At 61.6% G+C, this 55,995-nt stretch carries 54 protein-coding genes and 1 other RNA gene; 41 read left to right on the top strand and 14 right to left on the bottom strand.

The features are described from left to right. Positions 1-73 precede the first annotated feature (73 nt). From ACF8O8_RS03335 to moaE, 5 genes are all read left to right on the top strand, one after another. Entirely contained in the window at positions 74-1,201 is a 1,128-nt protein-coding gene (locus ACF8O8_RS03335; protein ID WP_049587329.1) for a polysaccharide deacetylase family protein, read from the top strand. 281 nt (positions 1,202-1,482) lie between these two features. Next, positions 1,483-2,877, top strand: a complete 1,395-nt coding sequence (locus ACF8O8_RS03330; protein WP_003251772.1) for a PhoH family protein — start codon at positions 1,483-1,485, stop codon at positions 2,875-2,877. Between the two features lie 195 nt (positions 2,878-3,072). Continuing rightward, positions 3,073-3,543 (top strand): cyclic pyranopterin monophosphate synthase MoaC, encoded by a 471-nt coding sequence (gene moaC, locus ACF8O8_RS03325; protein WP_003251775.1) that lies wholly within the window; start codon positions 3,073-3,075, stop codon positions 3,541-3,543. Next, positions 3,543-3,788 carry a molybdopterin converting factor subunit 1 gene (moaD, locus tag ACF8O8_RS03320; RefSeq protein WP_003251777.1) on the top strand — a complete coding sequence of 82 codons (246 nt, stop codon included), beginning with the start codon at positions 3,543-3,545 and terminating at the stop codon, positions 3,786-3,788. The genes moaC and moaD overlap by 1 nt, the downstream gene beginning before the upstream one ends. A 2-nt stretch (positions 3,789-3,790) precedes the next feature. Beyond that, positions 3,791-4,237, top strand: a complete 447-nt coding sequence (gene moaE, locus ACF8O8_RS03315) for a molybdopterin synthase catalytic subunit MoaE (protein ID WP_010952421.1) — start codon at positions 3,791-3,793, stop codon at positions 4,235-4,237. A gap of 193 nt (positions 4,238-4,430) precedes the next feature. Here moaE and rhlB read toward each other — a convergent pair whose 3' ends face one another. Together rhlB and ACF8O8_RS03305 are read right to left on the bottom strand one after the other, a co-directional pair. Beyond that, positions 4,431-5,873, bottom strand: coding sequence for an ATP-dependent RNA helicase RhlB (gene rhlB, locus ACF8O8_RS03310; protein WP_010952422.1), 1,443 nt, complete (start codon positions 5,871-5,873; stop codon positions 4,431-4,433). A 100-nt stretch (positions 5,874-5,973) separates the two neighbouring features. After that, positions 5,974-6,630, bottom strand: a complete 657-nt coding sequence (locus tag ACF8O8_RS03305; RefSeq protein WP_392509238.1) for an alpha/beta hydrolase — start codon at positions 6,628-6,630, stop codon at positions 5,974-5,976. Positions 6,631-6,962: 332 nt separating this feature from the next. Between ACF8O8_RS03305 and ACF8O8_RS03300 the strand changes: the two genes are divergently transcribed. The 4 genes from ACF8O8_RS03300 (at position 6,963) to ACF8O8_RS03285 (ending at position 11,120) form a co-directional block, all read left to right on the top strand. After that, on the top strand, positions 6,963-7,991 hold the full coding sequence (locus ACF8O8_RS03300; protein ID WP_003251785.1) for an amino acid ABC transporter substrate-binding protein: 1,029 nt from the start codon (positions 6,963-6,965) through the stop codon (positions 7,989-7,991). A 67-nt stretch (positions 7,992-8,058) separates the two neighbouring features. Continuing rightward, entirely contained in the window at positions 8,059-9,237 is a 1,179-nt protein-coding gene (locus ACF8O8_RS03295) for an amino acid ABC transporter permease (protein WP_392509237.1), read from the top strand. Between the two features lie 10 nt (positions 9,238-9,247). Continuing rightward, positions 9,248-10,345 carry an amino acid ABC transporter permease gene (locus tag ACF8O8_RS03290; RefSeq protein WP_392509236.1) on the top strand — a complete coding sequence of 366 codons (1,098 nt, stop codon included), beginning with the start codon at positions 9,248-9,250 and terminating at the stop codon, positions 10,343-10,345. A gap of 10 nt (positions 10,346-10,355) precedes the next feature. Next, a complete protein-coding gene (locus ACF8O8_RS03285) occupies positions 10,356-11,120 on the top strand; it encodes an amino acid ABC transporter ATP-binding protein (protein ID WP_003251792.1) in 765 nt (254 codons plus the stop codon). A 129-nt stretch (positions 11,121-11,249) separates the two neighbouring features. Here ACF8O8_RS03285 and algW read toward each other — a convergent pair whose 3' ends face one another. Beyond that, positions 11,250-12,410, bottom strand: coding sequence for a Do family serine endopeptidase AlgW (gene algW, locus ACF8O8_RS03280; RefSeq protein ID WP_014592300.1), 1,161 nt, complete (start codon positions 12,408-12,410; stop codon positions 11,250-11,252). 168 nt (positions 12,411-12,578) lie between these two features. On the opposite strand from algW, the gene ACF8O8_RS03275 reads away from it, so the two are divergent. The 3 genes from ACF8O8_RS03275 (at position 12,579) to cysN (ending at position 16,374) form a co-directional block, all read left to right on the top strand. Continuing rightward, positions 12,579-13,337 carry a Nif3-like dinuclear metal center hexameric protein gene (locus ACF8O8_RS03275; protein ID WP_010952428.1) on the top strand — a complete coding sequence of 253 codons (759 nt, stop codon included), beginning with the start codon at positions 12,579-12,581 and terminating at the stop codon, positions 13,335-13,337. A gap of 201 nt (positions 13,338-13,538) precedes the next feature. Continuing rightward, positions 13,539-14,456, top strand: coding sequence for a sulfate adenylyltransferase subunit CysD (gene cysD / locus ACF8O8_RS03270; protein ID WP_003251799.1), 918 nt, complete (start codon positions 13,539-13,541; stop codon positions 14,454-14,456). A gap of 16 nt (positions 14,457-14,472) precedes the next feature. Then, positions 14,473-16,374, top strand: a complete 1,902-nt coding sequence (gene cysN, locus ACF8O8_RS03265; RefSeq protein WP_003251801.1) for a sulfate adenylyltransferase subunit CysN — start codon at positions 14,473-14,475, stop codon at positions 16,372-16,374. A gap of 94 nt (positions 16,375-16,468) precedes the next feature. Here cysN and ACF8O8_RS03260 read toward each other — a convergent pair whose 3' ends face one another. The 3 genes from ACF8O8_RS03260 to ACF8O8_RS03250 form a co-directional block, all read right to left on the bottom strand. After that, positions 16,469-16,732: a bacteriocin immunity protein gene (locus ACF8O8_RS03260; protein ID WP_392509235.1), complete on the bottom strand. Its 264-nt coding sequence runs from the start codon at positions 16,730-16,732 to the stop codon at positions 16,469-16,471. After that, positions 16,729-18,987, bottom strand: a complete 2,259-nt coding sequence (locus ACF8O8_RS03255; protein ID WP_392509234.1) for an S-type pyocin domain-containing protein — start codon at positions 18,985-18,987, stop codon at positions 16,729-16,731. The genes ACF8O8_RS03260 and ACF8O8_RS03255 overlap by 4 nt, the downstream gene beginning before the upstream one ends. A gap of 112 nt (positions 18,988-19,099) precedes the next feature. Then, positions 19,100-19,579 carry an Lrp/AsnC family transcriptional regulator gene (locus tag ACF8O8_RS03250; RefSeq protein WP_003251803.1) on the bottom strand — a complete coding sequence of 160 codons (480 nt, stop codon included), beginning with the start codon at positions 19,577-19,579 and terminating at the stop codon, positions 19,100-19,102. Between the two features lie 127 nt (positions 19,580-19,706). On the opposite strand from ACF8O8_RS03250, the gene ACF8O8_RS03245 reads away from it, so the two are divergent. Further along, positions 19,707-20,903: a methionine gamma-lyase gene (locus ACF8O8_RS03245; protein ID WP_392509233.1), complete on the top strand. Its 1,197-nt coding sequence runs from the start codon at positions 19,707-19,709 to the stop codon at positions 20,901-20,903. A 162-nt stretch (positions 20,904-21,065) separates the two neighbouring features. Here the strand turns inward: ACF8O8_RS03245 and ACF8O8_RS03240 are convergent, their stop codons facing one another. Next, positions 21,066-21,503, bottom strand: coding sequence for a YhcB family protein (locus ACF8O8_RS03240; RefSeq protein WP_010952432.1), 438 nt, complete (start codon positions 21,501-21,503; stop codon positions 21,066-21,068). Between the two features lie 135 nt (positions 21,504-21,638). Here ACF8O8_RS03240 and ACF8O8_RS03235 point away from each other — a divergent pair, with 135 nt between their 5' ends. The 3 genes from ACF8O8_RS03235 (at position 21,639) to zapE (ending at position 24,909) form a co-directional block, all read left to right on the top strand. Continuing rightward, positions 21,639-22,274: an alpha/beta hydrolase gene (locus ACF8O8_RS03235; protein WP_010952433.1), complete on the top strand. Its 636-nt coding sequence runs from the start codon at positions 21,639-21,641 to the stop codon at positions 22,272-22,274. Positions 22,275-22,299: 25 nt separating this feature from the next. After that, a complete protein-coding gene (locus ACF8O8_RS03230; RefSeq protein WP_019752497.1) occupies positions 22,300-23,649 on the top strand; it encodes a tryptophan--tRNA ligase in 1,350 nt (449 codons plus the stop codon). Between the two features lie 165 nt (positions 23,650-23,814). Further along, the gene (gene zapE, locus ACF8O8_RS03225; RefSeq protein ID WP_014592295.1) at positions 23,815-24,909 is read left to right on the top strand and encodes a cell division protein ZapE; all 1,095 of its coding nucleotides are present in this window, start codon (positions 23,815-23,817) and stop codon (positions 24,907-24,909) included. Between the two features lie 106 nt (positions 24,910-25,015). Here zapE and ACF8O8_RS03220 read toward each other — a convergent pair whose 3' ends face one another. Together ACF8O8_RS03220 and ACF8O8_RS03215 are read right to left on the bottom strand one after the other, a co-directional pair. Continuing rightward, complete coding sequence (locus ACF8O8_RS03220) at positions 25,016-25,936, bottom strand: GlxA family transcriptional regulator (RefSeq protein ID WP_010952436.1); 921 nt, start codon at positions 25,934-25,936, stop codon at positions 25,016-25,018. A 190-nt stretch (positions 25,937-26,126) separates the two neighbouring features. After that, positions 26,127-27,167, bottom strand: a complete 1,041-nt coding sequence (locus tag ACF8O8_RS03215; RefSeq protein ID WP_104962519.1) for an NADP(H)-dependent aldo-keto reductase — start codon at positions 27,165-27,167, stop codon at positions 26,127-26,129. Between the two features lie 258 nt (positions 27,168-27,425). On the opposite strand from ACF8O8_RS03215, the gene rplM reads away from it, so the two are divergent. The 7 genes from rplM (at position 27,426) to ACF8O8_RS03180 (ending at position 32,289) form a co-directional block, all read left to right on the top strand. Further along, entirely contained in the window at positions 27,426-27,854 is a 429-nt protein-coding gene (gene rplM, locus ACF8O8_RS03210; protein ID WP_003251819.1) for a 50S ribosomal protein L13, read from the top strand. Between the two features lie 14 nt (positions 27,855-27,868). Continuing rightward, entirely contained in the window at positions 27,869-28,261 is a 393-nt protein-coding gene (gene rpsI / locus ACF8O8_RS03205) for a 30S ribosomal protein S9 (RefSeq protein WP_003251821.1), read from the top strand. A 262-nt stretch (positions 28,262-28,523) separates the two neighbouring features. Then, a complete protein-coding gene (gene petA / locus ACF8O8_RS03200; RefSeq protein ID WP_003251823.1) occupies positions 28,524-29,117 on the top strand; it encodes a ubiquinol-cytochrome c reductase iron-sulfur subunit in 594 nt (197 codons plus the stop codon). Then, positions 29,117-30,328 (top strand): cytochrome bc complex cytochrome b subunit, encoded by a 1,212-nt coding sequence (locus tag ACF8O8_RS03195; protein ID WP_010952438.1) that lies wholly within the window; start codon positions 29,117-29,119, stop codon positions 30,326-30,328. The genes petA and ACF8O8_RS03195 overlap by 1 nt, the downstream gene beginning before the upstream one ends. Next, entirely contained in the window at positions 30,328-31,107 is a 780-nt protein-coding gene (locus ACF8O8_RS03190; protein WP_010952439.1) for a cytochrome c1, read from the top strand. The genes ACF8O8_RS03195 and ACF8O8_RS03190 overlap by 1 nt, the downstream gene beginning before the upstream one ends. A gap of 116 nt (positions 31,108-31,223) precedes the next feature. Next, the gene (locus ACF8O8_RS03185; RefSeq protein ID WP_010952440.1) at positions 31,224-31,847 is read left to right on the top strand and encodes a glutathione S-transferase N-terminal domain-containing protein; all 624 of its coding nucleotides are present in this window, start codon (positions 31,224-31,226) and stop codon (positions 31,845-31,847) included. Positions 31,848-31,857: 10 nt separating this feature from the next. Further along, positions 31,858-32,289, top strand: a complete 432-nt coding sequence (locus ACF8O8_RS03180) for a ClpXP protease specificity-enhancing factor (RefSeq protein WP_104962518.1) — start codon at positions 31,858-31,860, stop codon at positions 32,287-32,289. 59 nt (positions 32,290-32,348) lie between these two features. On the opposite strand, the gene ACF8O8_RS03175 is transcribed toward ACF8O8_RS03180, so the two are convergent. The 4 genes from ACF8O8_RS03175 to ACF8O8_RS03160 all read right to left on the bottom strand — a co-directional run bounded on the left by ACF8O8_RS03175 (position 32,349) and on the right by ACF8O8_RS03160 (position 35,792). Then, complete coding sequence (locus ACF8O8_RS03175) at positions 32,349-32,927, bottom strand: BON domain-containing protein (RefSeq protein WP_019439045.1); 579 nt, start codon at positions 32,925-32,927, stop codon at positions 32,349-32,351. Then, positions 32,924-33,517: a phosphoheptose isomerase gene (locus tag ACF8O8_RS03170; protein ID WP_012053657.1), complete on the bottom strand. Its 594-nt coding sequence runs from the start codon at positions 33,515-33,517 to the stop codon at positions 32,924-32,926. The genes ACF8O8_RS03175 and ACF8O8_RS03170 overlap by 4 nt, the downstream gene beginning before the upstream one ends. Before the next feature lie 86 nt (positions 33,518-33,603). Then, a complete protein-coding gene (locus tag ACF8O8_RS03165) occupies positions 33,604-33,975 on the bottom strand; it encodes a YraN family protein (RefSeq protein ID WP_020190054.1) in 372 nt (123 codons plus the stop codon). Next, positions 33,975-35,792 carry a penicillin-binding protein activator gene (locus tag ACF8O8_RS03160; RefSeq protein WP_392509232.1) on the bottom strand — a complete coding sequence of 606 codons (1,818 nt, stop codon included), beginning with the start codon at positions 35,790-35,792 and terminating at the stop codon, positions 33,975-33,977. The genes ACF8O8_RS03165 and ACF8O8_RS03160 overlap by 1 nt, the downstream gene beginning before the upstream one ends. Before the next feature lie 186 nt (positions 35,793-35,978). On the opposite strand from ACF8O8_RS03160, the gene rsmI reads away from it, so the two are divergent. The 18 genes from rsmI (at position 35,979) to lpxC (ending at position 55,423) form a co-directional block, all read left to right on the top strand. Then, complete coding sequence (gene rsmI / locus ACF8O8_RS03155) at positions 35,979-36,854, top strand: 16S rRNA (cytidine(1402)-2'-O)-methyltransferase (protein ID WP_014592287.1); 876 nt, start codon at positions 35,979-35,981, stop codon at positions 36,852-36,854. A 67-nt stretch (positions 36,855-36,921) separates the two neighbouring features. Next, an RNA gene (gene rnpB, locus ACF8O8_RS03150) (RNase P RNA component class A) lies at positions 36,922-37,296 on the top strand. Between the two features lie 308 nt (positions 37,297-37,604). Beyond that, the gene (gene mraZ / locus ACF8O8_RS03145; protein ID WP_004575120.1) at positions 37,605-38,060 is read left to right on the top strand and encodes a division/cell wall cluster transcriptional repressor MraZ; all 456 of its coding nucleotides are present in this window, start codon (positions 37,605-37,607) and stop codon (positions 38,058-38,060) included. Next, a complete protein-coding gene (rsmH, locus tag ACF8O8_RS03140) occupies positions 38,057-39,004 on the top strand; it encodes a 16S rRNA (cytosine(1402)-N(4))-methyltransferase RsmH (protein ID WP_003251843.1) in 948 nt (315 codons plus the stop codon). The genes mraZ and rsmH overlap by 4 nt, the downstream gene beginning before the upstream one ends. Beyond that, positions 39,001-39,294, top strand: a complete 294-nt coding sequence (ftsL, locus tag ACF8O8_RS03135; RefSeq protein WP_010952448.1) for a cell division protein FtsL — start codon at positions 39,001-39,003, stop codon at positions 39,292-39,294. Before rsmH ends, ftsL begins: the two co-directional genes overlap by 4 nt. Next, a complete protein-coding gene (locus tag ACF8O8_RS03130; RefSeq protein WP_162490564.1) occupies positions 39,294-41,039 on the top strand; it encodes a penicillin-binding protein 2 in 1,746 nt (581 codons plus the stop codon). The genes ftsL and ACF8O8_RS03130 overlap by 1 nt, the downstream gene beginning before the upstream one ends. Beyond that, entirely contained in the window at positions 41,039-42,526 is a 1,488-nt protein-coding gene (locus ACF8O8_RS03125) for a UDP-N-acetylmuramoyl-L-alanyl-D-glutamate--2,6-diaminopimelate ligase (protein WP_350298607.1), read from the top strand. Before ACF8O8_RS03130 ends, ACF8O8_RS03125 begins: the two co-directional genes overlap by 1 nt. After that, the gene (gene murF, locus ACF8O8_RS03120) at positions 42,519-43,886 is read left to right on the top strand and encodes a UDP-N-acetylmuramoyl-tripeptide--D-alanyl-D-alanine ligase (RefSeq protein WP_010952451.1); all 1,368 of its coding nucleotides are present in this window, start codon (positions 42,519-42,521) and stop codon (positions 43,884-43,886) included. The genes ACF8O8_RS03125 and murF overlap by 8 nt, the downstream gene beginning before the upstream one ends. Next, on the top strand, positions 43,886-44,968 hold the full coding sequence (gene mraY, locus ACF8O8_RS03115; protein WP_003251852.1) for a phospho-N-acetylmuramoyl-pentapeptide-transferase: 1,083 nt from the start codon (positions 43,886-43,888) through the stop codon (positions 44,966-44,968). Before murF ends, mraY begins: the two co-directional genes overlap by 1 nt. A 6-nt stretch (positions 44,969-44,974) precedes the next feature. After that, positions 44,975-46,321, top strand: coding sequence for a UDP-N-acetylmuramoyl-L-alanine--D-glutamate ligase (murD, locus tag ACF8O8_RS03110; protein ID WP_029615326.1), 1,347 nt, complete (start codon positions 44,975-44,977; stop codon positions 46,319-46,321). Further along, on the top strand, positions 46,318-47,532 hold the full coding sequence (gene ftsW / locus ACF8O8_RS03105) for a putative lipid II flippase FtsW (RefSeq protein WP_392509231.1): 1,215 nt from the start codon (positions 46,318-46,320) through the stop codon (positions 47,530-47,532). The genes murD and ftsW overlap by 4 nt, the downstream gene beginning before the upstream one ends. After that, positions 47,522-48,601, top strand: a complete 1,080-nt coding sequence (murG, locus tag ACF8O8_RS03100) for an undecaprenyldiphospho-muramoylpentapeptide beta-N-acetylglucosaminyltransferase (protein ID WP_392509230.1) — start codon at positions 47,522-47,524, stop codon at positions 48,599-48,601. Before ftsW ends, murG begins: the two co-directional genes overlap by 11 nt. Next, a complete protein-coding gene (murC, locus tag ACF8O8_RS03095) occupies positions 48,594-50,042 on the top strand; it encodes a UDP-N-acetylmuramate--L-alanine ligase (protein WP_010952455.1) in 1,449 nt (482 codons plus the stop codon). Before murG ends, murC begins: the two co-directional genes overlap by 8 nt. Then, positions 50,039-50,995 (top strand): D-alanine--D-alanine ligase, encoded by a 957-nt coding sequence (locus tag ACF8O8_RS03090; protein ID WP_020192745.1) that lies wholly within the window; start codon positions 50,039-50,041, stop codon positions 50,993-50,995. The genes murC and ACF8O8_RS03090 overlap by 4 nt, the downstream gene beginning before the upstream one ends. 5 nt (positions 50,996-51,000) lie before the next feature. After that, a complete protein-coding gene (locus ACF8O8_RS03085) occupies positions 51,001-51,870 on the top strand; it encodes a cell division protein FtsQ/DivIB (RefSeq protein ID WP_010952457.1) in 870 nt (289 codons plus the stop codon). Positions 51,871-51,884: 14 nt separating this feature from the next. Further along, positions 51,885-53,147, top strand: a complete 1,263-nt coding sequence (gene ftsA / locus ACF8O8_RS03080) for a cell division protein FtsA (protein ID WP_003251867.1) — start codon at positions 51,885-51,887, stop codon at positions 53,145-53,147. A 55-nt stretch (positions 53,148-53,202) separates the two neighbouring features. Continuing rightward, positions 53,203-54,399 carry a cell division protein FtsZ gene (ftsZ, locus tag ACF8O8_RS03075; protein ID WP_003251871.1) on the top strand — a complete coding sequence of 399 codons (1,197 nt, stop codon included), beginning with the start codon at positions 53,203-53,205 and terminating at the stop codon, positions 54,397-54,399. A 112-nt stretch (positions 54,400-54,511) separates the two neighbouring features. Then, entirely contained in the window at positions 54,512-55,423 is a 912-nt protein-coding gene (lpxC, locus tag ACF8O8_RS03070; protein ID WP_003251873.1) for a UDP-3-O-acyl-N-acetylglucosamine deacetylase, read from the top strand. A gap of 47 nt (positions 55,424-55,470) precedes the next feature. On the opposite strand, the gene ACF8O8_RS03065 is transcribed toward lpxC, so the two are convergent. Continuing rightward, positions 55,471-55,926 carry a DUF721 domain-containing protein gene (locus ACF8O8_RS03065; RefSeq protein WP_003251875.1) on the bottom strand — a complete coding sequence of 152 codons (456 nt, stop codon included), beginning with the start codon at positions 55,924-55,926 and terminating at the stop codon, positions 55,471-55,473. Between the last annotated feature and the right edge of the window lie 69 nt (positions 55,927-55,995).

Below are 55,995 nucleotides of genomic sequence, written 5' to 3'. Positions count from 1 at the left end.
GGCGACGATAGTCACAGCCCATGGTCGGTGCAGACGCTATAGTTCGCGTTTTGTCGTTGCGGAGCCTTCCACTGTGCGCATTGCTTCTGCCTTGCTGGCCGGCCTGCTGAGCCTGGCCGTGCAAGCCGCCCCTTCACCCCAGGTCAGCCTGGACCGCAGCCTGTGGCCCGAACAGCTGGACAGCCCGGCGCTGTTCGATGTGGCCTCTCGGGCAGAAATCCTTTCGTTCGCTCAAGCGCTGCACGAAAGCGAGTTGCTGGATGACGCAAGCCTGGCGGCCCGGCTGGGGTTGCGGCAGATCAATCTGCAGAAGGTGCGCCAGATTCGGGCGCGCATGTGGCAGCGGTTGTGGGAGGGGTATCAACAGGCGCAGCGCAGTTGTGAGCAGGATGCATCATTCTGCTACCCGGTTACGTCCATGGCGGAGTTGCGCACACAAGCGGCGACGTTCGCTGCCGATGTCGGTGCGTTCTATACCGGCTGGATCGAGCCGAGCCACCAGTTCCATGTCCGCTACCTGGACGAGCAACTGCGCAAGGCGGCGTTGCTGCCGCAGACCAGCAGCGAAATCGAGCGGCTGTCTTCGCGTGAGCGCAAGGGTGACGAACTGAACGACCGCATGTTCCTGCTGACCTTTGTCGGCGGGCCCGGGCCCGAGGGGGGCAGTACGGATCTACTCACCGATTACCTGCGCCGGCAAAAGCTCGAAGGCACGTTCTTCACGCTTGGTAACCGCTTGCAGCAACGCCGTGATGGTGCCTCGGCAAACGCCTTGCGCCAGCTCTATGACGGGCAGTGCGTGGGTATCCAGGGGTGGGAGTACCGCTCCCATGCGCAGTGGACCGACTGGCAGGATTCGCTGCGGCGCAGCCAGGCGCGGGTGCAGGCTGATCTACCCGAGCAGTATGTGCCGCTGTTCCGTCCACCTTATGGCCAGCGCCGGGCTGACGGCGAGGCGTTCATGGCCCGCCAGCAGTTGCGGGTATCGTTGTGGGACATCGATGCCCAGGATGACGGTGCATTGAGCGCAGAGGCATCCGCACAGCGCGTATTGACCCTGATGTTGTTGTGGCGCAAGGGCGTGATCCAGTTTCATGACAGCCTTCCCAAGGCGCAGCCGGCGGTGGATTGGCTGCTGCGCAATACCGCGCAAAGCGGCATCGGCTGGGAGGATTGCCGGGAATATGGATACCGCGAATAGAGGGTATGACTTCTGAGCGTAGTCCCCTCTGACGCTGGCGCCAAGGCCTCTTCGTCAATCGGAAAAATAAACTTCAAAAATGCGTAAAAGTGCTTTTTTCGGTCATGGTTTTTGCGGTATGAAGAAACCAGACAGCCGATTCCTGCAGCACAGGTGGCGTCATCCAGGCCCACCTAGCCAGGTTCGCTTCCCGCCCGTAACAACGCGGATACGGGGACAGCGGCAGTCACTCTGCGGCGTAACAGACCACGCCGTGTGGCTTCGACATAAGGTGACCGAGTATGGATGACCAAGGACGCAACCCTTCCTCCAGCAAGCCAATCCTGTATGTGCTCGATACCAACGTCCTGATTCACGACCCTAACGCGTTACTGAACTTCGAGGAGCACCATGTCGCCATCCCGATGACGGTGCTGGAGGAACTCGACAAGCTCAAGACCGGCAAACAGAGCATCGCCGCCGAATGCCGCCAGGCCATCCGCCTGATAGACCAGACCCTCGGTGACGCTTCGCCCAGCGATGTCGAGCAGGGCGTACCGATCCAGCGCAACAAGAGCGGCCCCAAGGGGTTCCTGTCCATCCTGATGACCCCGCGCAACGAGCCGAACAAGCTGTTGCCGGAAAACCTCAACGACAACATCATCATCAACCAGTTGCTCGAAGTCCGGGCCCGGCGCACCGACCTGGACGTCGTGCTGGTCACCAAAGACATCAACATGCGCCTGAAGGCGCGCGCTTGCGGTATAGCGGCTGAGGACTACAGCACCGACCAACTGGTCGATGACGTGTCCTTGCTGTCCAAGGGCTACCATTCGGTCACCGGCTCGTTCTGGGACCGCGTGAGCAAGGTCGATACCCGCCAGGAGCGCGGCCGCACCTGGCATCGGGTGCAGATGATCGACAACCTGCCAGCCGTGCACGTCAACGAGTTCATCATCGATGAGCAGGGCTTCGTCGGGTGGATCAAGGGCATTCGTGACGACGAACTGTTGCTGCTCGACCTGCACCAGGAGCCATTGCTGCACCAGGAAGCCTGGGGCCTGAAACCACGCGATATTCACCAAAGCCTGGCGTTGTTCGCCCTGCTGGACCCGGATATCCACCTGGTGAACCTGACCGGCGCCGCCGGCTCCGGTAAAACCATCCTGGCGCTGGCTGCGGCCATCGAGCAAACCATGGTCAGCAAGCGCTACCGGCGCATCATCGCCACCCGCAGCGTGCAGGGGCTGGACCAGGAGATTGGCTTCCTGCCGGGTACCGAAGCAGAGAAGATGGAGCCGTGGCTGGGCGCCATCACCGACAACCTCGAAGCCTTGCACATGGATGACGAAAGCACCCATGGCAGCGTCGAATACATCCTTGAGCGCGTGCCGCTGCAGTTCAAGTCGCTGAACTACATCCGTGGCCGTAGCTTCCAGCAGAGCCTGATCCTGATTGACGAGTGCCAGAACCTGACGCCGCACCAGATGAAAACCATCATCACCCGTGCCGGCTCCGGGTCCAAGGTGGTCTGCCTGGGTAACCTGGCGCAGATCGACACCCCCTACCTGTCCGCGACCAGCTCGGGCCTGACCTATCTGACCGAGCGCTTCAAGGACTTCCCCCATGGCGTGCACATCACCCTGCAGGGCGTGCCTCGCTCGGTGCTGGCCGAGTACGCCGAGTCTCATTTGTAAACCTTGTAGCCGGGCAGATTACTGCCCGGCCTCTTCGTGGACGCGCCCGTTCACAGGAACTCCACTTGATTCGAGGCCGTGGAGCTCTTGTGGGAGCGGGCGTGCCTGCGAAGAGGCAAAACCTGCCGACACATACCTCTGCTCAAACCTGACCCACAGGTTTACACTGCGAACTCCCTTCACAGGAGCAAAGCAGTGCTGACACATCTTGATTCCCAGGGGCGGGCCAACATGGTCGACGTCACTGAAAAGGCCGTGACCGAGCGCGAGGCTACCGCCGAGGCGCGGGTGCGCATGTTGCCGCAGACCTTGCAGATGATCGTCGATGGTGAACACCCCAAGGGTGACGTGTTCGCCGTGGCGCGCATTGCCGGGATACAGGCGGCGAAAAAAACCAGCGACCTGATTCCGCTGTGCCACCCGCTGATGCTCACCAGCGTCAAGGTCGAGCTCAGCGCCGAGGGGCAGGATGCCGTGCGCATCGTCGCCCGCTGCAAGCTGGCCGGGCAGACCGGTGTGGAGATGGAGGCGCTGACCGCCGCCAGCGTGGCCGCGCTGACGATCTATGACATGTGCAAGGCTGTGGATAAAGGTATGGTCATCGAGCAGGTGCGCCTGCTGGAAAAACTCGGTGGCAAGAGTGGCCATTACAAGGTGGAGGCGTGATGAAGGTCAAGGTGATGTACTTCGCCCGTTACCGCGAACTGTTGGGCGTGGATGCCGAGCGGGTGGAGGGGGCGTTCAAGGTGCTCGATGATGTGCGCCAGGCCTTGGTAGCCAAGGGCGGGCAGTATGAAGTGCTGGCCGAGCAGAACCTGATGTGCGCGCGCAACGAAGAGCTGTGCAAGCTCGATGAGCCGCTGGAAGAGGGCGATGAAGTGGCGTTCTTCCCGCCGGTGACCGGAGGCTGAACATGGCTGTGCGAGTGCAGGAAGGCGCGTTCGACCCGGGGGCTGAGACCAATGCCATGCATGCAGCCAATGTGGGCGTGGGCGCGGTGGTCGGTTTTGTCGGCTATGTGCGGGATTTCAACGATGGCCGCGAAGTGGCGGGGATGTTCCTCGAACACTATCCGGGCATGACCGAAAAGGCCCTGGCCAAGATCGTGGTCGAGGCCGAGCAGCGTTGGCCGCTATTGAAGGTGGAGGTGCTGCACCGCATCGGTGCGCTGGAACCGGGCGAACCGATTGTGTTCGTGGGGGTGGCCAGTGCCCATCGGCAGGCGGCGTTCGATGCCTGCAACTTCATCATGGACTACCTGAAGACCCGGGCGCCGTTCTGGAAGAAGGAGAATACTCAGGAAGGGCCAAGGTGGGTGGAGGGGCGGCAGAGTGACCAGGATGCGGCGGGGCGCTGGTAATCAAGGCGCCACCGGTCGCCTGTAGGAGCGGGTTTACCCGCGAAAGGGCCGGCCCTGCTGGCCAATCTCCACCCGCCGTTCACCGTTGCCGCCACTACCGTATTCGCGGGTAAACCCGCTCCTACAGGGGGGCTTGTGTGGCGATTGGGCCGCACAAGGCCGCTCCCACAGGGCGCGTGTAGCCCGCTGAAGGTCAGTGATGCTTGCGCGGCACCGGCTTGAGCAGTTCATCCGGCGGCATCTCGCACTTGATCTTGCGCCCCAGCAGCGCTTCGATCGCCGGCAGCTGATACGAGTCATCCTCACCGGCAAAGCTGATCGATACACCACTGGTGCCGGCACGGCCGGTACGGCCAATGCGGTGCACGTAGTCGTCAGGGTCTTCCGGCAGGGTGAAGTTGATCACGTGGCTGATGCCATCGATATGGATCCCGCGCCCGGCCACGTCGGTGGCCACCAGCACGGTGATGCGCCCTTCGCGGAAGCTCTCCAGGGTTCGGATGCGCTTGTGCTGCGGCACGTCGCCCGACAGCTGGGCGGCATTGATACCGTCGCGTACCAGCTTTTCCTCGATGCGCCGCACTTCGTCCTTGCGGTTGGCGAACACCATCACCCGTTCCCACTTGTTCTGGGTCACCAGGTTGTACAGCAGTTTGTACTTGTCGCTGCCGGCCACCGCATACACGTGCTGCTCCACCGTTTCGCTGGCCACGTTCTCCGGCTCGATCTCGACGATGGCCGGGTTGGTGGTCCACTGCTTGGCCAGGTTCATCACATCGTCGGTGAAGGTGGCGGAGAACAGCAGGGTCTGGCGCTCGCTTTTCGGCGGTGTCTGACGAATGATTTGGCGGACCTGGGGGATGAAGCCCATGTCGAGCATACGGTCGGCTTCGTCAAGCACCATCACCTCGACCATGTCCAGGTGCACTTCACCACGCTGGTTGAAGTCCAGCAGGCGGCCCGGCGTAGCCACCAGAATATCGCAGTGGCGCGCTTCCAGAGCTTTGAGCTGCTTGTCGAAGTCCATGCCACCGACGAAGCTCATCACGTTCAGGCCGGTGTACTTGGTCAGGGCAGCGGCGTCCTTGGCGATCTGCACCACCAGCTCGCGGGTGGGGGCGATGATCAGCGCCCGCGGCTCGCCCATGTAGCGCTCTTTAGGCGGTGGCGTCTGCTGCAACTGGGAAATGATCGAGATCAGGAAGGCGGCCGTCTTGCCGGTGCCCGTCTGGGCCCGGCCGATGGCGTCCTGGCCACGCAGGGTGTAACCCAGGACCTGCGCCTGGATCGGCGTGCAGTACGGGAAGCCCAGGTCGTGGATGGCGTGCATCAGCTCGTTGGACAGCTTGAAGTCGTGGAAGCGGGTTTTGCCTTCCTGCGGCTCGACCACGAAGTCTTCGGGCTTCCACAGGCTGGCCTGTGGCTTGGGCTTGCGTTCGCGGCGCGGTTTGTCCTTGGCCGGTTGATCGGCAGGTGGCGTCGCGGCGGCAGGTTGCTCAGCCTTGGGGGCGGGGTTGGCATGGGGTGCGGCCGGTTTTGCCGCGGGCCGGGCTTCCGGCGTCACGCTGGCAGCAGGAGCGGCGGCTTGTGGCGCGGCCTCTCCCTTGCCGAATATTTTTCTGAGTGCTTTGAGCACGGTCGTCTCATCAACTGATTAAGGAATGTACGCCGGGCAGTGTAATGCAAGATCCGGGCGCGGCGTAGCGGAATACGCCCACAACTACAAGCGAGGCTGCCTATTGCAGCTGCTTGCTCAGCCAGTCGTGGATATCGTTCAGTTCTTCGACCGCCACTTCGTGTTCCATCGGGTATTCGTACCAGCGGGCAGCGACGCCCCAGGTGTTCAGGTACTCGAAGGCGGTACGGCCCATGGACGGGATGACCACCGAGTCATGCACGCCATGCAGGCACAGGGCCGGGGTGCGTTGCTGGCAGGCACTCAACTGGTGCTGGTCATTGAAGGTGGGGGCATAGGTGGACAGGGCGATCACCCCGCCCAGTGCTTCCTGCCACTTTATATAGGCAGTGTGCAGCACCACCGCGCCGCCCTGGGAGAAGCCGGCCAGGAAGATCCGCGTCAGGTCGATGCCTTTGGCCTGTTCGGCCTTGATCAGGGCAACCACCTGCTCGGCAGATTCTTCCAGCTGCGCTTCGTCGATGGCACGGGCCGGGGTCATGGCCTTGATGTCATACCAGCTGGGCATGGCATAGCCGCCGTTGATGGTCACGGGGCGGGTCGGTGCCTGGGGCATGATGAAGCGTGTGCTGAGCAAGCGCTCCTGCATGAATTCGGCCACAGGTAGGAAGTCGTAACGGTCGGCCCCCAGACCGTGCAACCAGATCACACAGGCGTCAGCGGTTTTCTGTGGTTCGAGAATCAGCGGGTTGGTCATGACTGCTCCGAAAGTGTGCGGGTCTTGTTATGGCGTGCGTGAAAAGAAAGCACCGGAAATGATTGTCGGAAAAAGAATGTCGCAACGATACAACTTTTCCTACTTGACGAGCGCTTAAACGCTACAGCCAGAAAATTTGGTACGCGGTTTGCAACTACACCTGTGATGCAAAGGGCAGGCCGTGACGGTAACACCCTCTGCACGCGAAGGCTGTCACAGAACAGTCCATTGCGCCAATTGACCCAATAACAAGCCAATACGGGTCGGATACGCCTCAAAAGGGTGCGGTGCAATTCCGGCTCGATACAACAAGAGCGATTTGGAGGTTGTGAATGAAGATGTTGAAAACCACCCTGGCAGTCCTGACCGCTGCCGCCGCGCTGGGCGCCGTGAGCACTGCCCAGGCCGGCGCCACCCTCGATGCGGTAAAGAAGAAGGGCTTCGTCCAGTGTGGCGTGAGCGACGGTCTTCCAGGCTTCTCGGTACCTGATGCGCAGGGCAAGATCGTCGGCATCGATGCCGATGTCTGCCGCGCCGTGGCCGCCGCCGTGTTCGGCGATGCCACCAAGGTCAAGTTCAGCCAGCTCAACGCCAAGGAACGCTTCACTGCCCTGCAGTCGGGCGAGGTCGACGTACTGTCGCGTAACACCACCTGGACCAGCTCGCGCGATGCCGGCATGGGCCTGGTGTTCGCGGGTGTCACCTACTATGACGGCGTCGGCTTCCTGGTCAACAAGAAGCTCGGCGTTTCCAGCGCCAAGGAGCTCGATGGCGCGACCATCTGCATCCAGGCAGGCACCACCACCGAGCTGAACGTGTCGGACTTCTTCCGCGCCAATGGCCTGAAGTACACCCCGATTACCTTCGACACCTCTGACGAGAGCGCCAAATCGCTGGAGTCGGGCCGTTGCGACGTGCTGACTTCGGACAAATCGCAGCTGTTCGCCCAGCGCTCCAAGCTGGCCGCGCCGACCGACTACGTGGTGTTGCCGGAAACCATCTCCAAGGAGCCGCTGGGCCCGGTAGTGCGTAAAGGCGACGAGGAGTGGTTCAGCATCGTCAAGTGGACCCTGTTCGCCATGCTCAATGCCGAAGAAGCGGGCATCACTTCCAAGAACGTCGAGGCCGAGGCCAAGGCCACCAAGAACCCGGATGTCGCCCGACTGCTGGGTGCGGATGGCGAGTATGGCAAGGACCTCAAGCTGCCCAAAGACTGGGTAGTGCAGATCGTCAAGCAAGTGGGTAACTATGGCGAAGTGTTCGAGAAGAACCTGGGCCAGAGCACTGACTTGAAGATCGACCGTGGCATGAACGCCCTGTGGAACAACGGCGGCATCCAGTACGCGCCTCCAGTGCGCTGATGGCTGCACCCTGCGGCGGCATCCCGCCGCCGCAGGCTGTTCGAATCCCTACTGTCCGGGGCACTTCATGCAAAATCAAATCGGCGCACCCAAGGGCTTGTCCCTTAACGATCCGCGTGTGCGCGCGTGGCTGTTCCAGATCCTCACGATCGTCTTCGTGGTCGGCCTGGGCTGGTACCTGTTCCACAACACGCAAACCAACCTGCAACACCGGGGCATCACCTCGGGCTTCGACTTCCTCGACCGCAGTGCCGGCTTCGGTATCGCCCAGCACCTGATCCCCTATGTGGAATCCGACAGTTATGCGCGGGTGTTCGTCATCGGCCTGCTCAATACGCTGTTGGTGACCTTCATCGGCGTCATTCTGGCGACGATACTGGGCTTCATCATCGGTGTGGCTCGCCTGTCACCGAACTGGATGATCAACAAGCTGGCGACCGTCTATGTGGAAACCTTCCGCAACATTCCGCCGTTGTTGCAGATCCTGTTCTGGTACTTCGCCGTGTTCCTGACCCTGCCGGGACCGCGGGGCAGCATCAACATCGACGACATGTTCTTCATCAGCAACCGCGGCCTGAACATGCCGGGTGCGTCGATGGCCGACGGTTTCTGGCCATTCGTGGTGGCCCTGGCAGTAGCGATTGTCGCGATCGTGCTGATGGTGCGCTTTGCCAACAAGCGCTTCGACGAGACCGGCGTGCCGTTCCACAAATTCTGGGTGGGCCTGGCGCTGTTCATCGCCATCCCAGGGCTGAGCGTGTTGCTGTTCGGCAGCCCGGTCAGCTGGGAAGTGCCGCAGCTCAAAGGCTTCAACTTTGTCGGTGGCTGGGTGCTGATCCCCGAGCTGCTGGCGCTGACCCTGGCGCTGACTATCTATACGGCAGCCTTCATCGCCGAAATCGTGCGTTCCGGCATCCGTTCGGTCAGTCATGGCCAGACCGAAGCCGCGCGCTCGTTGGGCCTGCGCGAGGGCCCGACCCTGCGCAAGGTGATCATCCCCCAGGCACTGCGGGTGATCATTCCGCCGCTGACCAGCCAGTACCTGAACCTGGCGAAGAACTCTTCGCTGGCGGCCGGTATCGGCTACCCGGAGATGGTCTCGCTGTTCGCCGGTACCGTGCTCAACCAGACCGGCCAGGCCATCGAGGTGATCGCCATCACCATGAGTGTCTATCTCGCCATCAGCATCAGCATTTCGCTGCTGATGAACTGGTACAACAAGCGCATTGCGCTGATCGAGCGGTGAGGATACGCCTGTGAATGCCCATGTTTTCAAACCCGATATGCCGCCACCGGTGAAAACCGTCGGCGTGCTCGCATGGATGCGTGCCAATCTGTTCTCCAGCTGGCTTAACACGCTGTTGACCCTGTTCGCCATCTACCTGGTGTGGCTGATCGTGCCGCCGTTACTGCAGTGGGCGTTGATCGATGCCAACTGGGTTGGCACCACGCGCGCCGATTGCACCAAGGAAGGCGCCTGCTGGGTGTTCGTGCAGCAGCGCTTTGGCCAGTTCATGTACGGTTATTACCCGACTGAACTGCGCTGGCGTGTGGACCTGACCGTGTGGCTTGCCGTGCTCGGCGCCGCGCCGCTGTTCATCAAGCGTTTCCCGCGCAAAGCCTTCTACGGCCTGGGCTTCCTGGTGCTGTACCCGGTGCTGGCCTACACCCTGCTGCACGGGGGGTATCTGGGCCTGGAAAGCGTACCGACCAGCCAGTGGGGCGGGCTGATGCTGACCCTGGTGATCGCCACCGTGGGCATCGTCGGCGCCTTGCCGCTGGGCATCCTGCTGGCACTGGGCCGGCGTTCGAGGATGCCGGCCGTGAAAGTGGTGTGCGTAACCTTCATCGAGTTCTGGCGGGGCGTACCGCTGATCACCGTACTGTTCATGTCGTCGGTGATGCTGCCGTTGTTCCTGCCAGAAGGCATGAGCTTCGACAAGCTGCTGCGGGCGATGATCGGTGTGATCCTGTTCCAGTCGGCGTACATCGCCGAGGTGGTGCGCGGCGGCCTGCAGGCCATCCCCAAGGGCCAGTACGAAGCCGCCGCGGCCATGGGCCTTGGCTACTGGCGCTCGATGGGGCTGGTGATCTTGCCGCAGGCGCTGAAGCTTGTGATCCCCGGCATCGTCAACACCTTCATTGCCCTGTTCAAGGACACCAGCCTGGTGATCATCATCGGCCTGTTCGACCTGCTCAACAGCGTCAAGCAAGCAGCCGCAGACCCTGCCTGGTTGGGCATGGCCACCGAGGGCTACGTGTTCGCCGCCCTGGTGTTCTGGATTTTCTGTTTCGGTATGTCCCGCTACTCCATACATCTGGAGCGCAAGCTGGACACTGGCCACAAGCGTTAGGAGTTTCGAAATGAGTGAAGCGATCAAGCAGCCTGCTGGCCCCGAAGGCATCATCCAGATGCAGGGTGTGAACAAGTGGTACGGCCAGTTCCATGTGCTCAAGGACATCAACCTGAACGTGCGCCAGGGCGAACGCATCGTGCTGTGCGGGCCGTCCGGCTCGGGCAAGTCCACCACCATCCGCTGCCTTAACCGCCTGGAAGAGCACCAGCAAGGGCGCATCGTGGTCGATGGCGTGGAACTGACCAACGACCTCAAGCAGATCGAGGCCATCCGCCGCGAGGTGGGCATGGTGTTCCAGCACTTCAACCTGTTCCCGCACCTGAGCATCCTGGAGAACTGCACCCTGGCGCCGATGTGGGTGCGCAAGATGCCACGGCGCAAGGCCGAGGAAATTGCCATGCACTACCTGGAGCGTGTGCGGATTCCGGAGCAGGCACACAAGTACCCTGGCCAGTTGTCTGGTGGCCAGCAGCAGCGTGTGGCCATTGCCCGCGCGTTGTGCATGAAGCCCAAGATCATGCTGTTCGACGAGCCGACCTCGGCACTGGACCCGGAAATGGTCAAGGAAGTGCTCGATACCATGGTGGGCCTGGCCGAGGATGGCATGACCATGCTCTGCGTGACCCACGAAATGGGCTTTGCCCGTACCGTGGCGAACCGGGTTATCTTCATGGACAAGGGCGAGATTGTGGAGCAGGCCGCGCCGGATGACTTCTTCGACCGGCCGCGCAGTGACCGGACCAAGTTGTTCCTCAGCCAGATCCTGCATTGATGCTGTTTGGGCTGCGCGGCAGCCCTTCGCGGGCACGCCCGCTCCCACAGGTTTAGCGCTGGCTTTGGAGCCTGCGTAATTCCTGTGGGAGCGGGCGTGCCCGCGAAGGGCCGCAACGCGGCCCTGGGTTTATTTCTCTTCCTGGCTGGCAGCCGGCGCCGGTGGCGGCCGCAGCCCCACCTCGGCGATCAGCTTCAACTGCTGCCCGTTGCGCATCACCTCGATGGTTATCTTCTCGTTGGGCTTGATCCGCGCTACCTGGTTCATCGACTTGCGTCCGTCGCCGGCCGGCTCGCCATTGATGCTCAGGATCACGTCACCCAGGTGCAACCCGGCCTTGGCCGCTGGCCCTTCGCGGAAGATACCCGCCACCACGATGCCTGGGCGGTCCTTCATGCCGAACGATTCTGCCAGCTCCTGGCTCAGTGGCTGCACTTCGATACCCAGCCAGCCACGGATCACCTGGCCGTGTTCGACGATCGACTTCATCACCTCCAGTGCCAGTTTTACCGGGATGGCGAAGCCGATGCCCTGCGAGCCACCCGACTTGGAGAAGATCGCGGTATTGATGCCGATCAGGTTGCCATTGGCATCCACCAGCGCACCACCGGAGTTGCCCGGGTTGATCGCCGCGTCGGTCTGGATGAAGTCTTCGTAGTTGTTCAGCCCCAGCTGGTTGCGGCCAGTGGCGCTGATGATGCCCATGGTCACAGTCTGGCCGACGCCGAACGGGTTGCCGATGGCCAGCGATACGTCGCCGATGTGAATGGTGTCGGAACGGCCGATGGTGATCGCCGGGAGGTTCTTCAAGTCGATCTTCAGCACCGCCAGGTCGGTTTCCGGGTCGCTGCCGATCACGCGGGCCAGGGTTTCGCGGCCATCCTTCAGGGCTACGACGATCTGGTCGGCGCCGCTGGTGACATGGTTGTTGGTCAGCAGGTAGCCCTCTGGGCTCATGATTACCGCCGAACCCAGGCTTGATTCCCAGCGGCGCTGTTTGGGCAGGTTATCGCCGAAGAAGCGGCGGAACTGCGGGTCTTCGAACAGCGGGTGGGCGCTTTTGTTCACCACCTTGGTGGTGTACAGGTTGGCCACCGCCGGGGCGGCCAGGGTCACGGCGTCGGCGTACGACACCGGGCCTTGCATGATCCGGGTAGTCTGTGGCGCTTGCTGCAGGTTGACGTCCTGGCTGGGCAGCCCGACCCATTGCGGAAAACGCTGGATGATCAGCATGGCGATCAGTATGCCGGTAAGCAGGGGCCAGCCGAAGTAACGCAAAGCCTTGAACATGAACGAATCCTGGAAAGAGCATGGGCCAGCGGCCTGGCAGTGGGGCATGAGCGCGCGCGATCATACACCGGTTCCCCCAGTGACAGCGACGGCCCATAATGGCCGGCATTATACGGGCGTTCGTCAGGCGTTGCGCCCGAGAAAAGCGCAGTTTTCGAGGAGATTTTCATGGCCGTCGCTCTAAACACCCTGGTCGAGGAAGCCGAGCGTTACCTGGGCAGCGCGAAGATCCAGGATTATTGCCCAAATGGCCTGCAGGTCGAAGGCCGGCCGCAGGTCAGCCGTATTGTCAGTGGTGTTACCGCCAGCCAGGCATTGCTGGATGCCGCGGTCGAGGCCGAGGCCGATCTGGTGCTGGTGCACCACGGTTATTTCTGGAAGGGCGAGAACCCGTGCATCACCGGTATTCGCCAGCGTCGCCTGAAGACCTTGCTGAATAACGATATAAGCCTGTTGGCGTTCCACCTGCCCTTGGACGTGCACCCGGACGTGGGCAACAATGTGCAGCTGGCGCGGCGACTGAAGATCACTGTCGAAGGGCCGCTAGACCCGGAAAACCCCAAAGTGGTCGGGCTGATTGGTTCGCTCGCCGAATCCATGACCGCGCGCGATTTTGCCCGCCGGGTGCAACAGGTGCTGGGGCGTGAGCCGTTGCTGGTCGAAGGCAATGAAATGATCCGCCGGGTGGGCTGGTGCACCGGCGGCGGGCAGGGCTATATCGACACGGCGATTGCCGCTGGGGTCGACCTGTACCTGACCGGCGAGGCGTCCGAGCAGACCTACCACAGTGCGCGCGAGAATGGCGTCAGCTTCATTGCTGCCGGGCACCATGCCACTGAGCGCTACGGGGTGCAGGCGCTGGGCGATTACCTGGCACGACGGTTTGCCGTGGAGCACCTGTTCATCGATTGCCCGAATCCCATCTGAAGGCGGTGTCGCCCCCTTCGCGGGCCTCATAGGAGCGGGTTCACCCGCGAAGAGGCCGGCCCTGCCAGCCCAAACCCCCAGTCATATCGTTAGACTTTTTCGATCTAGCCAGCCTCCTAAATAGAAGCAGCTGCTGTGATAAAGTGGCTCGCTCGAACACGGCCCGCAGGCCGTCCATAAGATCGTTTTTCGTGAGTAGCCATGGTCGACAAACTGACGCACTTGAAACAGCTGGAGGCGGAGAGCATCCACATCATCCGCGAGGTGGCCGCCGAGTTCGACAACCCGGTGATGCTGTACTCGATCGGCAAGGACTCCGCCGTGATGCTGCACCTGGCGCGCAAGGCCTTCTTCCCGGGCAAGCTGCCGTTCCCGGTGATGCACGTCGACACCCAGTGGAAATTCCAGGAGATGTACAGCTTCCGCGACAAGATGGTCGAGGAAATGGGCCTGGAGCTGATCACCCACGTCAACCCCGAGGGTGTGGCGCAAGGTATCAACCCGTTCACCCATGGCAGTTCCAAGCACACCGACATCATGAAGACCCAAGGCCTGAAGCAGGCGCTGGACAAGCATGGTTTCGACGCTGCCTTCGGTGGTGCGCGCCGCGACGAAGAGAAGTCGCGGGCCAAGGAGCGTGTGTATTCGTTCCGTGACAGCAAGCACCGCTGGGATCCGAAGAACCAGCGCCCCGAGCTGTGGAACGTGTACAACGGCAAGGTCAACAAGGGCGAGTCGATCCGCGTCTTCCCGCTGTCGAACTGGACCGAACTGGATATCTGGCAGTACATCTACCTTGAAGGCATCCCGATCGTGCCGCTGTACTTCGCCGCCGAGCGTGAAGTCATCGAGAAGAACGGCACCCTGATCATGATCGACGACGAACGCATCCTCGAGCACCTCTCCGAGGAAGAAAAAGCCCGCATCGTCAAGAAGAAGGTGCGTTTCCGTACCCTCGGCTGCTACCCGCTGACGGGCGCTGTCGAGTCGGAAGCCGAGACGCTCACCGACATCATTCAGGAAATGCTCCTGACGCGCACTTCCGAGCGCCAGGGCCGGGTCATCGACCACGATGGCGCCGGTTCCATGGAAGACAAAAAACGTCAGGGCTACTTCTAATTTTCAGGGTTACTCCATGTCGCACCAATCCGATTTGATCAGCGAAGATATCCTCGCTTATCTGGCTCAGCACGAGCGTAAAGAACTGCTGCGTTTTCTCACCTGCGGCAACGTGGATGACGGCAAGAGCACCCTGATCGGGCGCCTGCTGCACGACTCGAAGATGATCTACGAGGACCACCTCGAGGCCATCACCCGCGATTCGAAGAAAGTCGGCACCACCGGCGAAGAAGTCGACCTGGCGCTGCTGGTAGATGGCCTGCAGGCCGAGCGCGAGCAGGGCATCACCATCGATGTCGCCTACCGCTACTTCTCCACCGCCAAGCGCAAGTTCATCATCGCCGACACCCCGGGCCATGAGCAGTACACCCGCAACATGGCCACCGGTGCGTCCACCTGCGACCTGGCGATCATCCTGGTCGATGCCCGCTACGGCGTGCAGACCCAGACCCGTCGCCACAGCTACATCGCGTCGTTGCTGGGTATCAAGCACATCGTGGTCGCGGTCAACAAGATGGACCTGAAGGGCTTCGATGAAGGCGTCTTCGAGTCGATCAAGGCCGACTACCTGAAGTTCGCCGAAGCCATCAACCTGACCCCGAGCAGCCTGCACTTCGTGCCGATGTCGGCGCTCAAGGGTGACAACGTGGTCAACCACAGCGAGCAATCGCCGTGGTACGCCGGCCCGACGCTGATGGAAATCCTCGAAACCGTCGAGGTTTCGGCTGACCGCAACTTCACCGACCTGCGTTTCCCGGTGCAGTACGTCAACCGTCCCAACCTGAACTTCCGCGGCTTCGCGGGCACCATCGCCAGTGGCGTGGTGCACAAAGGTGACGAGATTGTCGTGCTGCCGTCGGGCAAGAGCAGCCGGGTCAAGTCCATCGTCACCTACGAAGGTGAACTGGAAAACGCTGGCCCAGGCCAGGCCGTGACCCTGACCATGGAAGACGAGATCGACATCTCCCGTGGCGACCTGCTGGTACATGCCGACAACGTGCCGCCGGTCACCGACCAGTTCGACGCCATGCTGGTGTGGATGGCCGAGGAGCCGATGCTCCCGGGCAAGAAATACGACATCAAGCGTGCCACCAGCTACGTGCCAGGCTCGATTGCCAGCATCACCCACAAGGTCGATGTGAACACCCTGGAGCAGGGCGCTGCCAGTGCGCTGCAGCTGAACGAGATCGGCCGCGTCAAGGTAGCCCTGGACACCTCGATCGCCCTCGACGGTTACGACAGCAACCGCACCACCGGTGCGTTCATTGTCATCGACCGCCTGACCAACGGCACCGTTGGCGCCGGCATGATCATCGCCCCGCCAGTCTTGCCACACGGCAGCACCGGCCATCATGGCAAGCAGGCCCACGTGTCCACCGAAGAGCGCGCCCTGCGCTTCGGCCAGCAGCCAGCCACCGTGCTGTTCAGCGGCCTGTCGGGTGCTGGCAAGAGCACCTTGGCCTATGCCGTTGAGCGCAAGCTGTTCGACATGGGCCGTGCGGTGTACGTGCTCGATGGCCAGAACCTGCGTCACGACCTGAACAAGGGCCTGCCACAGGACCGCGCTGGCCGTACCGAGAACTGGCGCCGCGCCGCCCATGTGGCGCGCCAGTTCAACGAAGCCGGCATGCTGACCCTGGCTGCGTTCGTGGCCCCGGATGCCGAAGGCCGCGAACAGGCCAAGGCGCTGATCGGCAAGGAACGCCTGGTGACCGTTTACGTCCAGGCCTCGCCGCTGGTTTGCCGCGAGCGTGACCCGCAAGGCCTGTACGCTGCCGGTGGCGACAACATCCCGGGTGAAAGCTTCCCGTTCGATGTGCCGCTGGATGCTGATCTTGTGATCGACACCCAGGCCACCAGCGTGGACGAAGGCGTGAAACAGGTGCTGGACGTGCTGCGTCAGCGTGGCGCGATCTAAGCGCTAGCCTGCAAGGAAAACCCCGCTTCGGCGGGGTTTTTTCTATTGCTCAGTTCGGGTGAAAAGGCCCTCAGAGTTCAGGGCCTTGCTCGTGTTAGCTGGGCTTGAAACCGTCTTTACCGTTGGCTAGCCGCCATTGCTTGACTATTTCTAGTACTTTTTCAGGTTTACCATTTTCCTTTGGGTTTGGTCTGTACAAAAGATCGTAGCCTGAGGGGTGTTCAGTGATTTTTGAAAAATGATCAAGAAGTCCTCCCAGTACATGATCGGGTTCTTCCAAGTTGGCTCTGTGGATTTCAATTATGAGTGCCAAGAATTCGTTTTCGGTATAGTCAGAAAGGTTGGTTTTTTCACTCATGGTTTTGTTCCGTAGTGAATGCTGTTGTGCGATAGCGGTGTGACAATACGAATGTTATCCATGTCATAAACGCCGCCCCCTTCACTGATCGGGATTACATGATGAAGTATAAAGGTCTTTTGGCTCAGGTGGCTGTCTGGGAAATCGACTATCGGTGAGTAGCCGTTTTTTCTCATCCGACTCAGGCTCATTTCATCAAATTGCTTTGAAAGCTCAGGATCATTAGCCACCGCTTTCCAGAACTGTCGCCGGAATGCGTCAAAATTTCTGAATTCCCTACTTTTAAGAAGTTCTGCAATTTGAGCAGGAATCGGAGCACCCTCAAGGCTGGCTGCCTCCTTTCGCCATGTATCTGACACCTGTGCACCATGTCCGGTCGATGTTCCTGCCTCGTATCGCGGGCTCTTGAACACCACCAGAATAGGCGGTAATCCGGAGTCCATGGGGAAGGTGATGATCAGCCGTTCCTGGTCCAGCAGATCAAGCGCGGGGTAACCCTCCTGCTCGGTGACGACAGGGTTCAGGCTGCTGCCGGTGTACACGACGGTACCAGGCGGGACTAGCGGTAGGCTGGTGGAGTTTCCCTCATCGCCACCCGGCGCGCTGGCGGGTGTCCAGGTCAGAATCCGTTGCGGATTATCCAGCGCCAGGCTGTAGACCTGCCGCTCGCTGTCGAACGTTGCTGCGCGTACCGCCACCGGCTTGCCACTCGGCACCACGTAGAGATCCAGTTCGTTTTCGTTCTCAACCCCCGCCAGAAGGTAGGGCAGGTCGATGCTGGTCGAGGATGCCGCCAAGGCAGCAAGGTCGGGCCCACCGGCAGGGCTAAGGCTGTCGAGTGGGGTGCTGATGAGGTACTGGCGTTCACTGTTGCCCAGCGTTGATGGCCAGGCCATCGCAAGGGTGCCTACTGCGACCGAAGGGACAGTCGTAGCAACAAGCCGGGTAAGTGCCGCTGCGATCGATTCAGCCAAGGCAGAGTAAGCCGCTTCGGCTACGGCAAAAGTGGTAGCCCCAATTGGGATTACGGCAGGTGTGGATACCGCTAGCCGCGCTTCATTGATATAGGAGACACTACGCCGCAAAGCCTCTTGCCTTTGGCGCTCGGCTTCAGCAGCCAAGCGTTCGGCTTCGGCCTGCTGGCGTGCAGCTTCTTCCTGTGCAGCGAGTTGAGCCTGGAGGTTTTCCACTTCAGCCGCGCGCTGCATCAGGTTCTGCGTGGCACCTGCATATACCCCCAGGAATCTGATCGATTCGGTTAGCGCCAGTGCCAGGTGGTATTCCTGCCAGCGTGGGCCAGCCCGGCGCAACCGTTGCTCATCTACAAGGTGCAAAAGCCCTTCAAGTTGTGGTTTCGACAGGGGGCTGTTGATGCGCGGGTTTTGATCTTGATAGGGGGGAACTTGCGACTGCTTGGCCTGCACCAAGGCGGCAGCAGTTGCCAGGTAGGTACTGAAGGTTTGGACAAGCGTGAGCGTGTCGTCAATGACGGTTTGACCCAGCTCATGCTGAAGGACGTTGGGTAAACAATCGAAATGTATTTGTCGCTCTGTGTGGATCTGCGCTGTTCTACGCGCAATCACCTGCAACAAATCCAGCGGTTGCTGGCTGAGTTCTTCCTGATCTACCTGGCTTGCCAGTGCTCGAAGTTCGTCAGCCAATGCTTGGTGCTTCTGAGCTTCCAGGTGTAAACGGTACGTACCCTCCCAAGACTTCTGCAGCCTTGTGGCCCATTCCACGCCTAATTCCTGGCCTGTTGTTGCTGCGAAGAAACCCGGGTCTAGAAACCGGCTCATCATTGAGTCGCCCCGCTTGTAGAATGCGGGTACGCCAAAGTAGTTGTTGGCGTCGGGTAAAATCTGCAGATAACCATCACGAATCTGGCTGATGCGCGACGACAGGATTTGTTGCTCTGTTACGAATGGTGATGCCGCGCCGTTTGTACTGCTCGCCTCGGCTTTGATCTGGGCTTTTAGTGCATTTATAGTTTCAGGAAGCTGGTTTGTTTCATGAGCATACTTATCTGAATAGTCCTTTTCGATGATTTGAAATTCTTCTGTCAGCACCCTACGCGTGGAAATAACCCGAGCAATATCATTTTTGGTTGGGCTGGTGCCGCGTGGATAACCATCGCTTAGCCCCCAGCCACCTGAGCCCGGCCCACCGCCACCGATAAAACTCAGTTCAATACCTGTAGGTGCTTGCGCACTGATGTATAGCGCCTCATCGAGATAATACGTATTGTCCCGTGCCATGTAGGTTCTCCTGATCACTACATGGGCTAGGTTTACGTATATCGAATTTGCGGTATGTCAGCTGCAGCCTGTCAATCAGTAGGAAGCTTCGTGTTGCTCGGAAAGATCCGTCTCAGATATGTTTCTCCGACACCGGTATCACCCGTCTTTCCTTCACCGCTTTGTACGAAAAACTCGAATAGATCTCCTTCACCCCCGGCAACCGCTGCAGCACTTCCCGGGTAAATTCGCCAAACGACTCCAGGTCCCGTGCCAGGATCTCCAGCAGAAAGTCATAGCGGCCGGAGATGTTGTGGCAGGCGACGATCTCGGGGATTTCCATCAGGCGCTGTTCAAACGCCAGCGCCATGTCCTTGGTGTGCGAGTCCATCATGATGCTGACGAACGCGGTCACACCAAACCCCAGCGACTTGGGCGAGAGGATGGCCTGGTAGCCGGTGATGTAGCCGTTTTCCTCCAGTAACTTGACCCGTCGCCAGCAGGGCGAGGTAGTCAGTGCCACCTGGTCGGCGAGTTCGGCAACGGTGAGACGGGCATTGTCCTGCAAGGCGGCGAGCAGGGCGCGGTCGGTGCGGTCGAGGCTTGAAGGCATTTTTTGCCCTCCTGGTCCGTTGATTATTGTTTTTGTTCCAGCAAGCGCGTGTATGCGTAGGCTATTTTGGAAAAAATCGGGCAGCTCGGTGGCATAAGCTTATAGCAAACCACAAGAGGCTGTTGCCATGCGCGACTCCCACCACAACACCGGTTTTTCCACGCGGGCCATTCATCATGGCTATGACCCGCTTTCCCATGGTGGCGCCCTGGTGCCACCGGTGTACCAGACGGCTACCTATGCCTTCCCCACTGTCGAGTACGGTGCTGCCTGCTTCGCCGGGGAGGAACCTGGGCATTTCTACAGCCGCATTTCCAACCCCACGCTGGCCTTGCTGGAGCAGCGCATGGCTTCGCTGGAGGGCGGTGAAGCGGGGTTGGCGTTGGCCTCGGGGATGGGCGCGATTACCTCAACCATCTGGACCCTGCTAAGGCCTGGGGATGAGCTGATCGTCGGGCGCACCCTGTATGGCTGTACCTTCGCTTTTCTGCACCACGGTATTGGTGAGTTCGGGGTGAAAATTCGCCATGTCGATCTCAACGATGCCAAGGCCATGAAAGCGGCGATCAGCAGCAAAACACGGATGATCTACTTCGAAACACCGGCCAACCCCAACATGCAACTTGTGGATATTGCGGCAGTTGTGGAGGCCGTGCGGGGGCATGATGTGCATGTGGTGGTCGATAACACCTACTGTACGCCGTACCTGCAGCGGCCACTGGAGCTGGGGGCGGACCTGGTGGTGCACTCGGCAACCAAGTACCTCAGTGGGCATGGTGATATCACTGCCGGGTTGGTGGTGGGGCGCAAGGTGTTGGTCGATCGCATTCGCCTGGAAGGGCTGAAGGATATGACCGGGGCAGTGCTGTCGCCCCATGACGCGGCGCTGCTGATGCGCGGGATCAAGACGCTTGCCCTGCGCATGGACCGGCATTGTGCCAATGCCCAGCAGGTGGCGGAGTTTCTCGTCCGGCAGCCGCAGGTGGAATTGATTCATTACCCGGGGCTACCGTCTTTTGCCCAGTACGCGTTGGCCCAGCGACAGATGCGTTTGCCTGGCGGGATGATTGCCTTTGAGCTCAAGGGTGGCATTGAGGCGGGGCGGCGCTTCATGAATGCACTGCAGCTCTTTGCCCGGGCGGTGAGCCTGGGGGATGCAGAATCGCTGGCGCAGCATCCGGCGAGCATGACGCATTCCAGCTATACGCCGCAGGAGCGGGCGCATCACGGGATATCGGAGGGGTTGGTGCGTCTGTCGGTGGGGCTGGAGGATGTGGAGGACCTGCTGGCAGATGTCGAACAGGCATTGCAGGCCTGCTGTTAGGTTGCCCACACTGGCCTCTTCGCGGGCACGCCCGCTCCCACAGGTATTCCACAAGTTTCACATGCTGTGGTGAGCCTGTGGGAGCGGGCGTGCCCGCGAAGGGGCCAGTGAATCCAGCCCACAAAAAAGGCCTCTTGCGAGGCCTTTTGCATGTTCAGCAGATCAACGCTTGAGCCCGTAGCTTTCGTCGAGCATGCCCGGCGAGTTAGGCGCTTTCGGTGCATAGTCGCGCGGCACTTCGGCGGTGTCTTTAGGTGGGGTCAGGCGGTCACGCGGGCCTTGCGGTGCATCGGAGTGCAGCGCAGCCAGCAGGCGTTGGCGGGTGACGTCATCGAGGGCCAGGCTGTTGGCGCCTTCAGCCAGGTGATCCTGTACGTCCTGATAGCTCTGGGTCAGTTTTTTGACCAGCATGGCGGTGCTGTTGAAATGGGTGACCACTTCGTTCTGGTAGCTGTCGAAGCGCTTCTGGATGTCATCCAGTTGACGCTGGGTGTTGCTCGGGGCCGCATTGGGCAGCAGGCGGGCAACAATGAAACCGACTGCCACACCGATGACCAGGGCCAGGGTTGGCAACAACCAAACAAGGAGCGAGAGTTCCACGAGTCCTTCCTCTATAAACGGCTTTGCTTTACGTTAACGGCTCAGACCTGCGCTGTATACCGCGAGCGATCGCAAATCAGAACAGAATTTCACACCTAGACGAATCGACCCTTCCCGAGGTCACGGAGTAGTGCCTTGCTTGTCCGCGAAACCCCCTTGTTCATCGATGGCCCCAGCGGCCAGCTGGAAGCCTTGTACCTGGACGTGGCCAATGCCCGTGGCGCGGTGCTGATCTGCCACCCCAACCCGGTCCAGGGCGGCACCATGCTCAACAAGGTGGTCTCGACCCTGCAGCGCACCGCACGTGATGCCGGTTATGTGACCCTGCGTTTCAACTACCGTGGCGTCGGCCAGAGCGCCGGCAGCCACGACATGGGCGCTGGCGAAGTGGCCGATGCCGAGGCCGCTGCAGCATGGCTGCGTGCCAGGCACCCCGGGCTACCGCTGGTGCTGATGGGCTTTTCGTTCGGTGGTTTCGTTGCCACCAGCCTGGCCGGGCGCCTTGAAACTGCAGGCGTCGAGTTGCAGCACCTGTTCATGATCGCCCCGGCGGTCATGCGCCTGACCGCCGAATTCCCGATGCCGCAGCGCTGCCCGCTCACCGTGGTGCAGCCGGACGCCGATGAAGTCGTCGCGCCGCAGCTGGTTTACGAATGGTCCGACAGCCTGTCGCGTCCCCATGAGCTGCTGAAAGTGGCAGAATGCGGACACTTCTTCCATGGCAAGCTGACCGATCTGAAGGATCTGCTGCTGCCGCGCCTTTCGAACTGAGCCAAGCCTGAATAAGCGAACACCCATGACCACGCGCATTCTTACCGGTATCACCACCACTGGCACTCCGCACCTGGGCAACTACGCCGGCGCCATCCGCCCGGCGATCCGTGCCAGCCAGCAGCCCGGTGTCGATTCGTTCTACTTCCTGGCCGACTACCACGCCCTGATCAAGTGCGACGACCCGCTGCGCATCCAGCGCTCGCGCCTGGAAATCGCCGCCACCTGGCTGGCCGGTGGCCTGGACCCGGACAAGGTGACCTTCTATCGCCAGTCCGACATCCCGGAAATCCCCGAGCTGACCTGGCTGCTGACCTGCGTTGCCGCCAAAGGCCTGCTGAACCGCGCGCATGCCTACAAGGCCTCGGTGGACAAGAACGTCGAGAACGGCGAAGACCCGGACGCCGGCGTGACCATGGGCCTGTTCAGCTACCCGGTGCTGATGGCCGCCGATATCCTGATGTTCAACGCCAACAAGGTGCCGGTTGGCCGTGACCAGATCCAGCACGTGGAAATGGCCCGCGATATCGGCCAGCGCTTCAACCACCTGTTCGGCCAGGGCAAGGATTTCTTCGCCTTGCCGGAGGCTGTGATCGAGGAAAGCGTGGCGACCCTGCCGGGCCTGGACGGGCGCAAGATGTCCAAGAGCTATGACAACACCATCCCGTTGTTCACCAGCGCCAAGGACATGAAAGACGCCATCTCGCGCATCGTCACCGATTCGCGCGCGCCAGGTGAGGCGAAAGACCCGGACAACGCGCACCTGTTCACCCTGTACCAGGCCTTCTCCACGCCTGAACAATGCGCCGGTTTCCGCGAAGAGCTGCTGCAGGGCCTGGGCTGGGGCGATGCCAAGCAGCGCCTGTTCCAGCTGCTGGACGGCCAGCTGGCCGAGAAGCGCGAGTACTATCATCAGTTGATCGCCCGGCCGGCGGACCTGGAAGACATCCTGCTGGCTGGCGCCGCCAAGGCCCGCAAGATCGCCACGCCGTTCCTCGAGCAGCTGCGCGAGGCCGTTGGCCTGCGTTCATTCCGCAGCAGCGTGCAGGCCACCGCCGAAGTGAAGAAAAAAGCCACCAAGAGCGCGCGTTTTGTCAGCTTCCGTGATGAAGACGGCAGCTTCCGCTTCCGCCTGCTGGCCGCTGATGGCGAGCAACTGCTGTTGTCGCGCAGCTTCGCCGACGGCAAGAGTGCTGGCGCCGTGAGCAAGCAGCTGCAGCAAGGTGGCGAGGTTGATGTGCGCGTCGAAGGCCTGAGCTTCGGCCTGTGGCTCAATGGCGAGCAGGTTGCCGACGGGCCGCAGTTCGACAACGCTGAAGCCCGTGATGCGGCCATTCAGAGCCTGAACGAAGCCTTGGCGCCACAGCAGGACTGAGGCTGCCAAACGGTGGGAGCGGGCATGCCCGCGAAACAGGCGCCGCGGTGCATGGCACCGGCTTTGCCGGTGTTCGCGGGCACGCCCGCTCCCACAGACTGATTGCCATTAAGCGGGCCTGTCGCTACAGTGACGGCCCGTTTTTTGTTGCCTCGCTAACGAATCATGACTCCCTTAGAACGCTATCAAGCAGATCTGAAACGTCCCGACTTCTTCCATGACGCGGCGCAGGAAACTGCGGTGCGTCACCTCCAGCGCCTGTACGACGACCTGGTGCACGCGCAGAACAACAAGCCGGGCGTGTTCGGCAAGCTGTTCGGCAAGAAGGAGCAGACTCCGGTCAAGGGCCTGTACTTCTGGGGTGGGGTGGGGCGAGGCAAGACCTACCTGGTTGATACCTTCTACGAAGCGCTGCCGTTCAAGCAGAAGATGCGTACGCACTTCCACCGCTTCATGAAGCGTGTGCACGAGGAGATGAAAACCCTCAAGGGCGAGAAGAACCCGCTGACCATCATTGCCAAGCGCTTCAGCGAAGAGGCCAAGGTGATCTGCTTCGACGAATTCTTCGTGTCGGACATTACCGACGCCATGATCCTCGGCACCTTGATGGAAGAGCTGTTCAAGAATGGCGTGTCGCTGGTGGCCACCTCCAACATCGTGCCGGACGGCCTGTACAAGGACGGCCTGCAGCGTGCGCGCTTCCTGCCGGCCATCGCCATGATCAAGCAGTACACCGACGTGGTGAACGTCGATAGCGGGGTCGACTACCGCCTGCGTCACCTGGAGCAGGCCGAACTGTTCCACTTCCCTCTCGATGACGCGGCGCACCAGAGCATGCGCGCCAGCTTCAAGGCGCTCACCCCTGAGTGCACCCAGGCGATCGAGAACGACGTGCTGATGATCGAGAATCGCCCGATCAATGCCCTGCGTACTTGCGACGACGTCGCCTGGTTCGACTTCCGCGCCCTGTGCGACGGGCCGCGCAGCCAGAACGACTACATTGAGCTGGGCAAGATCTTCCACGCCGTATTGCTGAGCAACGTGGAGCAGATGGGCGTCACCACCGACGACATCGCCCGCCGCTTCATCAACATGGTGGACGAGTTCTACGATCGCAACGTCAAGCTGATCATCTCGGCCGAGGTGGAGTTGAAGGACCTGTATACCGGTGGGCGTCTGAGCTTCGAGTTCCAGCGTACCCTGAGCCGGTTGCTGGAGATGCAGTCGCACGAATTCCTGGCGCGCGCGCACAAGCCCTGACGCCAGCGGCAAGCTTCAGGCAACAAGGAAAATTCAGGGCAATGCGCGATCCGCTCTGGTTTTTCCTTGTCGCTTCAAGCTCGAAACCTGCCGCACTGGAAGCCTTTCAGGCTTCCTGCATGAACTGCTGCCGATACTGGTTCGGCGACAACTCGGTATGCTGGCGGAACAGCCGCGCAAAGAAACTGGCATCGTCATAGCCCACCTCGTAACTGATGGTCTTGATGCTCTTGCGCGTGCTCGACAACAACCCCTTGGCTGTCTCGATGCGTAACCGTTGCAGGTAATGCAACGGCTTGTCACCTGTTGCGCCCTGGAAGCGGCGCATGAAGTTGCGGATGCTCATGCCGTGGTTGCGGGCCACATCCTCGAAGCGGAACTTGTCGGCGAAGTGCTCCTCCAGCCAGTGCTGGATCTGCAGGATGATCAGGTCCTGGTGCAGCTTCTGCCCGCCAAAGCCCATGCGCCCCGGGGTGTAGTTGCGTTGCACTTCGTAAAGGATATCGCGGGACACCGCACGGGCGACGTTGGCACCGCAGAAGCGTTCGATCAGGTAGATGTACAGGTCGCAGGCTGAAGTTGCACCGCCGGCGCAGTAGATATTGTCGGCATCGGTCAGGTGCTTGTCCTGGTTCAGGCGGATCTGCGGGAAGCGTTCGGCAAAGCTGTTGAAGAAGCGCCAGTAGGTGGTCGCTTCCTTGCCATCGAGCAGGCCGGATTCGGCCAGCCAGAACACACCACTGGCCTCGGCGCACAGCACCGCGCCACGCGCGTGCTGTTCACGCAGCCACGGCAGCACCTGTGGGTAACGCTGCAGCAAGTTGTCGAAATCATCCCAGTAGGCCGGGAGGATGATCACATCGGCGTCGTCCAGGCCGCCGTCAACCGGTAACTGCACATTGCTGAAGCTGTCCACGGGCTGGCTGTCGGGGCTCACCAGGCGGATGTCGAACATGGGCTGCAAGCCCAGGCCCAGCTGCTTGCTATAGCGCAGGCTGGCGAGGTGGAAGAAGTCCTTGGCCTGCATCAAGGTCGAAGCGAACACCTTGTCAATGGCCAGGATGCTGACGCGCCGCAGCGACGCTGAGGGTTGGGTAAACATCATTGTCATTGTTCTTATAGGGTAGAGTGGTCAATCACCGGCTGGATCGTCTTATTTTTTGGCGATTGTGTCTACCCCATGTAACAGCGGCGCGAAGCGGGGCGCAGTGTTTGGCTCAAGGCGCCGGGTTGGGCTGCTCCTGATGAATGGCTTCGATCGCTGTCAGCAGATCGGCGCTCAGGTTCAGTTCAAGGCTGGCCAGGTTGCTGTCCAGCTGCTGCAGGCTGGTGGCACCTATGATGTTGCTGGTCACGAACGGCTGTCGGGTGACGAACGCCAGGGCCATTTGTGCCGGGTCCAGGCCGTGCTCGCGGGCCAGCTGCACGTAGCGGCTGCAGGCCGCCACGGTCTGTGGGTTGGAGTAACGGGCAAAGCGGCTGAACAGGGTCAGGCGTGCATTGTCCGGCCGTGCGCCGTTCTCGTACTTGCCCGAGAGCATGCCGAAGGCAAGCGGCGAATAGGCCAGCAGGCCACACTGCTCACGTATGGCCACTTCTGCCAGGCCCACCTCGAAGCTGCGGTTGAGCAGGTTGTACGGATTCTGGATCGATACCGCCCGCGGCCAGCCACGGCTCTCGGCCAGTTGCAGGAACTTCATGGTGCCCCACGGCGTTTCGTTGGACAGGCCGATGTGGCGGATCTTGCCCGCACGCACCTGCTCGTCGAGCACCTGGAGGGTTTCTTCCAGTGGGGTGAAGTGATCCTGCGGCAGGTGCTGGTAGCCCAGCTTGCCGAAGAAGTTGGTGCTGCGCTCTGGCCAGTGCAACTGGTACAGGTCGATGCGGTCGGTCTGCAGGCGCTTGAGGCTTTCGTCCAGCGCCGCAACGATGTGCTGACGGTTGTGCTTGAGCTGCCCGTCGCGGATATGGCTGATGCCGTTGCCCGGGCCTGCCACCTTGCTGGCCAGGATCCACGCGTCGCGGTCGCCATGGTCACGGAACCAGTTGCCGATGATGCGCTCGGTGGCCGCGTAGGTCTCCGGGCGGGGAGGGACCGGGTACATTTCGGCGGTGTCGATGAAGTTGACCCCGGCAGCCTTGGCCCGGGCAATCTGTTCGTAGGCCTCGGCCTGGATGTTCTGCTCGCCCCAGGTCATGGTGCCCAGGCACAGGGCGCTGACGTTGAGGTCGGTACGGCCGAGCTGGCGGTATTCCATCGGTTATTCACTCCTTGGCGATAGAAGCCAATCAAAGCAGGTTGAAATTTTTCGCGCAATCTGGATAATTCAGCCCCTCTCCGCGTGGCGGAAGTGATGCACCATCACGCAGGAAGAACCCCGTCGAACATTGGCGTGCCCGACCCGAGCCCCCAAAAGCGTCTGTGTTCGGCTGCGCGCTTGCCCTTGGCAAGCTGTGCACTATCCAGTAAGATTCGCCGTCTATTTTTCGCTGGGCGGCCTCTGAGGCTTTAGAGAATGAAAACTTTTACTGCTAAACCGGAAACAGTAAAGCGCGAGTGGTTCGTAGTCGACGCCGCTGGCCAGACCCTGGGTCGTCTGGCTACCGAAATCGCTACCCGTCTGCGTGGCAAACACAAACCAGAATACACCCCTCACGTTGACACCGGCGACTACATCGTCGTTATCAACGCCGAGCAGGTTCGTGTGACTGGTGCCAAGTCTTCCGACAAAATGTACTACTCCCACTCCGGTTTCCCAGGCGGTATCAAGGAAATCAACTTCGAGAAGTTGATCGCCAAGGCCCCTGAGCGTGTTATCGAAACTGCGGTCAAAGGCATGCTGCCTAAGAACCCGCTGGGTCGCGACATGTACCGCAAGCTGAAAGTGTACGCGGGTGCTGCTCACCCACACACTGCTCAGCAGCCTCAAGAACTGAAGATCTAACGGGATAGTTCATTATGTCGGCGACTCAAAATTACGGCACTGGCCGTCGCAAGACCGCAACCGCTCGCGTATTCCTGCGTCCGGGTACTGGTAACATTTCCATCAACAACCGTTCTCTGGACGTGTTCTTCGGTCGCGAAACCGCTCGCATGGTTGTTCGCCAGCCGCTCGAGCTGACTGAATCCGTTGAGAAATTCGACATCTACGTCACCGTTTCCGGTGGTGGTGTCAGCGGTCAGGCCGGTGCGATCCGTCACGGTATCACCCGCGCTCTGATGGAATACGACGAAACCCTGCGTGGCGCTCTGCGTCGTGCTGGCTACGTCACCCGCGACGCTCGTGAAGTTGAGCGTAAGAAAGTGGGTCTGCGTAAAGCGCGTAAGCGTCCTCAGTACTCCAAGCGTTAATACCGCTTCGGCAGTCGAAAAAAGCCCGGTTCCTTGGAACCGGGCTTTTTTTTTAGCCTTGAACTAACCTGTCAGCAGTCAGTGGCCGCTTGTCGCATAGACGTAGATCAAGCAAAGCGTGGGTTGTCGCCCTTGCCGGGGTAATCACCTTGTCAGTGTGTGGATTTGTTTCTTACCATGACGGCCAATTTTTAGTGCCATTGACACAACCTAAGTACAGGCCAGGTCCAACTGGCCAAGCAAGCTGATGGGAGAGGACTGAATGAGCAATGACGGCGTCAACGCAGGCCGGCGCCGCTTCCTCGTAGCCGCGACATCCGTGGTCGGGGCGGCGGGGGCAGTGGGGGCTGCGGTACCGTTCGTGGGGTCATGGTTTCCCAGTGCCAAGGCGAAAGCCGCGGGTGCACCGGTGAAGGTCAACATCGCCAAGGTCGAGGCAGGGCAGCAGATGGTGGCCGAGTGGCGTGGCCAGCCCGTATTCATCGTGCGGCGAACGGAGGAAATCCTTGGCAATCTGAAAAAAATCACGGGTGACCTGTCCGACCCCGAGTCCAAGGCCTCGGTACAGCCAGCGTACGTCGACCCTGAGGTTCGCTCGATCAAGCCGGAAATTCTCATTCTCGTCGGCCTGTGCACGCACCTGGGCTGCTCGCCCACCTTCCGGCCAGAAGTGGCGCCCGCCGACCTTGGGCCGAAATGGGTAGGTGGTTACTTCTGCCCGTGCCACGGCTCTCACTATGACCTGGCTGGTCGTGTCTACAAGTCCCAGCCGGCGCCTCTCAACCTGCCCGTGCCACCGCACTCTTATGAGTCGGACGAGATCATCGTCATTGGCGTCGACCAGGAGAACGCATGATGAGCAAGTTCATGGACTGGATTGATGCTCGCTTCCCCGCCACCAAGATGTGGGAAGACCACCTCAGCAAGTATTACGCACCCAAGAACTTCAACTTCCTGTACTTCTTCGGCTCCCTGGCATTGCTGGTGCTGGTCAACCAGATCGTGACCGGCGTGTGGCTGACCATGAGCTTCACGCCCTCGGCGGAAGAGGCGTTCGCCTCGGTCGAGTACATCATGCGTGACGTGGAATACGGCTGGATCCTGCGCTACCTGCACTCCACGGGGGCGTCAGCGTTCTTCATCGTGGTCTACCTGCACATGTTCCGCGGCCTGCTCTATGGCTCCTACCAGAAGCCACGCGAGCTGGTCTGGCTGTTCGGCATGCTGATCTATCTGGCGCTGATGGCTGAAGCGTTCATGGGCTACCTGCTGCCATGGGGGCAGATGTCGTACTGGGGCGCCCAGGTGATCATCTCGCTGTTCGGTGCCATCCCGGTGATCGGTGATGACCTTACCCAGTGGATTCGTGGTGACTACCTGATCTCGGGCATCACCCTGAACCGCTTCTTCGCCCTGCATGTGGTTGCCCTGCCAATCGTGATTCTCGGCCTGGTGGTATTGCACATCCTCGCCTTGCACGAAGTGGGTTCGAACAACCCTGATGGCGTCGACATCAAGAAGAAAAAGGACGAAAACGGTATTCCGCTGGATGGTATTCCGTTCCACCCGTACTACACCGTTAAAGACATTGTCGGCGTGGTGGTGTTCCTGTTCGTGTTCTGCGCCGTGGTGTTCTTCTTCCCTGAAATGGGCGGTTACTTCCTGGAGAAACCTAACTTCGAGCAGGCCAACGCCTTCAAGACCCCAGAGCACATCGCGCCGGTGTGGTACTTCACACCGTTCTACGCAATCCTGCGTGCGGTGCCTGACAAACTGATGGGCGTCATTGCCATGGGAGCGGCCATCGCCGTGCTGTTCGTACTGCCTTGGCTCGACCGCAGTCCGGTGCGTTCCATGCGTTACAAGGGCTGGATCAGCAAGGTCTTCCTGCTGGTGTTCTGCGTGTCCTTCGTCATCCTCGGCGTGCTGGGCGTACTGGCACCGACACCTGGGCGTACTTTGCTGTCGCAGGTATGCACGGTGTTGTACTTCGCCTACTTCCTGCTGATGCCGTTCTATACAAGGCTCGAGAAGACCAAACCGGTTCCGGAAAGGGTGACTGGCTGATGAAAAAGTTGATTGCAGTATTTTTGCTGGCAGTGATGCCCGCCTTTTCCTTCGCTGCCGAACATGGCCTGGAGCTGGACAAGGTCGATATCGACCTGACTGACAAGGCCGCCATGCAGGACGGCGCGCGTACCTTCGCCAACTATTGCATGGGTTGCCACAGTGCCAAGTTCCAGCGCTACGAGCGGGTGGCTGACGACCTGGGTATCCCGCATGAACTGATGCTCGAGAAGCTGGTGTTCACAGGTGCCAAGATCGGTGACCACATGCAGATCGGTATGAAGCCCAGCGACGCCAAGACCTGGTTCGGTGCTGCGCCGCCCGACCTGACACTGGTCGCCCGCGTGCGCGGTACCGATTGGCTTTACACCTACCTGCGCAGTTTCTATGAGGACCCATCCCGCCCTTATGGGGTGAACAACAAGGTATTCCCGAACGTCGGCATGCCTAACGTGCTGGTGGGTCTGCAAGGTAACCAGGTGGTGGGTTGCAAGCAGGTGCAGACGGTGGTCGATGGCAAGAAGCAATTCGACCCGTTGACCGGCAGCCCGTTGACCCATGAAGCTTGCGATCAGCTGACCATTACGCCGAATTCCGGTACCCTGACGGCCGAGCAGTTCGACGAGAAGGTCAAGAACCTTGTGACCTTCCTGGCCTATTCGGCCAACCCAGTCAAACTGGAAAGCCAGCGCATCGGCACCTATGTGTTGCTGTATCTGGCTTTCTTCTTCGTATTCGCCTACTTGCTCAAGCGTGAATACTGGAAGGACGTGCACTGATCACGCAGTAGTTTCTGGTTGTTGAACGCGCCCGGGGTGGCCTAGCAGTATTGCCAGGCCACCCCGGGCGCGTTTTCATTTAAAGTTGCACAAGCATCCGTGCGAGGAGCCGCTACATGGGCGCAACCAACAGGTTAGCCTGCTATTCCGATCCCGCTGATCACTATTCTCATCGGGTGCGCCTGGTTCTGGCCGAGAAGGGCGTCAGCGTGCAGTTGATCGATGTCGATCCCGCCCACCTGCCGCGGAAGCTGGCCGAGGTCAACCCTTATGGCAGCGTGCCGACCTTGGTCGACCGTGACCTGGCGTTGTATGAATCGACCGTGGTGATGGAATACCTCGAGGAGCGTTACCCGCACCCGCCGCTGATGCCGGTATACCCGGTAGCGCGTGGCAACAGCCGTCTGCTGATGCACCGCATCCAGCGCGACTGGTGTGCCTTGGCCGATACCGTGCTTGACCCGCGTAGCAGTGAAGCTGCCCGAACCGAAGCCCGCAAGGCCTTGCGCGAAAGCCTGACCGGGGTCTCGCCGTTGTTCAGCGAGTTCGCCTGCTTCATGAGTGATGAGCAAAGCCTGGTCGATTGCTGTCTATTGCCCATACTCTGGCGTTTGCCGGTGTTGGGTATCGAATTGCCGCGGCAAGCCAAGCCGCTGCTGGATTACATGGAGCGCCAGTTCGCCCGCGAGCCTTTCCAGGCGAGCCTGTCCTCCGTAGAACGTGAAATGCGCAAGCTTTAAGGAGCCGTTGATGAACTCCAGTCGCCCCTATCTGGTTCGAGCACTGTACGAGTGGATCGTCGACAACGATTGCACGCCCCATATGCTGGTCAATGCCGAATTCCCGAAAGTTCAGGTGCCGGATGGTTTCGCCAGTGATGGCCAGATCGTCTTGAATATCTCGCCAAGTGCCGTGCGTAGCCTGCACATGGACAATGATGCAGTCAGCTTCGAGGGCCGCTTCAGTGGCGTGGCTCACTCGCTGTTCGTGCCGGTGGGTGCAATCCTGGGTATCTACGCCCGCGAAAATGGCCAGGGTATGGTCTTCGAGCTGGAGCCGTCTTTGATGGATGGCGACGAGCTGGAAGACGATGATGTGCAGCCGGATGACGATGGCCCGCCAGACGATGGAGGGCAGCCGCCGCGTCCGACTGGCCGGCCAAGCCTGAAAGTGGTCAAGTAACAAAAAAGGCGATCCGGATGGATCGCCTTTTTGTTTGGCCTGTCCAGGCAATCACTGAGTCAATCGATGTACTCGAACAGCTTGACGATCTTCTGCACGCCCGACACGCCCTGCACCACGGCAGTGGCCGAGTTGGCTTCTTGACGGGTGACCAGGCCCAGCAGATAGACGATGCCGTTTTCGGTAATCACCTTGATGCGCGAGCTGGGCACGGCGCTGTCGGTCAGCATCTGGGTCTTGATCTTGGTGGTCAGCCAGGCGTCATTGTTGCGCGCCAGAATGGAGGAGGGCTGCATCACTTGCAGCTCGTTGTGCACTTTCTTGACCCGCTGGACCTGGCTGGCGGTTTGCTCCGCGAGGCTCTTGAGGTCGGCGCGTGGGGTCTGCCCGGCCAGCAGGACGATACCGTTGTAGCTGCTGACAACGATGTGCGAGCCCTTGTCCAGGTCTGGGTTGGCTTTGGAAATGTTCACGGCGGCCTTGGTCTCGATCAGCGAGTCGTCGATCTTGCTGCCGATGGTGCGCGTGCCGCGATCGTCCTCGATCGGCGAATTGCGGGTAGAGGTGAGTACCGAGCTGCAACCGGTGACGCTCAGGCACAGGGTCAGGGCCATCAGGCCGAGGCGCATAGGGGTCATTCTTCACTCCCGAACAGTTGGCTGTCGATCAGATCGCACAGGCAGTGGATCGCCAGCAGGTGGACTTCCTGGATACGCGCGGTAACTGTCGAAGGCACGCGGATTTCCACGTCCTCGGGCAGCAGCAGCGAAGCCATGCCGCCGCCGTCGCGACCCGTCAATGCTACGACAATCATTTCACGGTCATGTGCGGCCTGGATGGCCTGGATCACGTTGGCCGAATTGCCGCTGGTGGAGATCGCCAGCAGAACGTCACCGGGCTGGCCCAGGGCGCGGATCTGCTTGGAAAAGACTTCGTTGTAGCTGTAGTCGTTGGCGATCGAGGTCAGGGTCGAGCTGTCGGTGGTCAGCGCGATAGCTGGCAGGCTGGGGCGCTCGCGCTCGAAGCGGTTGAGCAGCTCCGATGAAAAGTGCTGGGCATCGCCGGCCGAGCCGCCGTTGCCGCAGGCGAGCATCTTGCCCTCGTTGAGCAGCGCATTGACCATGACCAGGCTGGCCTGCTCGATGTGCGGTGCCAGGATGTCCATTGCCTGTTGCTTGGTTTCGATGCTGGCCTCGAACAGCCGGCGAATTCGGGATTGCATGTCCATCTGGTGACCTTAAATGGGGCGGTGGCCTTTGCTACGCGCAACAACGACCAGCCCGCGATACATAGAGCAAAAAAAACGAAGTGGGTTCAGCATTCGAAGGCGTTTTTCAGCCATTGAAGCGGTCTGCCTGCATGGTGGCTACCCTGCAGGGCGACCACGTCGAAGCGGCAGGGGTAGTTGCCCCAGTGGGCCTCCTTCTGCAGGAACAGGGTGGCGGCAAGCACCAACCGTTTCTGCTTGCGCCCGTCGATACTGTCGAGAGCGCCTCCGAAGCCCGCGTGCAACCGGTAGCGGACTTCGACGAATACTACTGTATCGGCGTCGAGCATGACCAGATCAAGCTCACCGCCTTTGCATCGCCAGTTGCGTGCCAGCAACTGCAGCCCTTGCCCCTGAAGGTACTCAAGGGCTTGGGTTTCTGCCGCTTGCCCGGCACGGGTAGGCGATGCTGCGGCCATCAACGCACGGTGTCAGGCAGGCGCTTGACCTGGCCGCCGCTAAACTCGGCCCAAGGCAGCTGGCGTTCGACGCGCTGGTTGGCATTGATGCTCAGGCTGCCCGAAAGGCCAAGGACGCGGTTGTCCGGTAGCGCTTTCAGTTGGCCCAGGCGCGGCGCCAGGCTGTAGGCATCGACGCCCATGGCATACAGGCGGCCGAGGCTGCCGGCGGCTTGCGGCCACTGCTGTACAACCTGTTGACGCAGGCTGTTGCTGGTGTCGAGCAGCCACGGTGTTTCGCAGAAGCGGATGCCGTTCATGTCATTGTACTGGTTGATGTCACCGCTGGCGCTGTACAGGTTCGAGGTGGCATAGACCGGCACGTCACCGGCGTACTGGAAGTTCAGGGTCGGCTTGATCTGTTGCGCCTGTTGTGGGGTCGAGGCGAGGAAGATGAAGTCGATGTCCTGGCGGCGCGACGGTTGTGCAGCGATGCTGCCGCCCACCGTGCTTTGCAGGCTCTTGGCGCGGCCTTCGCTCTGGCGCAGCTGGAACAGGTCGGCAATTTGCTGGGCCAGGGCGACCGGCTGGGCGATGCGCTCGGCGGCGAGCAGGGTTCCGCCATTGCCTTCCCAGTCCTGGCGGAAGGCGGCCAGGACACGGTCACCCCATTCGCCGCTCGGCACCAGGGCAACGGCGCGGACCATGCCATCGGCGCGGGCGCGGCGGGCCACTTCGCGGGCTTCGTCCTCGGCAGCCAGGCCGAACTGGAACAGTTGTGGCGGCGCCTTCTGGCCAGCGTCGGCGTAGTTCAGGGCCAGTGTGGTGATCGGCAGCTGTGGTTTGGCGGCCAGTTGTTTGACCAATGGCTTTTCAAGCGGGCCGATGACCAGTTGCACGCCGGCGGCTTGCGCCTGGCGATAGAAGTCGTCCAGCGAGCCGATGCGTGAGCTGTCGAACACCTGTACCGCAGGCGCTGGCTGGCCGCTTTGCTGGGCCTGGAAGTGGGCGGCCATGAAGCCATCGCGCAGGGCGCGGGCTACACCGGCCAGCGGGCCTTCCTGAGGCAGTAGCAGGGCGATCTTGGTCAGCGGCTGGCTGGCCAGCTCCTTGAGCTTGGTCAGGGCCAGCGGCAGTTGCTGGGCGGCAGGGTGGTCCGGGTGCTGTTTGACCCAGGCTTCGATGGCCGCTTGCTGCTGCTCCAGGGTGCCGGCGCTTTTCACGGCGAAGGCCAGGCTGGTCCAGCCAGCCAGGGTCTGATCGTTGGTTGGCTGCTGCAGTTGCTCTGCAGGCAGCGAGGCGACCAAGGCCCAGATGGCGTCATTGTTGGTGCTGGCGGCCTGGCCGCCAAACAGCGGGGCCAGCAGGATGCGCTGCTGTGCGGCAGCCAGGGCCTGGCCATCGGCTTCGAGCGCGGCGGCGTGCACACTGTAGGTACGCGCTTGCAGGTCTGCCGGCAGTTCGGCGAGGCGCTGCAGGCTGGGGTGGGCCAGGGCGGTCAGCGCTGCCTTGGGCTGGTTGCGGCTCATGGCCAGCTCGGCCGCGAGGGTGCTGGCGAACACTTGCTGGGCCGGCTTGAGCGTGTCCAGCGGGACCTGCTCGAGAATGCGTGCGGCGCGTGGGAAGTCCTTCTGCTTGTAGGCCAGGTCGGCCGCGCTCAGGCGCAGCAGCGCGGCGTCTTCCGCAGACTTGCTGGAAGCGGCCTTTTCGAGCAGTTGCTCGATGCTGGCGTCCGGGGTGCGTGGTAGTTCGCCCAGGCTGGATGAGGGCGAGCTGGCGCAGGCTGCCAGCAGGGCGGCGAGGCAGAGGGCTGTGAGCAGCCGCAGGCAAGCGATCATGTAAAGGTCCTGTTACTCGATCAAGTTGGCCGGCAATTGTACCCAAGCACTGGCCGGGGCGCGATGTTGCTGTGTCGATCCTTCACTATAGGTGGCGTGTTCCTGATCGCCGGCGAAGTTCTTTGCGCCCTGTTGCAGGCGCTCGGGCTACAATGGCGCCTTTGATCCGAATGACAGGTGTGCGCAGTGACTGATGTGGCAGGGGCTTCGAAATCCACGGTGGGGACGCTGTATGTGGTGGCAACCCCCATCGGCAACCTCGACGACATGAGCGCCCGGGCGCTGAAGGTGCTGGCGGACGTGGCGCTGATCGCCGCCGAAGACACCCGTCATTCGATCCGCCTGCTGCAACACTTTGGCATCGATACGCCGTTGGCCGCTTGTCATGAGCACAACGAGCGTGACGAGGGCGGGCGTTTTCTCTCCAAACTGCTGGCGGGTGAAAATGTGGCGCTGGTCTCCGATGCCGGCACGCCTCTGATTTCCGACCCGGGCTATCACCTGGTGCGTCAGGCGCGTGCTGCGGGGGTGAGCGTGGTGCCGGTGCCGGGCGCCTGTGCCTTGATCGCCGCGCTTTCGGCGGCAGGCCTGCCGTCGGATCGCTTCATCTTCGAAGGCTTCCTGCCGGCCAAGCAGGCAGGGCGCCGGGCGCGCCTGGAGCAGGTGAGGGAAGAGCCGCGCACGTTGATCTTCTACGAAGCCCCGCATCGCATCCTGGAGTGCCTTGAAGACATGGAGGCGGTATTTGGTGGCGATCGTCCGGCGTTGCTGGCGCGTGAACTGACCAAGACCTTCGAGACCCTGAAGGGCTTGCCGCTGGCCGAGTTGCGCGCCTTCGTAGCCGGCGACAGCAATCAGCAGCGTGGTGAATGCGTGGTGCTGGTCGGCGGCTGGAGTGCGCCGGAGGGCGAGCAGGCCATCAGTGCCGAAGCGCAGCGCGTGCTCGATCTGCTATTGGCTGAGTTGCCACTGAAGCGGGCGGCGGCGCTTGCAGCGGAAATTACCGGGGTGCGCAAGAACCTGTTGTATCAACTGGCCCTTGAAAAGCAGAAAGCCGAATAGTGGCAGTTTGATATAAATGCCGTTAGCGCTTGTTCTTGCGCCCGCGTGTCGGTAACCTTGGCGGCGGAGAGTCGATCGGACAGTCGCTGCCTGTTTTTGTTCCGCAACTTTTGTTGTGTGAGCAGCAGGGGGAGGAAAGTCCGGGCTCCATAGGGCAGAGTGCCAGGTAACGCCTGGGAGGCGTGAGCCTACGGAAAGTGCCACAGAAAATAACCGCCTAAGCACTTCGGTGCCGGTAAGGGTGAAAAGGTGCGGTAAGAGCGCACCGCACGGCTGGCAACAGTTCGTGGCTAGGTAAACCCCACTCGGAGCAAGACCAAATAGGGTTCCATCAGGCGTGGCCCGCGTCGGAACCGGGTAGGTTGCTAGAGGCGTCCAGTGATGGCCGTCGTAGAGGAATGACTGTCCTCGACAAAACCCGGCTTACAGATCGACTCTCCACCTTTCTTTCCCTGCTTGAATCGATAGCAGATCCTCTCTGGTAATACCGAAAAAATCTTACTCTTAATAAATTACTTTAACTTCGAACTCCATTCGCTTGCGTGGGTTTGATTTTTCTCGTGTTTTTTTCTCTCTGGCAGTCCTTCCGCATTCCCTTGTTGCGCTAAATCTCGGTCCTGTAAGGCTTTTCCTTATGAACGTGCCTTGACGGTGCTGCGGGCGGATTCCTATAGTGTGCGCAAGTGGCAGAAAGTGGGATGAAGTGGGTTTTCTGACACAAAAAAGCTAACATTGTGGGGAATCACAGCCGTGTTCCGCGGAGCCAACGCCGTCAGCCTCGATGCCAAGGGCCGTCTCGCCATGCCGAGTCGGTACCGTGACGAGCTCGACTCACGTTGCAATGGCCAACTGATCGTGACCATTGACGCCGTAGACCCCTGCTTGTGTGTTTATCCCCTCGATGAGTGGGAACAGATAGAAGCCAAGTTGCGTGCCTTGCCATCGTTGCGTGAGGAAAACCGCCGCCTCCAGCGTTTGCTGATTGGTAATGCGGTTGACCTGGAGCTCGATGGCAGTGGGCGTTTCCTGGTGCCGCCCCGCCTGCGTGAGTACGCCAAGCTCGACAAGAAGGCGATGCTGGTGGGGCAACTGAACAAATTCCAGCTGTGGGATGAAGATGCCTGGAACGCGGTTTCGGCAGCTGACCTTGCAGCTATTCAACAACCGGGCGCCATGCCCGACGAATTGCGTGACCTGATCCTGTGACCATAGATAGCGGCTTCAACCACATTACCGTCCTGCTCGACGAAGCTGTCGAGGCATTGGCCTTGCGCGCCGACGGTTGCTATCTGGACGGCACTTTCGGCCGGGGCGGACACAGCCGTCTGATACTCAGCAAGCTCGGGCCGCAAGGGCGGCTCTTGGGCTTCGACAAAGATCCACAAGCGATTGCCACGGGGCAAGCGCTGGCGGCCGAAGACGGCCGCTTTGTCATTGTGCAGCGCAGTTTTGCCGAGCTGGGTGCGGAAGTGGCAGCGCGCGGCCTGCACGGCAAGGTCAGTGGTGTGTTGCTGGACCTGGGCGTGTCCTCGCCGCAGCTGGATGACCCGGAGCGTGGCTTCAGCTTCCTCAATGATGGCCCGCTGGACATGCGCATGAACCCGGACCAGGGCATCAGTGCCGCTGAGTTCATCGCCACTGCGCCTGTGGAAGAAATCGCCCGCGTCTTCAAGGAGTACGGCGAGGAACGCTTTGCCGGGCGAATGGCGCGTGCAGTGGTCGAGCGTCGTGAGAAGCAGCCCTTCACCCGTACCGCCGACCTGGCGGAGGTGCTCAAAGTGGCCAACCCGGCATGGGAAAAGGGCAAGAACCCGGCTACCCGAGCCTTCCAAGGCCTTCGCATTCACGTCAACAACGAGCTGGGCGACCTGGAGGCTGGCCTTGAGGCTGCGCTCGATGCGCTCGAAGTCGGTGGTCGCCTGGCGGTCATCAGTTTCCACTCGCTGGAAGACCGTATCGTCAAACTGTTCATGCGCAAGCTGGTGAAGGGTGAGGCCGACAACCTGCCGCGTAACCTGCCGGTTCAGCACAAGGTCTTCGAGCCGAAAATCAAGCTCATCGGCAAGGCTCAGTTCGCCTCCGAGGCCGAGCTCAAGGCCAACCCGCGGTCGCGTAGCGCCGTGATGCGCGTGGCGGAGAAGCTGCGGTGAGCAGGCTACTTGCCAAACCCTTGCCAGGCGGAAGCTTCCTGATGCTTTTGCTGTTCGTCGGCGTGTTGGTTTCGGCCATTGCCGTGTCCTACAGTGCGCACTGGAACCGTCAACTGCTCAACACCCTGTACGGTGAATTGAACGAGCGCGACAAGGCTCAGGCCGAATGGGGTCGGCTGATTCTTGAGCAGAGTACCTGGACCGCTGCCAGCCGCATCGAGAACCTGGCCTCCGAGCAGTTGAAGATGCGCGTGCCGTCAGCTGACGAAGTCCGGATGGTGGCGCCATGATGAAGCTCGAAGGCGCACTCTACCCGTGGCGCTTCCGCGTAGTGATCGGCTTGCTGGCGATCATGGTCGGCGCCATTTGCTGGCGCATCATCGACCTCCAGGTGGTTGACCGTGACTTCCTCAAGGGCCAGGGCGATGCACGCAGCCTGCGTCACATCCCCATCCCGGCGCACCGCGGCTTGATCACCGACCGCAACGGTGAGCCGTTGGCCGTGAGTACCCCGGTCACCACGTTGTGGGCCAACCCCAAAGAGATGCAGGCCTCCAAGGAGCGCTGGCCGCAATTGGCCGCTGCGCTGGGGCAGAACCCGCAGCAGTTGATCGAGCGCCTGACCCAGCAGGCCAACAAAGAGTTCATCTACCTGGTCCGGGGGCTGACCCCCGAGCAGGGCCAGCACGTGCTCGACCTCAAAGTGCCTGGTGTGTACGGACTGGAAGAATTCCGCCGCTTCTATCCGGCCGGTGATGTGACTGCGCACATGGTCGGCTTTACCGACCTCGACGACCACGGTCGTGAAGGGGTGGAGCTGGCCTATGAAGAGTGGCTGGCCGGCGTGCCCGGCAAGCGCCAGGTGATCAAGGACCGGCGCGGTCGGCTGATCAAGGACATTCAGGTAACCAAGAACGCCAAGGCCGGGAAGACCTTGGCGTTGTCGATAGACCTGCGCCTGCAGTACCTGGCTACCCGCGAGTTGCGCAACGCCATTGCCGAACAGGACGCCAAGGCCGGCAGCCTGGTGATCATGGACGTCAAGACCGGTGAGGTCCTGGCCATGGTCAACCAGCCGACTTACAACCCCAACAACCGCCGTAGCATGTTCCCGGCGGCCATGCGTAACCGGGCGATCATCGACGTGTTCGAGCCGGGCTCCACAGTCAAGCCGATCTCCATGAGTGCGGCGTTGCAGAGCGGCCGCTGGAAGCCTACCGACAAGGTCGAGGTGTACCCTGGCAGCCTGCAGATCGGCCGCTACACCATCAAGGACGTGTCGCGCAGCGAGGGCCCGATTCTTGATTTGACCGGCATCCTGATCAACTCCAGTAACGTTGGCATGAGCAAGATCGCCTTCGACATCGGCGGCGAGGCCATCTACCGGGTCATGTCCCAGGTCGGCCTGGGCCAGTACACCGGCCTTGGCTTCCCGGGCGAACGTGTCGGCAACCTGCCCAACCACCGTGAGTGGCGCAAGGCCGAGACCGCCACCCTGTCCTATGGCTACGGCGTATCGGTGACCGCCCTGCAGCTGGTGCATGCCTACGCGGCGCTGGCCAACGACGGCAAGATGGTGCCGCTGTCGATCATCAAGGTCGACAAGACGCCGGAAGCCGTGCAGGCCATTCCGAAGGAAGTCGCCGAAACCGTTCAGGGCATGCTGCAGCAGGTGATCGAAGCGCCGCGTGGCGTCTTCCGAGCCCAGGTGCCGTTCTATCACGTGGCCGGCAAGTCCGGCACCGCGCGTAAGGCCACCGTGGGTGCCAAGGGATACACCGAAAACGCCTACCGCTCGCTGTTCGCCGGCTTCGGGCCAATGAGCGACCCGCGCTACGCCATCGTCGTGGTCATCGACGAGCCAAGAAAGGGTGGTTACTTCGGTGGCCTGGTTTCGGCGCCCGTATTCAGCAACGTCATGTCCGGCACCCTGCGCCTGATGAACGTGCCGCCAGACAACCTGCCGCCACCTGCACCAGCACCAGCCGTGCCATCACAAGTCAATGCAGCAGCCGCCAAGGGAGGGCGTGGATGATGACAATGCCATTAAGCAAACTTTTCGCCCATGCCAGCCGTGATCCGTTGATTCGCGAGCTGACCCTGGACAGCCGTAGTGTGCGCCCAGGTGACTTGTTCCTGGCGGTGCCGGGTGCCAAGGTCGATGGTCGCGAGCATATCGCCGATGCCCTGGCCCGTGGTGCTGCTGCCGTGGCCTATGAAGAGCAGGGCGCCAACGTGCTGCCGCTGACCGATGTGCCCCTGATTCCGGTCAAAGGCCTGATCGCTCAGCTGTCAGATATCGCCGGGCGCTTCTACGGTGAACCGAGCCGCCAGTTGAATCTGGTCGGTGTGACCGGCACCAACGGCAAGACAAGTGTTACCCAACTGGTCGCCCAGGCGCTCGACCTGCTTGGCCAGCGCTGCGGCCTGATTGGCACCCTGGGTACCGGTTTCTACGGCGAGTTGCAGAGCGGCCGCCTGACCACGCCCGACCCGATTGCCGTGCAATCGACCCTCAACGACCTCAAGAAAGGCGGCGCCAGGGCCGTGGCCATGGAAGTGTCTTCCCATGCCCTGGAGCAAGGCCGGGTTGCCGCACTGGAATTCGACATCGCGGTGATGACCAACCTGTCCCGCGACCACCTCGACTATCACGGCAGCATGGAAGCCTATGAGGCCGCCAAGGCCAAGCTGTTCGCCTGGCCGAGCCTGCGTTGCCAGGTGGTCAACCTGGATGATGACTTTGGTCGTCGTCTGGCGGCCGACTTCGCGCGTCGCCCAAGTGTCGACCATATCGAAACCCGGCTGCTGAGCTACAGCCTGGAAAGCCCAGAAGCCTCGTTGTTCTGCCGCGAAGCCGTATTCAGTGACGATGGCGTGCGCGCCACCCTCGTCACCGCCCAAGGTGAGCGTATCTTGCGCAGCCAACTGCTGGGCCGCTTCAACCTGAGCAACATGCTTGCCGCTGTGGCGACCCTGCTGGCGCTGGACTATGCGCTGGACGAGATCCTCAAGGTCACGCCGCAATTGCAGGGGCCGGTAGGCCGCATGCAGCGCCTGGGTGGCGGCGACAAGCCGCTGGTGGTGGTCGACTATGCACACACGCCGGATGCACTTGAAAAAGTACTCGAGGCCCTGCGCCCGCACGCTCACGGCAAGCTGTTGTGCCTGTTCGGCTGCGGCGGTGACCGTGATCGCGGCAAGCGCCCGCTGATGGCCGAAGTGGCCGAGCGCCTGGCTGACCGCGTACTGGTTACCGACGACAACCCGCGTACTGAAGATCCGTTGCGCATCTTCGATGACATTCGCCCCGGTTTCACCAGGCCTGACGACGTCGAGTTCGTCGCCGGCCGTGGCGAAGCCATCGCGCACCTGATTGCCACCGCTGCTGCCAACGATGTGATCGTGCTGGCCGGCAAGGGGCACGAGGATTACCAGGAGATCAATGGCGAGCGCCATGATTTCTCCGATTTGACCGAAGCCGAAAAGGCACTAGCAGCCTGGGAGGCTCCACATGCTTAAGCCGCTGTCACTCAGCCAGCTGACCACAGCACTGAAGGGTCAACACATCGGTGGCGACGCCACGTTCACCGGCGTCAGCATCGATAGCCGCAGTGTCAGCGCCGGGCAACTTTTCGTCGCCCTGGCCGGCCCGCGTTTCGATGGCCATGACTACCTGGCAGATGTGAAAGCCAAAGGCGCAGTAGCCGCCCTGGTCGAGCGTGAAGTAGCCGATGTCGACCTGCCGCAGTTGCAGGTGGCCGATTGCCGCCTGGCCCTCGGCCAGCTCGGTGCATTGAACCGCGCCGCTTTCGACAAGCCAGTGGTGGCCATTACCGGTTCCAGCGGCAAGACCACGGTCAAGGAAATGCTCGCCAGCATCCTGCGCACCCGTGGCCTGGTGCACGCCACCCGTGGCAACTTGAACAATGACCTCGGTGCACCCCTGACACTGCTGGAGATCGCCCCGGAACACAGCGCGGCAGTGATCGAGCTGGGCGCCTCGCGCATTGGCGAAATCCGCTACACCGTAGGCCTGACGCAACCGCAGGTGGTCATTATCAACAACGCCGGTACTGCCCATGTTGGCGAATTCGGCGGCCCGGACAAGATCGTCGAAGCCAAGGGCGAGATTCTCGAAGGCCTGGGCCAGGGCGGTATTGCCATCCTCAACCTGGACGACAAAGCCTTTGACATCTGGAAGGCGCGTGCCGGTGCGCACAAGGTCGTCAGTTTCGCACGCAGCAACCCGAAGGCCGATTTCCACGCGTCAGACATTGGTCGCGATGCCCGTGGCTGCCCGTCCTTCACCCTGCATGGCGCCGGTGAAACAGTAGCCGTGCAACTCAATGTGCTGGGTGAACACAACGTCAGCAACGCCCTGGCCGCCGCCGCCGCTGCACATGCCGTTGGTCTGAGCCTGAGCGGCATCGCCGCCGGCCTGGCTGCGGTGCAACCGGTCAAGGGGCGTACCGTGGCGCAGATCGCGCCGAACGGGGTACGGGTAATCGACGACAGTTACAACGCAAATCCCACCTCTATGTGCGCAGCCATTGATATACTCGCCGGCTTTTCCGGACGCACCGTTCTGGTGCTTGGGGATATCGGCGAATTGGGGCAATGGGCGGAAGAAGGCCACCGTCAGGTGGGTGACTACGCGCGTGGCAAGGTCGACGCCCTGTACGCAGTGGGTTCCAACATGACACATGCGGTCAAGGCGTTCGGCGCCAATGGCCGCCATTTCGCTACTCAAGCTGAGCTGATCGATGCGGTTAGCGCCGAGAATGCCAGTGACACCACTATCTTGATCAAGGGCTCGCGCAGCGCTGCGATGGAAAACGTCGTGGCGGCATTGTGCGGTGCCAGCGGGGAGAAACATTAATGCTGCTGCTGTTGGCCGAGTATCTGCAACAGTTCCACAAAGGCTTCGCGGTCTTTCAGTACCTGTCCCTGCGCGGGATTCTTGGTGTACTGACCGCGTTGTCCCTGGCGCTGTGGCTGGGCCCCTGGATGATCCGTACCCTGCAAATTCGCCAGATCGGCCAGGCCGTGCGTAACGACGGCCCGCAATCGCACCTGTCCAAGTCCGGCACCCCGACCATGGGTGGGGCGCTGATCCTGTCGGCCATCGCCGTCAGCACCTTGCTGTGGGCCGACCTGAGCAACCGCTATGTATGGGTTGTGCTGATCGTCACCCTGGCGTTCGGTGCCATTGGCTGGGTCGATGACTACCGCAAGGTGATCGAAAAGAACTCGCGTGGCCTTCCGAGCCGCTGGAAGTACTTCTGGCAGTCGGTGTTCGGCCTGGCGGCGGCGGTGTTCCTGTACAAGACGGCGCCAACCAGCGTCGAGACCACGCTGATCCTGCCGTTCATCAAGGATGTCACCATTCCGTTGGGCGTCGGCTTCGTCGTACTGACCTACTTCGTCATTGTCGGCTCGAGCAACGCGGTCAATCTCACCGATGGCCTTGACGGCCTGGCAATCATGCCGACGGTGATGGTCGGCGGCGCGCTGGGCATCTTCTGCTACCTGTCGGGTAACGTGAAGTTCGCCGAATACCTGCTGATCCCCTACGTGCCGGGCTCGGGCGAACTGATCGTGTTCTGCGGCGCGCTGATCGGTGCCGGCCTGGGCTTTCTGTGGTTCAACACTTATCCGGCGCAAGTGTTCATGGGCGACGTCGGCGCGCTGGCACTGGGCGCCGCGCTGGGCACCATCGCCGTCATCGTGCGCCAGGAAATCGTGCTGTTCATCATGGGCGGCATCTTCGTGGTGGAAACCCTGTCGGTGGTGATCCAGGTCGCCTCCTTCAAGCTGACCGGCAAGCGCGTGTTCCGCATGGCGCCGATTCATCACCACTTTGAACTCAAGGGCTGGCCAGAGCCCAGGGTGATCGTCCGTTTCTGGATCATCACCGTGATCCTGGTACTGATTGGCCTTGCAACCCTGAAACTGAGGTAGATGAGCGTGTCTTTGATCGCTTCCGACCAATTCCGCATCGTTGTCGGCCTCGGCAAGAGCGGCATGTCCCTGGTTCGCTTCCTGGCGAGCCGGGGCATTGCCTTTGCGGTCGCCGATACCCGCGAGCAGCCGCCGGAACTGGAAACCCTGCGCCGTGATTACCCGCAGGTGGAAGTGCGCTGTGGTGAACTGGACGTGGACTTCCTGTGCCGCGCCAACGAGCTGTACGTGAGCCCCGGCCTGGCCTTGGCCACGCCGGCCTTGCAGCAGGCTGCCGCGCGTGGCGTGAAGCTGTCTGGCGACATAGAGCTGTTTGCTCGCCATGCCAAGGCGCCGATCGTTGCCATTAGTGGTTCCAACGCCAAGAGCACCGTCACGACGCTGGTCGGTGAAATGGCCGCCAAGGCCGGCAAACGCGTGGCCGTGGGCGGTAACCTCGGTACCCCGGCACTCGACCTGCTGGCCGATGACATCGAGCTGTACGTGCTGGAGCTTTCCAGCTTCCAGCTGGAAACCACTGACCAGCTCAACGCCGAAGTGGCGACCGTTCTGAACATCAGCGAAGACCACATGGACCGCTATAGCGGCCTTCCGGCCTACCACCTGGCCAAACACCGGATTTTCCGCGGTGCCCGCCAGGTGGTGGTCAACCGCCAGGACGCCCTGAGCCGGCCGCTGCCGGTGGAAGGCCGTCCATGCTGGACCTTCGGCCTCAACCCGCCCGACTTCAAAGCGTTTGGCCTGCGTGAAGTGGACGGTGAGAAATACCTGGCGTTCGAGTTCCAGACGCTGATGCCGGCGCGTGAACTGAAGGTTCGCGGTGCTCACAACCAGAGTAACGCCCTGGCGGCGCTGGCCCTGGGGCATGCTGCAGGCCTGCCGTTCGAGCCCATGCTGGAGGCCCTGCGCGAATTCGGTGGCCTGGCCCACCGGTGCCAGTGGGTACGCGAGCGTAATGGCGTGAACTGGTACGACGATTCCAAAGCCACCAACGTCGGTGCAGCCCTGGCCGCCATCGAAGGCCTGGGCGCCGATATCGAAGGCAAGTTGGTGCTGATCGCCGGTGGTGACGGCAAAGGTGCTGAATTCACTGCGCTGCGCGAGCCGGTCAAGCGTTTCTGCCGCGCCGTGGTATTGCTTGGCCGTGATGCCGAGCGCCTGGCCGAGGCCTTGGGCGATGCCGTGCCACTGGTTCGGGTCAAGACGCTTGACGATGCCGTACAGCAGTGTGCCGAACTGGCCCAGGCCGGCGATGCCGTGCTGCTGTCGCCAGCATGCGCCAGCCTCGACATGTTCAAGAACTTCGAGGAACGGGGACGCCTGTTCGCCCAGGCAGCGGGAGGTCTTGCATGATCTTCGGCATCTTCAAACCCTACCCGTCGCCGCTGATCAGCGGCCGTGGCATCGACCTGGACTTCCCGATGCTCGCCGGTTGCCTGGCCTTGCTGGGCCTGGGCCTGGTGATGATCACTTCGGCCTCCTCGGAAGTGGCTGCGGTACAGTCCGGCAACCCGCTGTATCACATGTTTCGCCACCTGGTGTACGTGTTCCTTGGCCTGGTGGCCTGTGGTGCAACCATGCTGGTGCCGATCGCCACCTGGCAGCGCATGGGCTTCATGATGCTGCTTGGCGCTTTCGGCTTGCTGGTACTGGTGCTGGTGCCGGGTATCGGCCGTGAGGTCAACGGCTCCATGCGCTGGATCGGTTTCAGCTTCTTCAACGTGCAGCCTTCGGAAATCGCCAAGGTGTTCGTGGTTATCTACCTGGCCGGCTACCTGGTACGCCGACAGACCGAGGTACGCGAAACCTGGATGGGCTTCTTCAAGCCGTTCATCGTACTGCTGCCGATGGCCGCCTTGCTGCTGATGGAACCGGACTTCGGCGCCACGGTGGTGATGATGGGCGCGGCGGCGGCCATGTTGTTTTTGGGCGGGGTGGGGCTGTTCCGCTTCAGCCTGATGGTGGTGCTGGCGGTGCTGGCGGTATTTGTCCTGGTTCAGGCGCATCCCTACCGGATGGCGCGCCTTATTACGTTCACCGACCCCTGGGCCGATCAGTTCGGCTCCGGCTACCAGCTGACCCAGGCACTGATCGCCTTCGGCCGTGGCGAGTGGCTGGGCGTTGGCCTGGGCAACAGCGTGCAGAAGCAGTTCTACCTGCCTGAAGCGCACACCGACTTCGTGTTCTCGGTCCTGGCGGAAGAACTGGGCGTGGTCGGCTCGCTGCTGACCGTCGCGCTGTTCGTGTTCGTCACCGTGCGCGCCCTTTACATCGGCCTGTGGGCCGAAAAAGCCAAACAGTTCTTTGCCGCCTACATGGCGTTCGGCCTGGCTTTCCTGTGGATTGGCCAGTTCCTGATCAACATCGGTGTGAACGTCGGCCTGCTGCCGACCAAGGGCCTGACCCTGCCGTTTCTCAGTTACGGGGGGAGCTCGCTGGTGATCTGCTGCGCCTGCGTGGGCCTGTTGCTGCGCATCGAGTGGGAAAGCCGCACGCACCTGGGCAGTGAGGAGCACGAATTCAGCGAAAGCGATTTTGCCGAGGAGACCAGTCATGGCCGCTGAAGGCAAAAATGTATTGATCATGGCCGGCGGCACCGGGGGGCACGTATTCCCGGCGCTGGCCTGCGCCCGTGAGTTCCAGAATCGCGGTTACAGCGTGCACTGGTTGGGCACCCCGCGTGGCATCGAGAACGAGTTGGTGCCACAGGCAGGCTTGCCATTGCACCTGATTCAGGTCAGCGGCTTGCGCGGCAAGGGCAAGCTGTCGTTGCTCAAGGCGCCTTTCACGTTGGTCAAGGCCGTGCTGCAGGCACGGCGCATCATTCGCCAGCTCAAGCCCGTATGTGTCTTGGGCTTTGGCGGCTATGTGACCGGCCCCGGCGGCGTGGCTGCGCGGCTGTGCGGCGTGCCACTGGTGATCCATGAGCAGAACGCCAGGGCCGGTACCGCCAATCGGTTGCTGGTGCCACTCTCGGCGCGGGTCTGCGAAGCTTTCCCGAACACCTTCGAGGCCAGCGACAAACGTCGCACCACCGGCAACCCGGTGCGCCCGGAGCTCTTCATGGACGCGCAACGCACACCTTTGGTCGAGCGCCGCGCACGCCTGTTGGTGCTGGGTGGCAGCCTGGGTGCGGAACCATTGAACAAATTGTTGCCTAAGGCCCTGTCCGAGGTGCCCGCGGCGCTGCGGCCAGAGGTGTTCCACCAGGCCGGCAAGCAGCACGCACCGATCACCGCCGAGCGTTATCACGAGGCGGGCGTCGCGGCTCAGGTAGAGCCTTTCATCAAAGACATGGCCCAGGCTTATGGCTGGGCCGACCTGGTGGTGTGCCGGGCCGGTGCCTTGACTGTCAGCGAACTGGCAGCAGCAGGCCTGCCTTCGATGCTGGTGCCTTTGCCCCATGCGATCGACGATCACCAGACCCACAACGCCCAATATCTGGCCCGCGAAGGCGCTGCCTTCCTGATGCCACAAGCGACAACTGGCGCAGCGCAACTCGCTGAACGCCTGAACGAGGTGCTGATGCAACCCGAGAAACTCAACGTCATGGCTGGCACCGCTCGGCGCCTGGCCAAACCTGCTGCAACCAGCACCGTGGTCGATATCTGCCTGGAGGTGGCCCATGGTTGAGAGCCAGAAAGCCATGCCCCAGCCGAAGATGGGCCGTATTCGCCGCATTCACTTCGTCGGCATCGGCGGCGTGGGCATGTGCGGTATTGCCGAAGTGTTGCTGAACCTGGGCTATGAAGTGTCCGGTTCGGACCTTAAAGCCTCGCCGGTCACCGAACGCCTGGAGTCCTTCGGCGCTGAGATCTTCGTCGGCCACCGCGCCGAGAACGCCGCCACCGCCGATGTGCTGGTGGTGTCCAGCGCCATCAACCCGGCCAACCCGGAAGTTGCCACCGCCCTCGAGCGGCGCATTCCGGTGGTGCCGCGTGCCGAGATGCTCGCCGAGCTGATGCGTTACCGCCATGGCGTGGCCGTTGCCGGTACTCACGGCAAGACCACCACGACCAGCCTGCTGGCTTCAGTGTTCGCCGCCGGTGGCCTGGACCCGACCTTCGTCATCGGTGGCCGCCTTACCGCTGCCGGTACCAATGCGCAGCTGGGCACCAGCCGCTACCTGATCGCTGAAGCAGACGAAAGCGATGCCAGCTTCCTGCACCTGCAGCCGATGGTCGCGGTTGTCACCAACATCGACGCCGACCACATGGCGACCTACGAAGGTGACTTCAACAAGCTGAAGAAAACCTTCGTCGAGTTCCTGCACAACCTGCCGTTCTATGGGCTGGCGGTGATGTGCCTGGACGACCCGGTGGTTCGCGAGATCCTGCCGCAGGTCAAGCGCCCGACCGTGACCTACGGCTTCAGCGAAGAGGCCGACATCCGCGCCATCAATGTGCGTCAGCAGGGCATGCAGACCCACTTCACCGTGCTGCGCCGTGATCGCGAGCCGTTGGAGGTTTCGGTGAACATGCCCGGCAACCACAACGTGCTCAACGCCCTGGCGACCATCGCCATCGCCACTGACGAAGGCATTACTGACGAGGCCATCGTCCAGGGCCTGTCCGGCTTCCAGGGTGTCGGTCGTCGCTTCCAGGTATACGGCGAGCTGCCGGTCGAAGGCGGCAGTGTGATGCTGGTCGACGACTACGGTCATCACCCCACCGAAGTGGCGGCGGTGATCAAGGCTGTGCGCGGTGGCTGGCCAAGCCGCCGCCTGGTGATCGTCTACCAGCCGCACCGCTACAGCCGCACCCGCGACTTGTACGACGATTTCGTCCAGGTGCTGGGCGATGCCAATGTGCTGCTGCTGATGGAAGTCTACCCGGCCGGCGAAGAGCCGATCCCCGGTGCCGACAGCCGTCAGCTGTGCCACAGCATCCGCCAGCGCGGCAAGCTGGACCCGATCTACATCGAGCGCGGCGCCGAACTGGCACCGCTGGTCAAGCCACTGCTGCGCGCTGGCGACATCCTGCTCTGCCAGGGTGCCGGTGATGTCGGCGGCCTGGCCCCTCAGTTGATGAAAAGCCCGCTGTTCGCAGGCGCCAAGCAGGAGAAGTCGAAATGACCAGCGCCTACGACAAGCTGCACTCGACCCTGGACGTCAAGGCGTTCGGTCGCGTCGCCGTGCTGTACGGTGGCAAGAGCGCCGAGCGTGAAGTGTCGCTGAAATCCGGCGCCGCAGTGATCGATGCGCTGAGCACTGCCGGCGTCGACGTGGTTGCCATCGACGTCGGTGACGACCTGCTCGCACGCCTGCAGAGCGAGAAGATTGATCGCGCCTTCATCATCCTCCACGGCCGTGGCGGTGAAGACGGGAGTATGCAAGGTTTGCTGGAGTGCCTGGGCATCCCCTACACCGGCAGCGGCATCCTGGCTTCGGCGCTGGCGATGGACAAGCTGCGCACCAAGCAGGTGTGGCAGAGCCTGGGTATTCCCACGCCACGCCACGCGGTGCTGGCGAGCGAGAGCGATTGTTTGCAGGCTAGTACGGAACTGGGCTTCCCGCTTATCGTCAAACCCGCCCATGAAGGCTCTAGTATCGGCATGGCCAAGGTGAACAGCACCCAGGAACTGGTCGCCGCCTGGCAGGACGCCGCCAAATACGATTCCCAGGTACTGGTGGAGCAGTGGATCCACGGCCCGGAGTTCACCATCGCGGTACTGCGCGGCCAGGTGCTGCCGCCGATCGCCCTGGGTACGCCGCACGTGTTCTACGACTATGACGCCAAGTACATCGCCAACGATACCCAGTACCGCATCCCGTGCGGGCTGGATAGCGTCAAGGAACAGGAACTGATCGACCTGACCGCGCGCGCCTGCGATGCCATTGGCATCGAAGGCTGGGGGCGGCTGGACGTGATGCAGGACGAGCAGGGCCGGTTCTGGCTGCTCGAAGTCAACACCGCACCCGGCATGACAGATCATAGCCTGGTGCCCATGGCGGCCCGCGCGGCCGGCCTGGACTTCCAGCAACTGGTGCTGGCAATCCTGGCCGAAAGCGTGGCGACGCGAGGTTAATAACCATGCAAGGCGCGATGATACGTCAGCAGCAACCCGTTACCGGCCGTAGCAAGCCGGTGCCGCGTGGTGCCAGCCGGCTGGTGGCCGACGAGCCCGTATCGGCGCGCCTGCCCCGGCCAAGCCTGGGCGGCCTGAAGCGCTTGCTGTGGCCGGTGTTGCTGGTGGCGGCCGGCTTTGGTGCCTACGAGGGCGCCGTTCGCCTGATGCCGTACGCCGACCGCCCGATCAGCAAGATCGATGTGCAGGGCGACCTCAGCTACATCAGTCAGCAATCGGTGCAGCAGCGTATCGCGCCCTACGTGGCGGCGAGCTTCTTCAGCGTCGACCTGCCGGCGATGCGCGCCGAGCTCGAGCAGATGCCGTGGATCGCCCACGCCGAAGTGCGCCGGGTGTGGCCCGACGAGGTGGTGATCCGCCTTGAAGAGCAGCTGCCGGTGGCACGCTGGGGGGACGCAGCCCTGCTCAACAACCAGGGTCAGGCTTTCACCCCGCGCGAGCTGGCCAACTATGAGCACCTGCCGCAGCTGGCCGGGCCGCAGCGTGCTCAGCAACAAGTCATGCAGCAGTATCAGGTATTGAGCCAGATGCTGCGCCCCTTGGGCTTTTCCATCGCTCGCCTGGAGCTGCGCGAGCGAGGCAGCTGGTTCCTGACCACCGGTGCGAGCAGTGCCGGGCCAGGCATCGAGTTGCTGCTGGGGCGCGATCATCTGGTGGAGAAGATGCGCCGTTTCATTGCCATTTACGACAAGACACTCAAAGACCAGATCACCACTATCGCCCGCATTGATCTGCGTTATTCCAACGGACTTGCCGTTGGTTGGCGGGAACCGATTGCACCGACGACGGCCCAACCCGCCGTTGCGAAGAATTAGAGAGAGGCAGGACCATGGCAAACGCGCATAGCGGCAAAATGATCGTCGGGCTGGACATTGGCACCTCCAAGGTGGTGGCGCTGGTGGGCGAAGTGGGCGAAGACGGCACCCTGGAAATCGTCGGGATCGGTACCCATCCGTCCCGTGGCCTGAAAAAAGGCGTGGTGGTGAACATCGAGTCCACCGTGCAGTCGATCCAGCGCGCCGTGGAAGAGGCGCAGCTGATGGCCGGCTGCCGTATCCACTCGGCGTTCGTCGGTGTGGCCGGTAACCACATCCGCAGCCTGAACTCTCACGGCATCGTCGCCATCCGTGACCGCGAAGTCAGCCTGGCCGACCTGGAGCGCGTACTCGACGCCGCCCAGGCCGTGGCGATTCCGGCCGACCAGCGCGTGCTGCACACCTTGCCGCAGGACTACGTGATCGACAACCAGGAAGGCGTGCGCGAGCCGCTGGGCATGTCTGGCGTGCGCCTGGAAGCCAAGGTTCACGTGGTCACTTGCGCAGTCAACGCCGCCCAGAACATCGAGAAGTGTGTGCGCCGCTGCGGCCTGGAAATCGACGACATCATCCTCGAGCAGCTGGCTTCGGCCTACTCGGTACTGACCGATGATGAAAAAGAGCTGGGCGTGTGCCTGGTGGACATCGGTGGCGGCACCACCGACATCGCCATCTTCACCGAGGGTGCCATCCGCCACACGGCGGTCATCCCGATTGCTGGCGACCAGGTGACCAACGACATCGCCATGGCCCTGCGTACCCCGACCCAGTACGCCGAAGAAATCAAGATCCGCTACGCCTGTGCCCTGGCCAAACTGGCTGGCGCTGGCGAGACCATCAAGGTGCCGAGCGTGGGCGATCGCCCACCGCGCGAGCTGTCGCGCCAGGCCCTGGCCGAGGTGGTGGAGCCACGTTACGACGAGCTCTTCACCCTTATCCAGGCCGAACTGCGCCGCAGTGGCTACGAAGACCTGGTGCCCGCCGGCATCGTCCTCACCGGCGGCACCGCGAAGATGGAAGGCGCCGTCGAACTGGCCGAGGAAATCTTCCACATGCCGGTACGCCTGGGCGTGCCGCACAGCGTTCGGGGGCTGAGCGACGTGGTGCGCAACCCGATCTATTCCACTGGTGTGGGCTTGCTCACCTACGGCCTGCTGAAGCAGTCCGAGGACTTGGCCCTGACCGGTAACAGCAACAGCAGCAGCAACAGCTATGGCGATGAACCGAAGGCCCCAGTGCTTGAACGCTTCAAGAAGTGGGTCCAGGGCAACTTCTAAGTTTCAAAGCAGTAGTGGTAGGCGCAACAACTAGAGAACTGTAAGGAGAGGGAAAATGTTCGAGCTCGTAGACAACGTCCCGCAAAGTCCGGTCATTAAAGTGATCGGCGTTGGTGGTGGTGGCGGCAACGCCGTCAATCACATGGTCAAGAGCAGCATCGAAGGCGTGGAATTCATCTGCGCCAACACCGATGCCCAGGCGCTGAAAAACATTGGCGCGCGCACCATCCTGCAATTGGGCACGGGTGTGACCAAGGGCCTGGGTGCCGGTGCCAATCCGGAAGTCGGCCGTCAGGCCGCGCTGGAAGACCGTGAGCGCATTGCCGAAGTGCTGCAGGGCACCAACATGGTGTTCATCACCACCGGCATGGGTGGCGGTACCGGTACCGGTGCAGCGCCAATCATTGCCGAAGTGGCCAAGGAAATGGGTATCCTCACCGTTGCAGTGGTGACCCGTCCGTTCCCGTTCGAAGGCCGCAAGCGCATGCAGATCGCCGATGAAGGCATCCGCATGCTGGCTGAAAGCGTCGACTCGTTGATCACCATCCCCAACGAGAAGCTGCTGACCATCCTGGGCAAGGATGCCAGCCTGCTGTCCGCCTTCGCCAAGGCTGACGATGTACTGGCCGGTGCCGTACGCGGTATCTCCGACATCATCAAGCGCCCAGGCATGATCAACGTCGACTTCGCCGACGTGCGCACCGTGATGGGTGAAATGGGCATGGCCATGATGGGTACTGGCTGCGCCAGCGGCCCGAACCGTGCGCGTGAAGCCACCGAGGCAGCTATCCGTAACCCGCTGCTGGAAGACGTCAACCTGCAGGGCGCCCGCGGTATCCTGGTGAACATCACCGCAGGCCCGGACCTGTCGCTGGGTGAGTACTCCGACGTGGGTAGCATCATCGAAGCCTTCGCCTCCGACCACGCGATGGTCAAGGTCGGCACCGTGATCGACCCGGACATGCGCGACGAACTGCACGTGACCGTGGTGGCCACTGGTCTGGGCGCACGCATCGAGAAGCCTGTGAAGGTGGTCGACAATACCCTGCAGACTGCCCAGCAGGCGTACGAAGCGTCCAATCCTGCGCCGGTGCGCCAGGAGCAGCCAGCGGTCAACTACCGTGACCTGGAGCGCCCGACCGTCATGCGCAACCAGGCGCATGCAGGTGCTGCCGCAGCCGCTAAACTGAACCCTCAGGATGACCTGGACTACCTCGATATCCCGGCATTCCTGCGTCGTCAGGCTGATTAATGGAATTTATCAGGGGTATAAAGGTGATTGGTATTCATCAAAGGTTGGGTCTGTTATCATCCCCAGCCTTTGTTGATACCTGTTCGCAATTTGCGCTGAAGCGGCCAATGCCATGATTAAACAACGCACCCTGAAGAATACCATCCGTGCCACAGGTGTCGGTCTGCACTCCGGGGAGAAGGTTTACCTGACCCTCAAGCCTGCACCTGTTGACACCGGCATCGTCTTCCGCCGCGCCGACCTCGACCCTGTGGTCGAGATCCCTGCGCGTGCGGCCAACGTCGGCGAGACAACCATGTCGACGACGCTGGTCAACGGTGACGTCAAGGTCGATACGGTCGAGCACCTGCTCTCCGCCATGGCGGGTCTGGGCATCGATAACGCCTACGTCGAGCTCTCCGCCTCGGAAGTGCCGATCATGGATGGCAGCGCCGGTCCTTTTGTATTCCTGATTCAGTCTGCCGGCCTGGAAGAACAGGACGCAGCCAAGAAGTTCATCCGCATCCTGCGTGAGGTAACCGTGGAAGAGGGCGACAAGCGCGCCACGTTCCTGCCTTTCGAAGGTTTCAAGGTGAGCTTCGAGATCGATTTCGATCACCCGGTGCTTCGCAACCGGACCCAGAGCGCCAGCGTCGACTTTTCCAGCACGTCGTTCGTGAAGGAAGTCAGCCGCGCGCGTACTTTTGGTTTCATGCGTGACATCGAGTACCTGCGCAAGCACAACCTTGCGTTGGGTGGCAGTGTCGAGAACGCCATCGTGGTCGATGAGGACGGTGTGCTGAACGAAGACGGCCTTCGTTACGAAGACGAATTCGTCAAGCACAAGATCCTCGACGCCATCGGCGATCTGTACCTGCTGGGCAACAGCCTGATCGGCGAGTTCAAGGGCTTCAAGTCCGGCCACGCGCTGAACAACCAGCTGTTGCGCAAGCTGATTGCTGAAACCGATGCCTGGGAAGTGGTCACTTTCGAAGATGCCAGTACGGCACCGATCTCGTACATGCGCCCTGTTGCGGCCGTGTAAGTTCGAACACTCTCTAGTTCATTAAGGCCACCTTCGGGTGGCCTTTTTTATGGCTTGCCCTGAGCGTGGGCAGCCAACCGTTCCAGTGCTGCGCGCAGTTTGGGGTCGGTAATGCCCTCGGCGGTGTCGCGCAGGCTCTCGGCCGCGCTGTTCGAAAGCTCGGCAGCATGCCCGCCACGCTTGGCCGGCACCAGCGGCGGCTGCACCTTGTACAGGATGCGCCTGAGGTTGCCGAATGCTTCCATGGCCTGCAGTGCCGCCAACAAGCGCTTCTGCTGGTAGCGCAGGCGGGTGGCCCAATGGCCGTCGGTTACCACCAGCAACAAAGTGCCATCGCGCCAGGACGCCACATGGCAGTGCTCGCGGGCAGCCGGTTGCAACTGGCTTTCCAGCAGGCGCTGCAAGTGTTCCAGGCGCTCGGCCTGGTTCAGCAGCAGGCGCAGCGGGCGCACCTGGCGCAGCAGGGCGGAGGGCGGCTGGGCGGGGGAGGGTTTGTAGGCCATGGAGGTACGCGTGAGGTGACGTGGGCACAGTCTAACATCTCCGTTGCCTGTACCGGCCTCTTCGCGGGT

Source organism: Pseudomonas sp. TYF_14, assembly GCF_043105275.1.
GTDB lineage: Bacteria > Pseudomonadota > Gammaproteobacteria > Pseudomonadales > Pseudomonadaceae > Aquipseudomonas > Aquipseudomonas alloputida.
Note: the sequence above shows the minus strand (reverse complement) of the source record. Positions and strands in the feature narration are given on the sequence as shown.

Excerpts from the sequence above, each read along its gene's own strand:
- ACF8O8_RS03330 (WP_003251772.1), top strand. The coding sequence starts at position 1,483 with ATGGATGACCAAGGACGCAACCCTTCCTCCAGCAAGCCAATCCTGTAT.
- moaD (WP_003251777.1), top strand. The coding sequence starts at position 3,543 with ATGAAGGTCAAGGTGATGTACTTCGCCCGTTACCGCGAACTGTTGGGC.
- moaE (WP_010952421.1), top strand. The coding sequence starts at position 3,791 with ATGGCTGTGCGAGTGCAGGAAGGCGCGTTCGACCCGGGGGCTGAGACC.
- ACF8O8_RS03305 (WP_392509238.1), bottom strand. The coding sequence starts at position 6,630 with ATGACCAACCCGCTGATTCTCGAACCACAGAAAACCGCTGACGCCTGT.
- ACF8O8_RS03300 (WP_003251785.1), top strand. The coding sequence starts at position 6,963 with ATGAAGATGTTGAAAACCACCCTGGCAGTCCTGACCGCTGCCGCCGCG.
- ACF8O8_RS03295 (WP_392509237.1), top strand. The coding sequence starts at position 8,059 with ATGCAAAATCAAATCGGCGCACCCAAGGGCTTGTCCCTTAACGATCCG.
- ACF8O8_RS03285 (WP_003251792.1), top strand. The coding sequence starts at position 10,356 with ATGAGTGAAGCGATCAAGCAGCCTGCTGGCCCCGAAGGCATCATCCAG.
- algW (WP_014592300.1), bottom strand. The coding sequence starts at position 12,410 with ATGTTCAAGGCTTTGCGTTACTTCGGCTGGCCCCTGCTTACCGGCATA.
- ACF8O8_RS03275 (WP_010952428.1), top strand. The coding sequence starts at position 12,579 with ATGGCCGTCGCTCTAAACACCCTGGTCGAGGAAGCCGAGCGTTACCTG.
- cysD (WP_003251799.1), top strand. The coding sequence starts at position 13,539 with ATGGTCGACAAACTGACGCACTTGAAACAGCTGGAGGCGGAGAGCATC.
- cysN (WP_003251801.1), top strand. The coding sequence starts at position 14,473 with ATGTCGCACCAATCCGATTTGATCAGCGAAGATATCCTCGCTTATCTG.
- ACF8O8_RS03260 (WP_392509235.1), bottom strand. The coding sequence starts at position 16,732 with ATGAGTGAAAAAACCAACCTTTCTGACTATACCGAAAACGAATTCTTG.
- ACF8O8_RS03255 (WP_392509234.1), bottom strand. The coding sequence starts at position 18,987 with ATGGCACGGGACAATACGTATTATCTCGATGAGGCGCTATACATCAGT.
- ACF8O8_RS03250 (WP_003251803.1), bottom strand. The coding sequence starts at position 19,579 with ATGCCTTCAAGCCTCGACCGCACCGACCGCGCCCTGCTCGCCGCCTTG.
- ACF8O8_RS03245 (WP_392509233.1), top strand. The coding sequence starts at position 19,707 with ATGCGCGACTCCCACCACAACACCGGTTTTTCCACGCGGGCCATTCAT.
- ACF8O8_RS03230 (WP_019752497.1), top strand. The coding sequence starts at position 22,300 with ATGACCACGCGCATTCTTACCGGTATCACCACCACTGGCACTCCGCAC.
- zapE (WP_014592295.1), top strand. The coding sequence starts at position 23,815 with ATGACTCCCTTAGAACGCTATCAAGCAGATCTGAAACGTCCCGACTTC.
- ACF8O8_RS03220 (WP_010952436.1), bottom strand. The coding sequence starts at position 25,936 with ATGCAGGCCAAGGACTTCTTCCACCTCGCCAGCCTGCGCTATAGCAAG.
- ACF8O8_RS03215 (WP_104962519.1), bottom strand. The coding sequence starts at position 27,167 with ATGGAATACCGCCAGCTCGGCCGTACCGACCTCAACGTCAGCGCCCTG.
- rplM (WP_003251819.1), top strand. The coding sequence starts at position 27,426 with ATGAAAACTTTTACTGCTAAACCGGAAACAGTAAAGCGCGAGTGGTTC.
- rpsI (WP_003251821.1), top strand. The coding sequence starts at position 27,869 with ATGTCGGCGACTCAAAATTACGGCACTGGCCGTCGCAAGACCGCAACC.
- petA (WP_003251823.1), top strand. The coding sequence starts at position 28,524 with ATGAGCAATGACGGCGTCAACGCAGGCCGGCGCCGCTTCCTCGTAGCC.
- ACF8O8_RS03195 (WP_010952438.1), top strand. The coding sequence starts at position 29,117 with ATGAGCAAGTTCATGGACTGGATTGATGCTCGCTTCCCCGCCACCAAG.
- ACF8O8_RS03190 (WP_010952439.1), top strand. The coding sequence starts at position 30,328 with ATGAAAAAGTTGATTGCAGTATTTTTGCTGGCAGTGATGCCCGCCTTT.
- ACF8O8_RS03185 (WP_010952440.1), top strand. The coding sequence starts at position 31,224 with ATGGGCGCAACCAACAGGTTAGCCTGCTATTCCGATCCCGCTGATCAC.
- ACF8O8_RS03180 (WP_104962518.1), top strand. The coding sequence starts at position 31,858 with ATGAACTCCAGTCGCCCCTATCTGGTTCGAGCACTGTACGAGTGGATC.
- ACF8O8_RS03175 (WP_019439045.1), bottom strand. The coding sequence starts at position 32,927 with ATGACCCCTATGCGCCTCGGCCTGATGGCCCTGACCCTGTGCCTGAGC.
- ACF8O8_RS03170 (WP_012053657.1), bottom strand. The coding sequence starts at position 33,517 with ATGGACATGCAATCCCGAATTCGCCGGCTGTTCGAGGCCAGCATCGAA.
- ACF8O8_RS03165 (WP_020190054.1), bottom strand. The coding sequence starts at position 33,975 with ATGGCCGCAGCATCGCCTACCCGTGCCGGGCAAGCGGCAGAAACCCAA.
- ACF8O8_RS03160 (WP_392509232.1), bottom strand. The coding sequence starts at position 35,792 with ATGATCGCTTGCCTGCGGCTGCTCACAGCCCTCTGCCTCGCCGCCCTG.
- ACF8O8_RS03130 (WP_162490564.1), top strand. The coding sequence starts at position 39,294 with ATGAAGCTCGAAGGCGCACTCTACCCGTGGCGCTTCCGCGTAGTGATC.
- ACF8O8_RS03125 (WP_350298607.1), top strand. The coding sequence starts at position 41,039 with ATGACAATGCCATTAAGCAAACTTTTCGCCCATGCCAGCCGTGATCCG.
- murF (WP_010952451.1), top strand. The coding sequence starts at position 42,519 with ATGCTTAAGCCGCTGTCACTCAGCCAGCTGACCACAGCACTGAAGGGT.
- mraY (WP_003251852.1), top strand. The coding sequence starts at position 43,886 with ATGCTGCTGCTGTTGGCCGAGTATCTGCAACAGTTCCACAAAGGCTTC.
- ftsW (WP_392509231.1), top strand. The coding sequence starts at position 46,318 with ATGATCTTCGGCATCTTCAAACCCTACCCGTCGCCGCTGATCAGCGGC.
- murG (WP_392509230.1), top strand. The coding sequence starts at position 47,522 with ATGGCCGCTGAAGGCAAAAATGTATTGATCATGGCCGGCGGCACCGGG.
- murC (WP_010952455.1), top strand. The coding sequence starts at position 48,594 with ATGGTTGAGAGCCAGAAAGCCATGCCCCAGCCGAAGATGGGCCGTATT.
- ACF8O8_RS03090 (WP_020192745.1), top strand. The coding sequence starts at position 50,039 with ATGACCAGCGCCTACGACAAGCTGCACTCGACCCTGGACGTCAAGGCG.
- ACF8O8_RS03085 (WP_010952457.1), top strand. The coding sequence starts at position 51,001 with ATGCAAGGCGCGATGATACGTCAGCAGCAACCCGTTACCGGCCGTAGC.
- ftsA (WP_003251867.1), top strand. The coding sequence starts at position 51,885 with ATGGCAAACGCGCATAGCGGCAAAATGATCGTCGGGCTGGACATTGGC.
- ftsZ (WP_003251871.1), top strand. The coding sequence starts at position 53,203 with ATGTTCGAGCTCGTAGACAACGTCCCGCAAAGTCCGGTCATTAAAGTG.
- lpxC (WP_003251873.1), top strand. The coding sequence starts at position 54,512 with ATGATTAAACAACGCACCCTGAAGAATACCATCCGTGCCACAGGTGTC.
- ACF8O8_RS03065 (WP_003251875.1), bottom strand. The coding sequence starts at position 55,926 with ATGGCCTACAAACCCTCCCCCGCCCAGCCGCCCTCCGCCCTGCTGCGC.